The sequence below is a fragment of the Microbacterium sp. A8/3-1 genome, assembly GCF_040267695.1.
In the GTDB taxonomy this organism is placed as follows: domain Bacteria; phylum Actinomycetota; class Actinomycetes; order Actinomycetales; family Microbacteriaceae; genus Microbacterium; species Microbacterium luteolum.
This window is the reverse complement of sequence record NZ_CP158357.1, coordinates 2316438-2373542: the sequence shown is the minus strand read 5'-3', so window position 1 is coordinate 2373542 and position 57105 is coordinate 2316438. Positions and strand designations below refer to the sequence as shown.

The window sequence follows — 57105 nt, the reverse complement described above, 5'->3', positions numbered from 1 at the left end:
CCGTCTGCGCCCAGTCCTCGGAGGAGGCGGCGACGCTCGTGCGCACCGCGCGCAGCAGCGTCACGCGCTGTGCGACCGTGAGGGCGGACCAGGTGCGCGCACCGACCTGCAGTTCCGCGATCGCCCCGTCGAGCCGTTCGCGCACGCCTTCGCCCAGCGCGGGGGCCGCGGCCTTCGGTGCGCGCTTCGCGGGGGTGGACGGGGCGGCGGGCCTGGTCGCAGAAGTCATCGGCGTCTCCTTCGGACGGGATCCCAGCTTATGCGCCGGGTTCGGCGGCGACGTCGATGTCGTGACGGCGCAGGCGGTAGTGGCGCAGGGTCAGCAGGCTCGCGGCCATGAGCACGGCGGGGAGGATGCTGAAGCTGAGCACGATCCCCGTGATCGCGGCATCCGGCTGCTGGACGGCGACGCCCGCGACCGTCGAGATGTAGCCGGTCGCCGCGAGCGTCAGCGACACCGCGGTGGCGCCGAGGGCGAAGCCGACCGTCTCTCCTGCGGTCCAGATGCCGGTGAACGTGCCGGCCTGACCGGGACCGCTCACGCGCTCATCGTGAGAGATGACATCGGGGAGCATCGCCATGGGCAGGGACTGCAGCCCGGCGTAGGCGATGCCGGCGACGGCGACGGAGCCGTAGATCCATTCGCCCGGAGCCCACACCGCAGTGGTGATCGTGAGCGCGGCCACGGCGAAGAGCGCGCTCGCGATCGCGAACGCCCGCTCCTTGCCGATCCGCCGCGCGATGGCGGTCCAGGCGGGGGTGGCGAGGAGGGCGGGACCGACGAGGGCGACGAAGACGAACGTCACGGCATCCTCGGATCGCAGCACCCAGGTCGCGACGTACTGCGCCCCGGCGAGCATCGTGCCCGTGGCCAGGGCTTGCAGCAGGAAGGTGCCGAGCAGTGCGCGGAACGGCTGGCTGCGCCGAAGCGCCCGGAAGCCGGAGAGGTACTGATCGCGCCACGGGGAGGCCGGCGCCGAACTCCCTGATACTCCCTCCTGGGTCCCTGAGCTTGTCGAAGGGCCCGCGGTCCGCGCGGCGATGAGCATCCCGATGCCGATCACGAGTCCCGCGGCGACGCCCATCACGAGGTAGCCCAGGACGGGATCGGAGCCGGCGTTGCGGAGAGCGGGGCCGCCGGCACCGAACAGCAGGATCGCGGCGGTCAGGACCACCACCCTCCAGCCGAGCAGACGGGTGCGCTCGTCGTAGCCGTCGGTCAACTCGGCGGGCAGAGCGACGTACGGTACCTGGAACAGGCTGAAGGAGGTGGCCGTGGCGAGGAAGGCGAGCAGCACGCACACGGCTCCGGCGACCGGACCCCACGACGGGGGAACGGCGAACGTGAGCGCGAAGAAGAGGGGGAGCGTGAGGGCGCCGGTGATCATGAACCCTCGTCGCGATCCCGTCCGCGCGAGCTGCCGGTCGGAGGCGGCTCCGATCAGCGGGTCGATGATGACGTCCCAGATCTTCGCCGCGGTGACGATGAGTCCGGCCGCCAGCGCGGCCACGCCGAGGTTGTCGGTCAGGAAGTACGTCAGCACCAGCCCGGGCAGGGTGGCGTAGCCGCCGGTGCCGAGCGAGCCGATCGCGTACAGCACGACGGTGCGCGGGGACAGGCGGACGGCTGCTCGTTCGGGTCGAGCCTCGGTGCTCATCGCGCCAGTGTATCGGCGCGACGAGCGGTCAGATCAGTGCGAGTTCGCGCAGCTTCGACTCGACGTCGGCGTTCGACGGCTCGACGTGGTGCGAGGAGTCGGGGTACAGCACGACGGGGATGTTCATGCGCCCGGAGATCTCCTTGGCGACGTCTGCCGCCGAGGGGTCGGCCTCGAGGTCGACGTAGGTGTAGGCGACGCCGAGTTCATCGAGCTGCTTCTTGGTGCGGCGGCAGTCGCTGCACCATTCGGCGCCGAACATCGTGAGGGTGTCAGAAGCGGGAGAAGTCATGCATCAAGCCTACGACCGCCCGGCTGGGTGGGCTCCGGGTGCGACGCAGCCGCTCATCGTCCGGTGTCGGCCTCGTCGGGCAGTCGCTCCGCGGGCACGATCACGACGTCCTGGACCTTCCAGTCGAGCGCCGCGACGCCCTCGGCGGTCTCGGTCAGCTCGTGCACCGTGACCTTGCGCCGGCGTGGCACGACGAACGCCTCGATGTGGAAGACCTGCCCCTGGTCGCGCATCCGCACCGCGGCATCCGAGACCCAGGGACGATTACGCAGATATGCGACGATGTCGGCGGCGAGGGGATGCGGGTGCTTGCTGTCGTAGGTGCGCGCGCGTTCGTCCATGAGGTCGACGATCGCCGCCTTCGTGTTCCGGACGCCGTCCCAGATGATGCCGAGCGAGATGAACACGGCCGCCGCGCCGTCGAGCCACCACACGCCCGCACCCACGCCGAGCACCCCGACGATCGAGGCGACGGTGGTCTGCCAGTCGGCCTTGGCCATGTCGGCGTCGGCATACAGCAGCTTGTTATGGAGCACAGGGGCGAGTTTCGACTTCGCCGGACCGTAGAAGAAGACCGGGCCGATGATGACCACGGCCATCACGATCACCATCAGCCAGCCGAGCCAGATCGTGTGGCCCCACAGCACGACGGTCCCGATCGTCGGATGCTCGCCGGCGATGAGTCCGGCGGCCGACTCGAACGCGAGGTTGAGTCCGACCGCGAGCAGGGCGACACCGGCCACGAGGTGTCCGACGCCCATCGCCCGGTGCAGCCCGTACGGGTGCGTGAGCGTCGGGCGGCGCCGGACGAAGATCAGGGCCGTCAGGAAAGCGATCTGCGGGATCAGCGAGAGCATGTCCTCGATCCACGCCGTCCGCATCGCCTGGGAGTTGCCCACCACGAGAGCGATTACGGCGATCGTGATCGAGGTGTAGACGATCGTGAAGACCTCCCACTTCACCGCCCGGCGGATCGCCCGCTGCTGCTCGGGAGGGAGCGTGATCCGGCCGAACTGCCCGGTGTCGCTCACGAGCCCACCTCCTCGTCGAGGAAGGTCTCGAGCGAGGAGAGGAACGCGTTCTCGCCGAGGGGCACGAGCACGACGATCTCGCGCCCGTCCGCTCCGTCGATGCCGGTGTACCCGCGGCTGACACCGGCGCGGTCGAGCCAGGGCGTCTCCGCGGTGATGCCGCCCGCGATGAGATCGAGTTCGCCGTCCTCGAGCATCGTCACGAGGGTCTCCTCGGAGGCGACGGTCCAGTCCGGCTCGGCGTGGATGCTGTCGGCGTAGTCGTCGACGAGCTCGACGATTCTGCCGGACGGGACGCCGTCCCGCACCTCCACCAGGTCCCCGTCGGGCGAGGTTCCGATCCGGAGTTCTCCGCCGGTGACGGCATCCAAGGTCCCCTCCGGGTCGGTCGGGATCGTGAGCCCGCAGCCGGCGAGGGTGCACGAGAGCGCGAGGGCGGCGACGATGCCCGCCGAGCGGGGCAGGCGACGGAAGCGCGACGATGTGTCCACCGGCTCAGGGTGCTCTCCGCCCCCGACGACGAGCAAGTGCGTTGACGCGCGGCGATCGGGAGGAGTAGGAAGGAGGAGCCGTCATCACCCTTGCCAGGTAAGGCTATCCTTACCTATACTTCTGGCATGAGCAGCGCCTGCGAGCACCTGGACGATCCCGACTGGGAGAACATCGACGGAGCCGTGCTCATCGCCGGCGACGCGGCGGATGCCGCCGCCATCGCTCGGGTCGCGGCCCGACTGCCCTGGGACGCGACGGGCGTCATCATCCTGGAGGCCGCCGCCCGCATCCAGTTCCGCCACATCGACGTGCCCGATGGCGTGTCCGTGAGGTGGCTCGTGCGCGGTGACGGACTCAGGGCGCACACCAAGGGTGAGCGACTGGCGAGCGCCGTGCACGCGTGGTGCGTCGAGTGGACGTGCACGGAGCCGCCGGCGCAGTGGACCGTCTGGCTCGGCCCGCACACTCCGCCGCACGTCGCCCGGATGGCGCGGAGCCTGCTGGGCGTCGCGAACTGAGTCAGCGCGACATCGCCGCGGCCGGCACGTTCGCGCCCGCCGTGATCGCGTCGAGCGCACGTCGGAGCGAGGAGCTCGAGGTGTGGGCGGTGTACGGGAAGTACACGACCTCCACTCCGACCTCGGCGAACTCCCGCTCGAGGCGCAGGCCCTTCTCGGTGCCGCGCCAGTCGTCGCCCTTGAAGAAGTGCGTGAACTGCACGTCCCGCCAGGAGTCCATCTTCGACGGCGTGGTCTCGACGTAGACGTCGTCGACGAACGAGATGTGCTTGACGATCTCCGCACGTTCCGCCGTCGGGATGACGGGCTCGATGCCCTTCACCTCGCGCAGCATCTCGTCGCTCACGACGCCGGCGATCAGAATGTCGCACTGCTGCTTGGCGTGACGAAGAAGGTTGAGATGCCCGACGTGAAACAGGTCGAAAGCACCAACGGCATAGCCGATACGCGTCCCCATGATCTCCCCAGATCAGTAATTCCCCAGTAAGCGGATCCCCATCCGCTTGGCGACTCCCACAGCCGCCGTGGTGAGTCTAGCAGAACCGGTTTCCCGACCCATAGGAACCCGTGAAACGATGGAGCCCGCACATCGGGTGGAGATGGGGGAGCACGTGGGGGCAGCGGTCACGGTCATCGTGCCGACGTTCAATGAACGCGACAACGTCGCGGAGCTCGTCGCGCGCACCGCCGAAGCGCTCGCCGGACGCGACGCCGAGATCCTGTTCGTCGACGACAGCACCGACGACACGGCGGCAGAGATCGCCAGGGTCGCGGCGGATGCGCCGATCCCCGTACGGGTGATCCACCGTGAGGAGAACAGCGGCGGCCTCGGCGGAGCGGTCGTGGTCGGGCTCCTGGCCGCGGCATCCGACGTCTGCATCGTGATGGACGGGGACCTGCAGCATCCGCCGGAGCTGCTCCCGGTCCTCCTCGATCGATATGCGGAGGGTGACGCCGACGTCGTCGCCGCGTCCCGCTACATCGGCGGCGGAGACACCAGCGGACTCGGCACCGCCGTCCGGTTCGGCGTCTCGCGCAGCGCGACCTGGCTGACGCGGGCGATGTTCCCGATCAGGCTGGCGCGCAGCACCGACCCGATGACGGGGTTCTTCCTCGTCGACCGGAGCCGGCTCGACCTTCCCTCGCTCCGGCCGCGGGGGTTCAAGATCCTGCTGGAGATCCTCGCGCGCACCGATCTGCGCATCGCGGAGATGCCCATGGAGTTCGCCGAGCGGCGCCACGGCAGCTCCAAGGCCAGCCTGCGCCAAGGGGCGACGTTCCTCGCCCACCTCGCGCGGCTGCGCTTCGGCAAGATGTCGCTGTTCGCCCTGATCGGCGCGATCGGCGCCGTGGCGAACCTCGCGATCATGTGGGCCCTGACAGCGGCGGGCGTCCCCTACATCTGGGCGGCGATCATCGGGGCCGAGGTGACGATCATCGGCAACTTCCTCCTGCAGGAGCGGTTCGTGTTCGCCGACATGCGCACGGACGCCCGTGCACTCGGCATCCGCTTCGCTAGCTCGTTCGCGTTCAACAACGTCGAAGCCGCGCTGCGGATACCCGTGATGGCTCTCATGGTGGAGAGCTGGCATATCTCGAGCGTGCTGGCGACGGCGCTCTCGCTGATCGTGGCCTTCTTCGCGCGGTTCCTCTTCCACTCGCTCGTCGTCTACGCACCACAGCGACGCCGAAAGACCGACGCGGCGGCATCCGAGCCGAAGCCGGATACCGCCGCGCAGCGCGTGATACGCGCGATCGACGCCGAAGCGATGAGGCCCGGCGAGCTCTAGGGAGCAGTCACGCCGAGGTCGGACCACGGTGCCATGACGGCGCTCGGTGCCCGCTTGGAGAGGTAGCCGAGGAGGAGCACCTCGTCGCCGGCGGGCTTCGCTCCGCTGGCGGTCAGCTGCCAGTCCGGCTCTTCCGCGCCGGCCACCCACGACTTGGCGGAAACCGTGCCGTCCTTGACGCTGATCGCGACCTGGACGTCGTCACCGGGGGCGTAGCTGCCGCGCTTGGCGACGGTCACGTCCTCGAGGACGGTGGTCCTGTTGCCGGTCACGCTGGCCAGGGTCAAACGGATGCTGCCGGAGGCCTTGAGCGTGACCGTGGCGCGGTAGCCGCTGCGTCCGTCATCGGAGGACGCGACCTGCAGCGAGTGGTACATCACACCGGTGCCGATGTTCTTCGGCACGGTGAAAGCGACCTGCGCTTCCGATCCGTCCGCTGCGCCGGCGTCGTAGTCGTGGCGCACCTCCTTGCCCGGCCAGAGCGCGAACGTGCCGGCCTCGACCGGGTTCTCGACGACGGGCGGCTCCACCACCGGCGGTTCGACGACCGGCGGTTCGACGACCGGCGGTTCGACGACCGGCGGGACCACGACGGGCGGGACCACGACGGGCGGTTCGACGACGGGCGGGTCCACGACAGGAGGATCGACGACAGGAGGCTGTTCGCCCGGCTCTGCCATGCGCCAGATCTTCAGGCTCTGCAGGTTGATCGCGCCGCCCTGCCAACCGCCGATGGGAAGACCGATGCCGCACAGGAGATCGAGCGGCGGGCAGCCGATCTGCAGGGTCACGCGGGGGTACCAGGTGGCCCCGGGGCGCTCGAAGATCGCGTTCCAGTCGAAACCGGGACGGACGTCTTCCGGGCCGGCATCGAGCATGACGTGACCGTCGACGCTGATGACGATGCGGTTGGGCGTCTTCTCCATCACGTAGGTGTGCACGCCGGTCGGGTCCGAGTTCGGCAGGTTCTCCCACCGGACGGAGCCCTGGAGGCTGCGGTGCGTGGATCCGTACTCGTTGTGGATGGTGGCCGCCGGGCGAGCGTCGTCGCCGAAGACCTCCATCAGGTCGATCTCGCCGTGTGCGCTGTCCAGCGGACGGAGCCACATGAGAGCGGGCCACAGGCCGGGACCGTAGGGGACCGACCCCACGACCTCGACCCGCGAGTAGTTCGGGATCTTGATGTCGAGGCCCTTGGCGTCACCAGAGGTGTAGGCCGCGGAGGAGCGCTTCTCCTCCGCACCTCGAACGGTCAGTCCGTCGCCGCCGAACGAGACGTTGCTCGGGATGTCGTACGAGGAGGTGTTCGACGACTGGCCGGTCTCGAGAGTCCAGCGACTCGAGTCCGACAGGTCGACGTCTTCCTGGAAAGTCCATCCGGGAAGGTCCTCGTCAGCGGCGAGAGCAGGTGCTCCGCTGAGGAGGGAGAAGGTGAGAATCGCGGCGCCGAGCGCAGCAAGAGACGTTCTTCGAGAGGTTGGCATGATTCGGGAGACTCATTCCGTCGGAACCCCCTCCGCGGAAAATAACGCTTTCATCACAGCACGTTCAGGTATCGAGGTCAAATCGCATGACGCGATCCGATGCGCGTTCGACCCGTGTCAGGTGCGGATCTCGCTCGCCGGGGAGGCGACGATCGCGCCGGGAGGGACGTCCCGGAAGACGACCGCGTTCGGCCCGATCCGCGCGCCGGTGCCGACGGTCACCGAACCGATGATGACGGCTCCCACACCGATCTCGACGTCGTCCTCGATCGTCGGGCAGTCGTCCGGGAGCTTCCTGTTCCCCAGTGTGACTCCCTGGCGGATCATGACGTTCGCGCCGATTCTGCTGGCCGGATTCACCACGATTCCGACGCCGTGGCGAAGGCGGAGTCCGGGGCCCACCTCGGTGCTCGCGGGCAGTTCGATCCCCATGAACCCCTCGGTGACGAGCTTGTACGATCCGCCGACCACGAGGAAGACGATTCGAGCGAGGGGGCCTCGTTCAGCGCGCCACCGGTGGGCGCTGCGGAACCAGCGAAGAATAAATTTACTCTTCGGGTAGGAGGCGTTCGCCCGACGATCAGCCGCCCACGCGGCACGGTACTGCTGGCGAGGAGTCAGCGCGGTCATCGCGTCGCCACCGTCGCGTCTTTGACCCGTGCAGCGAGCCAGGCCCGCCGTTCCGCGAGCTTGCGGCGCAGGGCGCGCTGCGCCGAAGGCCGATGTCCGTCGAGGGCGCGCCGGAACAGGGCGGAGAAGCGGTCCACCTCGGCGAGCTTCTCCTTCGCGCTCAAGGACTCATCGATCGAGAGGGAGGTGATGCGGGTGGCGGGGGCGCCGAGAAGACGCTCGGCGAGAGTCGAGTACGACTCCGCGATCTCCGCGTTCTCCCACGACGAGCGTCGCCATTTCTCGGATGCCGTCACCTGCCCCGGGTGCACGCGATAGGCGAGCCCCGGGAGTGCGAGCCGTCGGATCCGGGCTCCTCGCTCGGCCATGCGGAGCCAGAGGTCGTAGTCCTCGGTGGGCAGTCGGCGGTAGCCCCCGGCGTCGACGACGGCTGAGCGCCGGGCGACGAGAGTGGAGTGGGCGACCGGGTTCGTCAGCAGCAGGTGCAGGCCGAAGTCCTCGGCATCGATCCCCGTGGGCCGCGGTACACCGGGCAGGCCGGAGCCCCACGTCACGACCGTGGTGAAGACGGCGTCGGCGCCGTCATCGAGCGCCCTGAGCTGCCGACGGAATCGGCCGGGCAGGACGAGATCATCGGCGTCCATGCGGGCGACGACCTCGCTGTCCGTCGCGTCGAGCAGGTCGGTGAGAGTTGCGGCGACCCCGCGGTTCGGGCGGGAGAGCACACGGATCCGGGCGTCGCCGGTCTTCCGGGCCGCCTCGGCGGTGCCGTCCGTGCTGCCGTCGTCGAGGACGACGATCTCGGCGTCGCGGGGCAGCGCCCTCGCCGTCGAACGCAGGGCGGAGGCGATCGTGCCGGCGGCGTTGTAGGCCGGGACGATCACCGAGAGACGGGGCATCTACATGCCCCGTCCGCGCTTGTTGAGCGCGGAGACGACCCGCTCTCCTGAGACGACTCCCATGCCGACGAGCATCGCCAGGTACGCGCGCGGCTGGCGGGCGTCGTGACCGATCGCACGCCGCGCCCAGGAGCGCGCCTTCGGACGATCGCCCAGGGCGCCGTGCGCGAAGGCGATCTGGCCCTCGATGCGGGCCTGGCCCTCGCCGCTCCGGGTGAACTCGGGGTGCTTGGCGAGCAGGTAGCTCAGGCCGTCGGCGATCCCCTGCCACTTCTCGCTGAAGTAGGAGGTGCGATCCCAGTGGATGATCGTGAGTGCTTCGGGGACCGCCCGCACGCGACCGACCTTGGCGGCGCGCAGGAGCAGGTCGTAGTCCTCGCCGTACGAGGCCGGAAGCTCCTCGTCGACCAGTCCCAGAGCGCCCTTCAGCACCTCGGCGCGGATGACGAACGAGGACGGGTGCAGCTCGGTGATGCGCGAACGCAGCAGGTCCTCGAGATCCACGGATGCCGGAGAGAGGCGCTCGTGCGTGCCGCCGGCCGAGTGGATCTCGATACCGGTGGCAGCGAGCACCACATCGGAGTCCTCGAAGAGCGGCAGCTGCGCGCTGAGCTTGCCCGGCTTCCACTCGTCGTCATCGTCGCAGAAGGCGATGAGGGGCGCGCTCGCCTCCAGAATGCCAGTATTCCGGGCACCGGCGAGGCCGGGCGTTCGCGCATTGTTGACGGCACGCAGCGTGTGCGGACCGCGGTCGAGGTCCGTCAGCTCGTCGATCTCGGTGCCGTCGTAGACGAGCACCACCTCGATCGGGTGGACGTGCTCCTGTGCGAAGACGGAAGCCACAGCGCGACGAAGCAGCTGCGGACGGTCTCGCGTCGCCATGACGACGCTAACGATCGGTTGCACCATTGACTCCCCAAAGTCTTGGTCGATGTCACGCGCTCCCCTTCTGGCGTGACCCGGTACATCCTAGCGGTTCGACGGGGGTGGCGACAATGACGTTCTCGACGCCCGCGACGCCCGGAGCTCCCTCATGGCGAGCGCGGCCACCGGGAAGGTGAGGATCAGTCCGTTGGGCAGCACGCCGTAGAAGAACACCTCGACGAGGATCACGAGCTGCACGGTGTGCAGCACCAGCATCGCGGTGCTGCGGCCGCGGATGGTGGCGAAGTACATCCAGACCAGGGCGCCGACGAAGCAGATCAGCGCGGGGAAGCCGTGCGAGAACATCACCATCCACAGGTGCCCCTGCGTCCCGGCGGAGGGAGCTCCGTCCGTGAAGGACGGGCGGGGCGCCCCGTATCCGAAGAGCGGTGACTGCAGCGTGCGGACGAATGTCTCCTCGTAGAGGTTCGCTCGATCCTCCGTCGACGAGCTCGTCTCGACGCGGTCGGTGAGCTTGCTGCCGACGTCGAGGGCGATCGCGGCCACCGCCGCCACCACGCCGATGACGGTGAGCAGGAGCACCTGTCGGAGTCGGCCGGCCATCGCGAAGCGGAGGAAGAGGTAGGCGGCGGCCACCGCGAGGCCGATGAACATGCCGCGGTTGAGGGTGAGGAAGGCCGGGATGAGCGACAGCGGGATGGCCAGGAGCAGCAGCCAGAAGGTCTTGCCCCGGCGGATGAGAGTCATGTACGCGACCACCATCGGGAGGGTCACTGAGTAGACGTTGCCCCAGCCGTTCGTATAGAGGAACGGCGCGGAGGGTCGCGGATCGAGCGCGAGCCAGCTGTCGGGGTTGAACTGCGTCAGCCGTCGAACGACCATCTCGCTGATGAGCTCGTTCGCCTGGAGACCCTGCGGCAGGATGTACGACAGCGGTGTGCGGAAGGCGAACTCGGGTGCCGCGACGCCCGCGAAACCGCCGAGTACGGCCCACAGCCAGAAGAGCGTCATCAGCCCGAGCACGTAGCGCAGGGTGAGCGTCTCCTTCGCGTTGTACACGTAGACGAAGACGACGGTGATGGTCGCGTAGAGCAGCGCCCGGTAGACGAACCCGATGAGGCGGCCCGACGTGTCGATGCCGATGACCGATGCGCCCATGAGGACCATGAACAGCAGCCAGATCGCGAAGCCGCGGGGGACCTGGATGGCACCGCGCCTGACCATGAGCACGACCATGCATCCGGCCAGCGGGATCCAGGCCATCTCGGCGACCCCGAGGGCCCACCAGAGAGGGAACAGCGCGAGCATCGCCGTGAACGGCCACCGGGGCAGGGCGGCGCGGGCGACAGTCGACGGGGGCGTCGCACCGACGACGGCGAGATCCGTACGCACGCGTCCTCCGTTATCACTCAGGCTCCGCCCCTAGGATAGGCCCACGGACAAGAAGAGGGCTGGGAGCCCGTGGGGTCGGCACAGGCGCGCTCGCAGTCGAGGGGAAGATCGTTGATGGACGAGGATCAGGGAAGCACGGCGACGCTCGGATTCGAGCAGTACGTTTTCGTGCTCAAGCGACAGTGGCGGGTGATCCTCGCCGCGACGGTGCTCGGGGGCATCGCGGCAGCGGGATACCTCGTGGTCGCGCAGCAGACGGTCACAGCCACCACCACGATCAACCTCAATGTGATCACGACCGAGCCGTTCAGCGCGCAGAAGGCCGCGTCCGGTCTGCTCGACGATGCGACCGAGACGGCCATCGCCCGATCGCACGTCGTCGCGTCGCGGGCGTCGGACCTGCTCGACGGTGCGATGAAGGCGAGTGAGATCCGCGCCGCGTCCACGGTGACGACCTCGTCCGGCGCTGCCGTCGTGACGGTCGACTTCGACGCGGACAACGCCGCCGAGGCGATCAAGGGTGCGGATGCCGTCGCCTCCGCCTACCTCTCCTTCCGCAGCGATCAGGCCGATGAGCGCATCGATGTCATGGTCACGAGCCTCACCGAGCGCATCGACGCACTCAACACGACTCTCGGCGAGGCCAACCAGGCGCTCGTCAGCGCCGATGTGACCAGCGCCGCCTATGCGCAGGCGACGACGCAGCGTCAGCAGATCCTCACCGAGCTCGACGGACTGCTCTCGCAGCGCAACGGGCTGCAGAGCGTCGACACGACCGGCGGCATCGTCCTCTCGGCCGCCGAGGACAATGAGCTCGGCTTCGCCCCTGGGCGCACGGTGACGCTGCTCACCGGCATAGCCGCAGGACTCGTCCTCGGACTCATCGCGGCGTTCATCTGGAATCCCTTCGATCGCCGGCTGCGCAACGCCAGGGAGATGTCACGTGCTCTCCGCGCCCCGGTGTTCGCGACGGTCGATGCGCGGCGTGAAGACGTGCCGGCGCGTGGTGCCGCGGCGGATTCGCTGCGCGTCACCCGCGAGCGTCTTCTCGTCGACATCTATCTGGGAACGACGGTCCTCGTCATCGACGCGACGCACCGCACGGAGACGTCGCCCACCGCCGTCAACCTCGCCGTCGTGACCGCGCAGGCAGGACACGAGGTGCAGGTCATCGTCCCGGAGGGAACGGACGAGTTCCGGGAGCACCTCCGCGCCGCGCTCGCGCTGGACGACGAGGACGCCGGCACGGCGACCTCGTCGACGATCCCCTCCCTGCGCGTGTTCTCAGCGACCGACGAGGGCGACGAGTACCAGGGAGACCTGCTTCTCACCGAACAGACGTACGCGGCGATCGAGAACGCCGGCAGCGACGAGATCACGTTCCTCGTGCTCTCGTCCGGCGCGCATCCCGCCAGCATCCTCGCCGGTCTTCGCGTGGCGCAGTCCGTCGTGGTGGTCACCCGTGAGCGGGACACGACGACCGCCGAGATCCGCTGGATCAGGGAAGAGGCAGACGGGATCGACACGCGGATCCTCGGCGCGATCGCGGAGCGCGGTCTGCCGCGCGCGCAGCGCAAGGAATCGGGCATCTCCTGGCCGTTCCCGGCACGCAGCGAGCGGACGGCGACCCTGCGCCATGAGGCGCGCAATCCGGTGGCAGCGGACTCCTGAGCGAGGCCGGCGCGCGGGTCGTCCGATGGACGAGACCCGCGCGCGGTGTCAGCGAGCGACGAGCTTGCGGTACTTGCGCCGCATCGACGCCGCCGTGTGCACGAGGTTGATCGCGAACAGGAGCGTGTACACGACGGCGAATGCCGGCGGGAACGTCCAGAACGCGAAGCTCCAGCACAGCACGCCGGTATCCGTCGGCAGCAGGAAGAGCGACTTGCGGACGCCGTTGCTCTCGCCGGTCTCGCCGCCGGAGTTCCGGACGAGCTGCTCGGCCAGGATCTGACTCATGAACTGGCCGACGCTCATCACGGTGAAGAGCAGCGCGATGACGGCGACCCAGACGAGCTCAGGGCGGTGCAGGATGACGGCGACGGCCACCGTGAGGTGGATCGCCGGCGTGCGGATCGCATCGACGACGTGGTCGAGCCACTCGCCCGCCGGGCTGGATGTCCCCGTGAGGCGGGCGACCTGGCCGTCGGCGGAGTCGAAGACATAGCCCAGGGCGAGGAGCGCAGCCGTCAGCAGAGCCGACCACCAGGTCGGACCGACGACGATCATCAGCGCGAGCCCGGCGGCCGAGAGGATCGCGCTGATCGTTGTCACCGCGTTCGGGGTGAGTCCCAGTGCCGACGACGCGGCAGCGATCCCACGAGCCAGCCGACGGTTCACCCAGCGCGTGTACGCGGGCACCCCCGCGCCGCTCTTCTGGGCGCGGTTGAGATCTGCGAGGTACTCGCGGAAACCGGGTCGACTCTGTGAGATCACTCCCGTCATGATGCCACGGCGGACAGCTCGAAACTATGGCTCGGAGTCGAGCGGTAGTTCGAGTGCACCTCGACGGCGATCACGTTCGCACCCGCCACGAAGGCCGAAGCCGGGACATCGAACACGAAGGGCGTGCTGACGGCTGCGGAAGCCGACACCGCGGCGTTCGCGTAGGTGCTCTGCGTCACGGCGCCCTCGTTCAGGTTCTTCCGTGCGACCTCGACCCCGTTGACGTAGACCACGACGCCGTCATCCGCACGCGTCGTCACGGTCAACTTGGTGAAGTCGACCGACGAGAGCGTGATCGGCTGCCGGTAGTAGCTCGTGATCGGACGCGGGCTCAGCGTGGTGTCGAGCGGAGTCGCGAGCTCGGTGTGACCCCAGCCGAATGCGCCGGTGCCGGACGTCCAGGTCGAGGCGTCGAAGTCGGTCGCCGCCCAGTTCGCGGGCGTCGCGTCGTTCGAGAACAGGTACGACCAGGCCGATCCTGCCGCCACGACCGTCGTGTCGACGGGCTCGGGCTCCGGCTCCGGCTCGGGCTCGGGCTCCGGCTCGGCCGGCGGTGCCGGCGGAGCCGGCTGCGTGCCGATCGTCGCCACGGCCTCGAGCTCGAAGCTGTGGCTCGGCGTCGTCCGGTAGTTCGAGTGCACCGAGGCCGAGATCACGTTGGTGCCCGTGGTGAACAGGTTGCCCGGCACGGTGATCGTCACCGGGTTCGCCAGGGCAGCGGCAGCGCCGACCGCAGCGTTCGCGTAGGTACCGACTCCCGCTGCTCCGGCGTCGACGTTCTTGCGCAGAACCTCGGTGCCGTTGACGTAGAGCACGATGCCGTCATCGGCTCGCGTGGTGATCTTCACCGATTCCACCACCGCGGCGTTGGCCACCTGGAATCCCTGCCGGTAGAACGAGGCGAGAGGCTTCGGTGCGGCGCTGGTCAGCGTCGTGCCGAGGGTCGTCTGGCCCCATCCGAGCGGAGCGGCACCGGTCTGCCAGGCCGAGCTGTCGTATCCGGTGGTCGTCCAGGCGCCCGTCGGTCCCGCCGCGTTGTAGAGGTAGGACCAGTTCGATCCTGCTGCGACGAGCGTGGCCGTGGTCGGCTCCGCCGGAGGCGCGACTGCCGTGACCCCTGCCGTCGACGCGGAGGCGTTGCCCCGTGCGTCGATGGCGCGGACGAAGTAGAGCGTGTCGGCCGGTGCTGCGGGGAGGGTCGCTGTCGTGCCCGTCACCGTGGCGACGACGCGATCCTTGCGGAGCACCTGGTATGCCGTGACGCCGCGGTTGTCGGTCGAGGCCCCCCAAGTGAGGGCTACGCCGTCGGTCTTCGTGTTCACGACGAGGTTCGTCGGCGTCGTGGGCGCGACCGTGTCGCGCTGCGCATGGCGGACGAAGCCTCCCGACCACTGCCGGTTGTACCCGGCCTGCGTGGAGTAGGTCCAGTCGCCGCCCTGCCACAGCGTGCCGGTCGAGTCGACGAACAGCGCCCAGGCGCCGGCACCGCGGTTGGTGTCGAAGTCGCCGTTGAAGCTCGGGATGCGAGCACCCGTCGAGGCACTCCACGCACCGGAGCCGTAGACGGCATCCGCGGCGGTCCAGGCCGTGCCGACCGGGTTCCAGGTCGTCGATCCGTCGTACTGCGTCTCGAAGCAGTGGCATCCGCCGTAGACGGCGTTGCCGTCGGTGGCGATCGCCTGGAAGTCGCCGCCGGCGTTTCCGACCGACGAGCTCTGCAGCGTGAGTCCGTCACGGGAGTAGCTGAACAGCGAATGCTCGGATCCTCCCAGCCAGACGCGGTTGCCGACCTCGAGAACCGCCTGCTGGTAGCCGGTCCGGCCGCTGTTGCGGTTCGAGAAGACGACCGCCCACGGGAACAGGTCGGTGTTCGCCGTCGACATCGCCGCGGCCTTGTCGGCCGGGCGGGACTTCGACATCGTGAAGAAGCCGGCGAAGTACGCGCGGTCATCCTGTGCGGATGCATCCACGCTCATGACCGTGCCGTTGAACTCCGGGTTCCACGTGCCGTCGGGCGTGCCGTTGGTCACGTTGAAGCGCACGGCGCCGCGCGTGTAGCTCTGCACGCTGGAGGTTCCGCCCGTGGAGTGCGTGAAGACGCCGGCCGCGTACAGCCATCCGCCCTGCACGTCGAGCGTCCGCACGACGGGAACGCCGCCGCTGAGCGCGTTGATCAGGCGCCCCGTGAATGCGGTGTCGATCGCACCCGTTGTCGCGTTGAGGACCACGAGGCCCGCAGCGTTCTGGCCGTTCACCTGGGTGAAGAACCCGCCGACCGCGACGCGGTTGCCGGGAAGCGGCGCGAGCGCCTTGACCTGGTTGTTGAAGGTCGGACGAAAGGTCGGGATGAACTCGGCAGTATCGCGCTGGAAAGCGGCGAGGTAGGCCTGCGACTGCGCGCTGCCCCCGCCCGCCGTCTTCTGCACGGTGGTGAAGTTGCCTCCGACGAAGACCGTGCTGCCGACCTCGGTGAATGCCGAGACCTCGTTGCTGCCCTCCGTCGAGGCGGCGCCTGCGCCGAGACCGGCGACACCCCAGTTCTGCGTCTGGGCGAAGCTGTCGACGACCGCCTGGTTCGTGATGGCTGCGGAGCCGGATGCCGGGATGCTCTCGAACGAAGCCGTCGAGAGCTGCGGACGGATGAAGACCTGCGTGAACGGACGGGCGGAGCCGGTGTTCGTGTCCTTCGACCAGAGGTAGCTCGAGCTCGCGGGGTTACCGCGGATGTTGGGGCCGAAGCCGAAGCCCATCGCGTAGCCCTCGGCGGAGCCGGTGATCGTGCGCACGCGGATGTAGTTGTTGTCGTTGCCGAAGTTGGCGGTGTTGCCGCCGCTGCGGGTGACACCGTTCACCTTGTACTGATTGACGCGCTGCTCGTTGTTGAACATCCACGTCCACTTGTCGCGCGGGCTCGAGAAGGTGAAGGTCAGATCCTGCCAGGTCGTGCCGGCCGTGTTCGTGGCGCGCACGAGGCGGACGCCGTCGGCGAGGTTCTTGATCGGCTGGTTGTTGGCCAGCTGATCGATCAGCTCACCGGGCAGCTGGCGGGGCTTGAAGGCCGCTTCGCCGGTCACGTCGGTGCGCACCTGCTCGGGAGAGCCCGAGCCGTTGGTCGATGTCGCCCATGCCTCGCGTCCGCGTCCGACGAGCACCCAGCCGCCGCCGTTGGAGGTCTGGTCGCAGTAGAACTGGTCGGCAGCGACCATGGCCTGCGTCTTGAGCCAGTAGACCCCGTTCTGCGACTGCGGGTTGCGCTGCTTGATCTCCCAGCACGACGCGGCGGCCGTGATCTCGGTCAGGCCATCGGCCGTCGGGAGCGTGGGTTCTGCCGCCGTGGCGGCCGACACCGGAGTGAACAGCGCTGCGATCGTGAGGGCAGCGGTCGCAGCGGCGACCGCGATGCGGCCGGAGCGACGTGAGGTGGAGCGAGTCATTGCAGGGCGCCTTTCGTCAGCAGCCGTGTTCAGCATGTCGGGTCGTTGGGGAAGCTGTGGGCGGAGATCCGCCAGATGTCGTCAGTTCCCTGGATGAGTGTGAAGAGGTGGAGGGCGCGGGGCGTCTTCGCCGAGTCGTCGCCGATCGGAGCGCCGTTCGCGTCGAGCATCGTCACTGCGGACGAGTCGACGCAGGCGGTGATCTCCGCCGTCGGAGGTTCGGCATCGGCGGAGAGGCTCGTGACCTCGGTCGACACCAGCGTGGGCGAGCCGTCGATGCTCCAGCCCTGCGAGATGAGTTCCTGCCACTGCGCCTCGACCTCGGCCGCATAGGCGTCGACCGCGACGTCCTTCAGCACGGCGGCCAGATCAGCCGACGTACCGGCGGTGCCGATCGGCGCGGCCAGCGCGGTCTGGATGGTGAGCTGCGCCTCGTCGGCGTCGATCTCACCTGCGACCGTCGGCGGCGCAGCCGGAGCGGGCGTCGCCGTGACGCTCGGCGTCGGCGAAGGCCCTGATCCGTTCGTGGCCTGGTCGTCCCGGTTCGCCGTCAGCGCGAACGCGCTGACGGTACCGACGACGGCGAGTACCACTGCCGCGATCGCTATCCACAATGCCGTGCTGCGTTTTTTCGCAACAGGCGTCCCCAAAACGTCGTTAGACATCCCCTGTTTTCCCCAGATTCTGATTTGCTCGTCCCACCGAGCGGCTTCTCATACGAAGAGACGAGAAGATTCCCCAGGCGGCATTCTAGCATGCCTGTCGAATCCTGCACCAGCCCCGAGTTCTGATCTATCGAGCGCCCGGGAGTCGCAGCTGATCCAGGTGGAGACGTCGGCGATCGAACCGGCACCACGCGAGGAACAGGGCGGCGCCGACGACGGCGGTGGCGATGAGCCCGAGCCATGTCGCGCCGAAGAGCAGCCGGAAGGCCGCCGCGGGGACCCCGATCGTGACGATGGCGACGATGAGCGGGTAGATCCCGGCGAGCGGTGACACCCGCAGCCCGAGGACGAAGCGCACCTGCAGCGAGGCGAGCGCCGCGTCGAGCGCGCAGGCGACCGCCCACGCGACGGCTGCTCCCGTGATGCCCCAGAGGGGCACGAGGAGGTAGATGAGACCGACGTTGACGGCGACGGCGACGGCCTTGTTCAGCGCCGCCAATCCGCTGCGGCCGCTCATCAGCAGGACGGAATGGATGTTGCCCGCGAGGAAGGTCACGATCGAACCGACGGACATCACGATGAGGACGCTCTGGCCGTCGGCGAAGGACTCTCCGAGCAGCGACAGCGCGACCGGCGCGAAGACGGCCAGGAGGATGTAGACCGGGGCGCTGAACAGCACCAGCCACACGGTGGCGGTCCGGTAGACGGATTCGAGCTCGCCCGTGTCCTTGCGGTGCAGCATCCGGCTGAACATCGGCGAGACCACCACGCGGAGCGCGGTGTCGACGATCATGCCGGCGGCGACGAAGCGACTCGCCGAGCCGTACACGCCCGCGGCGGCGGGGCCGGCGATCGCGCCGACGATGATCACCGCCAGCCAGATCAGCAGCTGCTCGAGCGCCGAGGAGACGACGCGGGGGAGCGCGTACTGGAGCGTGCGCTTCGGCACGTCCGACCGCAGGAAGCCCGGTTCGCTCGTCCGTCCCTGTCGTCGGAGCTGCACCAGCATCACCGCGACCGCGGCGATGGCGGCGGGGAGCAGGGGCAGCGCCCAGGCGAAGGATGCGGCGACGGCTCCGGCTCCGAGACCGACCGCGACGGCGATGGCGATCGGGCGGAGAGTCGGGAGCGCCACGTTGCCGACCAGGACGTAGGCGTCGACCTTGCCGAGCGCCCGCGTCGCCGAAAGCGCGGTGAGCATGACGGAGGCGACCGGCAGGAACCAGACGATCGTCCGGAGCGCGGCCGCGACATCGTCTCCCGGACTCTGCGCCTCTGCGATCAGGATGCCGACGAAGAGGACGGCGGAGCAGACGAGCCCCACGACCGCCGACGTGATCAGGAGGAACGCACCGGTCGGCCGCAGCAGCTGCCGCTGGTCTTCCAGCTGACGCGGAAGGATCCAGATCGCCGCGGAGTCCATGCCGAAGCGCGCGACGCCCAGAGCGATCGTGAAGATGCCGACGGCCTGCAGCACGATGCCGGATCCGGCATCGCCGAGCAGCCGGCCGAGGATCACGATCAGCACGAGCCCCATGACGGCGCTCACGGCCGATCCGGCGAAGCTCAGCGCGCCGCCACGGGCGAGCTCGCCGCGCGGCGAGCTCGCGGCGGTGCTCATGCCCTCGACCCGCGCAGTCTCTGCGCCGCGACCGCGGCCATGAAAGACGGATTGCCCAGAAGGTACCGCTTGGCGAGTCGACGCGGCTCGATGATCAGGCGCCACAGCCATTCCAGGCCCCCGCGGATCATCCACCCGGGCGCGCGCTTGTTCGATCCGCTGAGCCAGTCGAAGAGACCGCCGCAGGTGAGCACCGCGGGAGGCAGGCGATCGCGGTGAGCGTCGATCCAGAGCTGCTGTGCCGGGTCGCCCATTCCGACGAACAGGATGCCGGTGCCGTGCGACCGCATGTCGTCGAGGACGCCGTCGATCCCCTCGGCGGCCACGTAGCCATGATGCGTGCGCAGTCGCAGCTCGGGGATCTTCTCCCGGAGGATCGTCGCAGCGCGCTCCGCCACGCCCTCCGCAGCCCCGAAGAAGTAGACCGGGATACCGGCATCCGCCGCAGCACGTAGCACGGGTTCGGCGATGTCGGTGGTCGCGAGGCGCCCAGGGAGGTGCCCGCCGAGCAGCCTCGCGGCCCAGACCACGGACTGGCCGTCGGCGTAGGTCGAGCCGTCGGTCACGAGGCGCCGGAAGTGCGGATCCTTGCGAGCCAGGTTGCACACGTGCGCGTTCACGCCGATCGCCACGTCGACCCCGTCGCTCGTCGCCATCTCGAGCACATGGTCGACGAGCGAGGCCTCGGTGAACGAGTCGACGCGGACGCCGGCGATGTCGACGGACTCAGCGACGGGGGCCGTGTTCCCTTGACTCATCCGTTCAGTATGCACCGCTCGGCTGCACCATCGCCTTGGCGGTGCGCCACATGATCTGCAGGTCGTTCATGACGGACCAGTTCTCGACGTACCGGAGGTCGAGGCGCACGCTCTCGTCCCACGAGAGGTCGCTCCGGCCGGACACCTGCCACAGACCCGTGATGCCGGGCTTGATGTACAGGCGGCGGAAGATGGTGCCGTCGTAGGCCGTGACCTCGCTCGGAAGCGGCGGACGCGGGCCCACGACGCTCATGTCGCCGATGAGGACGTTCCAGAACTGCGGCAGCTCGTCGAGCGACAGCTTGCGCAGGATCTTCCCGACGCGGGTGACCCGGGGGTCGTCCTTCATCTTGAAGAGCAGACCTGCGCCCTCGTTGGCGGCCTTGAGAGCCGCGAGCTGCTGTTCGGCGTCGGTCTTCATCGAGCGGAACTTGACGATCCGGAACGTGCGGCCGTCGCGGCCCACCCGCTCCTGGAAGAAGAAGACGGGTCCGGGAGAGTCGAGCTTGATGAGCGCGGCCAGGACCGGCGCCAACAGTCCGATCGGGATCAGCGCGACCGTGGCGACGGCGATGTCGAGCGCGCGCTTGAGCACGTGCACTCCGCCTTCGTAGGTCGGGATCTTGACCTGGATGAGCGGCAGGCCCTCGACGGGCGCGAACGAGATCCGCGGACCCGCGACATCGGTGAGACGGCTGGACAGCACGAGCTCGGCAGCGGTCCCCTCCAGCTGCCAGCTCAGCTGCTTCACGAACTCCGGCTCGCCCTCGGGGCGGCTGGCCACGATGATCGTGTCGGCGCCCAGCTCGGCGGCGACCGTCGACACGGTGTTCACGTTCCCCAGAACTGGGAACACCGCGCCGTCGATCTCCACCTCGCGGGCGTTGCCGTCGAGGAGCGTCGCGCCGACCACCTGGTAGCCCGACGCGCCGATCGGGTGCAGCGTGCGCACCACGTACTCGACGTCATCCCTGTTACCCACGACGAGCGTGCGGGAGGCGAACCGCCCGTGCGTCCGCTGGGTCTGGAGCCAGTGGCGCCACAACCACCTGGTCACCAGAAGTGTCAACACACCGACGGGCAGCCCCAGCAGCAGCGTCAGTTGCATCGACTTCCATGCGAGCAGCACCGCCACGATGGCGATGATCCCGAAGGCGAGCCCGCTGGCGTGGACCACGCCGCGGTACTCGGTGGCACTCGCACGGAACAGCGCGGCGTCCCGCGTGTGCAGAGCACTGAGCATGAGGTACCAGAGCGCGGCGAGGGGGATGCCGTCTCGAAGGACCTCGAACCCGGTGATGCCGACGCTCAGCTGGACCATCGCGGTCAGACCGACGGCGAACAGGATGACGGCCGCATCCGTGATCCGCAGTCGCATCCGGTAGCGACGCTCCCACTGGCGGCGTCTTTCCAGAGTCGCCGAAGCACGCGGTGTGACCACCGTGCGCGTCACCGACTTGGTCGCTCTCGGAGCGGCGATCGGCAAGAAGACCGAGCCCGGACGAGAGATGCTCAGAGCATCCTCGACGGAAGTCATGCCGAGGCTCCTTGAGCCGTGAATGTACGCAGAAGTCCCCAGTGCGACATCAGTTATCCCCAGATTTCCCCAGACCATGAACCCCACGTTCACGGCAATCGTCTGCGTCCCGACCCCTCGGGTCCTGCTGAAACTCGGTGATCCCACTCACGGAGTGCATTTCGCCGTCCCACACGGCGGTCGCTAGCAGCAGGCACAGCAGACTTTGATCACTGTAGCGGATGGAGGGCCCGAGCGGAAGATATCTCCGCCGAATGGACGTATCAATTTTTCGCGAGGGACTATTCTGACGCGGTGACCGAGAACTCCACCGCCTCGCGCTTCCGTCTCCTGACGATGCTTCCGCGTGATCCCGGCCAGCCCCATCGCACCGCGAGCACGCTCGAGCTGTTCTTCGACCTCGTCTTCGTGGTCGCCGTCAGCATCGCCTCGGCACAGCTGCACCACGCACTGAGCCACGGCGACTTCCTGCACGGCATCACGTCGTACGCGATGCTGTTCTTCGCGATCTGGTGGGCCTGGATGAACTTCACCTGGTTCGCGACCTCGTTCGACACCGACGACTGGCTGTACCGCGTCACGACGTTCGTGCAGATGGGCGGCGTCCTGGTGTTCGCGGCAGGCATCCCGCGCGCGTTCAACGAGGGCGACTTCGCGGTCGTGGTGCTCGGCTACGTCGTGATGCGTGTCGCGATGGTCGCGCAGTGGCTGCGCGCCTCCCGATCGGCGGGGCCGCTCCGTGCGGCGACCAGAAGGTACGCCTTCGGGATCGCGGCCGTCCAGGTGCTCTGGATCCTCTTCCTCCTGGTCCCCTCGGGGGCTCTGCAGATCACGGCCTTCGTGATCTTCGCGCTGATCGAGATCAGCGTGCCGGTGTTCGCGGAGTACCGCCGGCAGACGCCATGGCATCCGCATCACATCACGGAGCGCTACGGCCTGTTCACGCTCATCGTGCTGGGAGAGAGTCTCCTGGCCTCCGCGAACGCGATCATCGACGCGCTCGAGAAGGTCGACACGCTCGGCCCGCTGATCGCGATCTCCGTGCTCACGCTCGTCGTCACGGCATCCGTCTGGTGGATCTACTTCTGGCCGCCCCACCACCGCGCGATCACCTCGTTCCGCAGCTCGCTCCGCTATGGGTACACGCACTACTTCGTCTTCGCCGCGGCCGCCGCCTTCTCCGCCGGCATCGAGGTGGAGCTCGACGTGCTCACGGGGGAGAGCCACCTCTCGAACGTCGCCGCCTCGTTCACGGTCACGATCCCGATCGCCGTCTTCCTGATCGGCATCTGGTGGATCGCGATCCGCGAGAACGCCGACCGCGTCGTGAACACGGTCATCCCCGTCGGCGCGCTCCTCGTGCTGCTCGACCCCGTGCTGCCGATCCCCGTGACGCTCTCCGCGCTGATCCTGGTGATCATCGTCGTCGTGCTGGTCATCCGCCCTCCGGTGCCGCGCGGCGAGACCTTGCGCGTGGAGACATAGGAAGCGCATAGCCCAGGCAGAGGATCCTGATCGGGCGCTTCAGGACCATGGTGACGACACACCATCGGTTCACTCGAGAGGAGCCCGACCATGAGCCGTATCCCCGAACCCATCCCGACGCCGGACGGTCCCACCTACGAGGGGCGGCTGCTCGATCGCGCCGATGAGGAGGTCGTCGATCAGGGCGTCGTCTTCGACATCGGCACTCTGCTCAGCCGGCGCGGGGTCCTCGGCCTGGCGGGGCTCGGCCTCGGCGCCGTCGTGCTGGCCGCCTGCGCACCTGCCGCCTCGGGCGGCGCGACCTCGACTCCCACCCCCACGCCGACCTCGACGGCGGACGCCGGGGGCGGGACCCAGACCGTGGAGATCCCCGACGAGACGGCGGGGCCCTATCCCGGCGACGGCTCTAACGGGCCCGACGTCCTCGAGGACTCCGGCATCGTCCGCCGCGACATCCGTTCATCGATCGATGGCGCGGCGACGGCCGACGGCGTGCCGCTCACCATCGTCTTCCAGGTCGTCGATCTGGCGAACGGCGGCGTCCCCTTCGCCGGTGTCGCGGTCTACGCCTGGCACTGCACCGCGCAGGGGGAGTACTCCCTCTACTCCTCGGGCCTCGAGGACGTCACCTATCTGCGCGGCGTGCAGGTGGCGGATGCCGACGGCAGGGTGTCGTTCACCTCGATCTTCCCCGGGTGCTACTCGGGCCGCTGGCCGCACATCCACTTCGAGGTGTTCCCGGATGCGGCGTCGATCACCGATGCGGCCAATGCGATCGCGACGTCGCAGCTGGCGCTCCCCGAGGCCGCCTGCTCCGCGGTGTACGCGCAGTCCGCGTACGCCGGCTCCGCTCAGAACCTTGCGCAGGTCACGCTGGCGGGGGACAACGTGTTCGGGGACGATGCCGGAGCCTCGCAACTCGCCACCCTCAGCGGCGACGCGACGTCCGGATACACGGCGACCCTGGTCGTCGGCGTCGACACCACCACCGCGCCGGCCGCCGGTGGTGGTGCTCCGGGCGGCGGCGAGGGTGGCCCGGGCGGAGGCGGCCAGCCGCCCTCGAGCTGAGGTCGCAGAGGGGCGGTCGGGGAGGGCGTGGCGAGATCTGCTATGCTGATGATGCAACGTGTGTGCTGTGCCCCTCTCGGCCGCCACGTCGCCACTGATCAGGGCCATCACGGACCACGCACATCGATGCGCGCGGCATCCGCCCTCGATCTCACATCTTGCGGAGCGCCGACGCGTGCCCGCCACACAGCAATGAGCATCACCATGAGCACCACCACCTTCCCCCCATCCGATCCGTTGACCTGGAAGCAGGCCGACGCCGACGTGCACGTCGCGACGCGCAACGGCGAATTCGCCGGATTCGTCGAGTTCGACGGCACCGCGTACCTCGTGCGCGACAACCACGGCGCGGAACTCGGCGCCTTCGACTCCCTCGACGACGCCCGCTCCGCCCTGGAGCGCACTCAGCACGCCAAGACCCCGCTCACGCAGGGACGCGCACTCGTCCTTCCCCGCGCTTTCCGCCGCCGCCCGCGGCGCGTTCGCGCCTGACGATCAGCACACCGGAAGCGGCGCGTCAAGGGCCCCGGATGTATTCCCGGAGCCGTATGTGGGTCGGGCTACTGTGAGGTAAGCGTTGGGCACTCGCCTTGGGCTTCCATAGCTCAAGGGCTCCGATCGACAGGAGAAGATCATCTCCATCACACAGGTCGAAAAGACCGCAACGCTGGGACCGGTTCGTCAGACCTACGCCGGCAACGCCGATTTCCCCCCGATGGCGCAGGCCTACAAGCAGGTCTCGCAGGTCGTCAAGGAGACAGGTCTCCTCCGCCGTGCGCAGTGGTTCTACGTCGCTGTCGCCGCCGGCATCGCGGTCGCCCTCGGTGGACTGATCACGGGCTTCATCCTTCTCGGCGACAGCTGGTTCCAGCTGCTCATCGCCGCGGGCCTCGGCATCATCCTGACGCAGATCGCCTTCCTCGGACACGAGGCGGCGCACCGTCAGATCCTGACCACGGGACCCGCGAACTTCAAGCTCGCCCGCATCGTGATCGCCAGCATCGGCATGAGCTACTCGTGGTGGGACTCGAAGCACACCAAGCACCACGGAAACCCGAACCAGGTCGGCAAGGACCCCGACATCGAGGTCGACACGATCTCGTTCCTCGAAGAAGATGCCGCGAAGGCGAAGGGTTTCATCAAGCTGATCACGCGCAAGCAGGGCTGGCTCTTCTTCCCCCTGCTGACCCTCGAGGGACTGAACCTCCACTTCCTCGGCCTGAAGTACCTCATGACGACGAAGAACGTCAAGGGACGCTGGACCGAGCTCAGCATCATCACGCTGCGGTTCGCCCTCATCCTCGTCCCCGTGTTCATGATGCTCCCGCTCGGAATGGCGTTCGCCTTCATGGGCGTGCAGTTCGCCGTCTTCGGCGTCTACATGGGAGCGGCGTTCGCGCCGAACCACAAGGGCATGCCGATCATCGAGCCGGGTGCCCGTCTCGACTTCTTCACCAAGCAGGTGCGCACCTCCCGCAACATCACCGGCGGATGGGCGACCACCTGGCTCATGGGCGGCCTCAACTACCAGGTGGAGCACCACCTGTTCCCGAGCATGCCGCGCCCGTACCTGGCCAAGGCGCGCGAGATCGTCCGCGACTACTGCGCAGCCAACGACGTGCCGTACACCGAGACCAACCTGCTCCGTTCGTACAAGATCGTGATCGACTACCTCAACCGCGTCGGTCTCTCCGCGGGCGCCGACCCGTTCGACTGCCCTGCCGTCGCGCAGTTCGGCCGCGCGTAACCCACGACGGCGCGGGGTTCGGTCAGAGCAGACCGAGCTCCAGCGCCAGCGTGACCGCCCGTGTGCGGTCCGAGACCTCGAGCTTCTCGAAGACATGCAGCAGATGCGTCTTCACGGTCGCCTCGCCGATGAAGAGCTCCCGTGCGATCTCCGGATTGCTGCGACCGCGTGACACGAGACGCAGCACCTCGAGCTCCCGCGGGCTGAGCGAGGGGCGTGTCGTGCCCTCCCGGCGCATGCGGGTGACGAGGGTCGCCGCGATGCTGGGCGCCAGCACGGTGTGGCCCTCGGCCACGGACCGGATACCTGCGACGATCTCCTCCTGCGGGGCGGCCTTCAGCAGATAGCCGCTCGCGCCGGCCTCGATCGCTCCCAGGATGTCGTCGTCGCCCTCGTGCGTCGTGAGCACGAGCACCCGCACGTCGGGGAGGGTCGCAGTGATCCGCGCGGTGGCCGCGGCGCCGGACAGGTTCGGCATGCGCAGGTCCATGAGTACGACGTCCGGACGCTCGGCGGTGGCGAGCGCGACGGCCTCCGCGCCGTCGGAGGCTTCGCCGACCACGTCGATCCCCTCGTCGAGCGAGAGCAGGCCGACGATGCCGGAGCGGACGATCGGATGGTCGTCCACCACGATGACGCGGATCATGCCGTCTCCTGCCCGACCGTGAGCGGGATGCGCACGGTCAGCGTCGTCCCTGCGGCCTCGCCGTCGCGGGCCTCGAGGGTACCGCCCACGAGCGCGACCCGATCGCGCATCCCCGCGAGGCCGAATCCTCCCCCGGCGCCGATGTCCGCGCCGTCGGGGCGGACGCCTCCGAGGCCGCGACCGTCATCGCTCACGACCAGGACGGCTTCGTCGTCGACGGTCAGCACGAGCGACGCTGCGCCGGCGGCCGCATGCTTGCGCACGTTCGCGAGACCCTCCTGCGCGCATCGCAGGAGGACGACCTGGAGGTCTCTCGGGACGACGAGCGGTGAGGCCTCGACCGACACCGGAAGGCCCGTCTCGCGACCGAACCGCTCGCCGAGCCGTCGCAGCGCTTCGGCCAGCGACCCGGAGGGGTCGGCCGCCGAGGACTCGACGACGACGAGCGCGCGCGCTTCGCGCAGCGCCTCGCGCGCGGCATCCTCGATCAGGGAGATGGCCTCGTGGGAGCCGTCCAGTCGGCTGCGTTCGGCGAGCATCACGATGCTCGTGAGGCTCTGGGCGATCGTGTCGTGCACCTCCCGGGCGAGGCGGGCGCGCTCCGCAGCCGCTCCGGACTCCCGGCTCGCGGCCTCCAGCCCGTGCTGGGCGGCGGTGAGCTCCGCCAGCAGGCGCTGACGCTCCGAGCCCCACTCCGCGATCCGCGTGATCCACAGCCCGAGCGCGATGCTGAACGCCGCGGACAGACCCGAGGTGACGACTCCGGCGAGCAGCATGCCGGGGCTGAAACCGTCGGAGGCGGCATAGGCGATCGAGAGCACCACCGCGTTCAGCAGGGTGACGAGGATGGACTGCCGGGTGGAGCGCGACGTCATCCAGATCAGCGGCAGCACGATCGTCTGCAGCAGCATCATGGTCGGCTCGATCGAGGTGCCGATCGCGAGCAGCGCGATGAGGGCGGCCTGCAGCAGCCAGGAGACCGGCGGCGAGGGCTCGGGGCCTTCGCGCAGGCTCACATAGCGTCGGGCGCCGAAGGCGTAGACCGCGGCGATCCCGACGGCGGTGGCGACCAGGAACCATGACGAGCCGGGGAATCTCGGCGGAAGAGTGAACGCGAGGATCACGATCACGACGAAGAGCGCGGCACTGGCGAGGTCCCAGCCCACGCGCTCTCTGACGACGGCGCTCATGCCGACCACTCTTCCATCATCCTCTTCCCGCTCCGGCGCCGTCGGCGTCAGCGATCCCGACGGATCCAGCGGAACGTGAGACGGCTGAGCACCAGTCCGACCGCGAGCCAGACCACCAGCATCAGGGCGATGAGCCCGATGTCCCAGGAGCCGCTCGTCTCCGCCGCGCGGAAGGAGTCGGGGAGGAACACGGACCGCATCCCCTGCGCGATCCACTTCACGGGCAGGACGCCCGCGGCGTTCTGCAGCCACTCGGGCAGCATCGAGAACGCGATGTAGACGCCCGAGACGAACTGGATCAGCAGCACGACCGGGATCACCACGGCCGCCGACGACTTCCCCGAGCGGGGCACGGAGGACAGCGCGATCCCGAGGAGCGTGCACGCGATCAGTCCGAGGACGAAGATCCAGGCGAAACGGCCCCAGATCGCCGGGGCCGTCGGCAGCTCGACGCCGTACACGACCACGGCGACGGCGATCAGCAGGGCGATCTGCAGGATCGCGGTGACGAACACCTCGCCGATCTTGCCGATGAAGTACGTGATGGGTGAGATCGGCGTTCCACCGAGGCGCTTGAGCGTGCCGTCGCTCTTCTCGGCCGCGATCTCGAGCGCGGGCGCCTGCACGCCCGAGAGCAGGACGCCACCCGCGATCAGGCCGGGAAGGTAGTAGGTCGCCATGCTGACCTGATCCGGTCCCTCGCCGATGTCGCCCGTGAAGATCGTCGCGAAGACGACGTACATGAGGGTCGGGAACAGGAACGTGAAGAAGACCTGATCGCCGGCGCGGAAGTACTGGCGGAGCTCGAACGGGATGCGCCGGACGCCCAGGCGGATCGTGCGCCCGATGCCGAACTTCCTCGTGGTCGGCGTCGTCGTGGTCGTGATGCTGCTCATGCTGCCGTCTCCTCGAGGCGCGAGTCGAACGCGCGAATCAGGTCGAGATAGATGTCCTCGAGCGTCGGGCGGACGACCTCCAGATCGCGGGGCTCTCCTCCCTCGCGTTGCAGGGCGGAGACGAGAGCTCCCGGTTCGGCGGTGCGCTCCTCCCTCCGCGCGCCCGCGGCGTCGGTCCAGCGGACGAGCGGGATGCGCGAGTCCGCTCCGCCGAGCTCGTCGATGCCGCCGATCGCTGCGATCGTGCCCCCGGCGATGACGGCGGCGCGGTCGCCGAGCTGCGCGGCCTCGTCGAGATAGTGGGTGGTGAGCAGGATGCTGGTGCCCTCGGACTTGAGCGAGCGGATCAGGTCCCAGAACTGGCGCCGGGCCTCGGGGTCGAAACCGGTGGTCGGCTCGTCGAGGAACAGGAGCTCGGGTCGGCCGATGATGCCGAGAGCGACGTCGAGCCGACGCTGCTGACCGCCGGAGAGCCGCGCGGCCCGTGTGCGCTGCTTCTGCTCGAGACCGACGGCGGCGATGACCTCGTCGACGTCGCGGGGGCGCGGGTAGTAGCCGGCGAACTCCTTCAGGAGCTCTCGCACCGTGAACGAGCCGGCCTCTCCCGTGGACTGCAGCACGATGCCCAGCCGCGCCTTCCAATCCAGGCCGCCGTGCTGCGGATCGACGCCGAGCACGCGCACCTCGCCGCTGCTGCGGTGACGATAGCCCTCGAGGATCTCGATCGTCGTGGACTTCCCCGCGCCGTTCGGGCCGAGCAGCGCGAATGTCTCGCCGCGCTCGATGTCGAAGCTGATGCCGTCGACGGCCGTGAAGTCGCCGTAGTCCTTGCGGAGGTCGCGAACCTCGATCACGCTCTCTGTCATGCACCCCAGAATGCCCGGGAGCGGCGGTCGGCGGTAGCGGTGGACCGGCGGACCACGGCATCCACCGATCGGTGGATGCCGTCAGGATGCAGAAGAGGTGCGCGCGGTCACCCGCGCGCACCTCTTCTCCGATCAGTCGACCGCGTCAGCGCTTGCCGCTCTCCTCGGCGTCGACCACGTCGATCGTGATCTTCTCGAGAGGGCGGTCGTCGAGCTCGTCCTCGAGCAGCTCATCGCCGAGGAACTCCTCGCCCGATGCCTCGTCCTCCGCGCTCTCGGCCGGAGCGCCGTCGGCGATCTCCGCGGGAAGGGCGTCGTCCGAGAAGATGCCGTCGGGGCGGATCAGCTCGCGCACCTCCGCCATGAAGCTCGTGAGCTGCTGCTGCTGCCAGCGCAGCTGGCGGGCGCGGTCCTCGGCATCCCGCAGCACGGCGGTGGTGTGGCCGGTGACGGACTCGACGATCTTCTGCGACTTGACGCGGGAACGATCGAGGATCTCGCGGGCGCGCACCTTCGCGTCGGCCTCGATCGCCTGCGCCTGTGAGCGCGTCAGGTGCTCGTAGTCCTCGGCCCGGGCCGAGATGCGCTGCGCGTGCTCGAGGGATGCCGCGACCTGCTCGTTGGCGTCGGTCGTGATGCGCTCGGCGTGGGCGACAGCCTGGTTGTGCAGCACGAGGAACTCCTGCTGCGCGTCATCCTGGCGTCGGCTCAGCGTCTCCTCGAACTCGAGGACGCGCGCGTTCATGTCGCGCACCTCGCGCTCGGCATCCGCGCGCAGCTGGGTCGTCTCGCGCGTGACGAGGGAGCGCAGAGCCGCCGCGCCCTTCTCGGCCTCGGTGCGGATCGCGGTCGCCTCCTGCGCGGCCTGGTTGACCTTCTCCTCGGCGTGCGCGGCTTCGCGCTCGATGCGCGCCTCGTGGGCCGTGTACTCGGTGTCCATCTTCAGGCGCACCTGGTCGGCATCGCGCTGCGCCTGCGCGGTGATGCGCTCGGCGTCGGCCTCGGCCTCGGCGCGCTGCGCCGTGACCTCTTCACGAGCCGACGACATCAGCCGATCGGCCTGCACAGCGGCGTTCTGGATCAGGACGTTCGCCTGCTCCTCGGCGACGCGGAGGATCGCCTCGAATTGCTGGCGCGACGGCGCTTCCTTCCCGTCCGGCTGCGGAGCGTCGACGAGCTCCGAGGTGAGGGTCGCGATCTGCTGCTCGGCATCCGAGGCCTTCGCCGCCGCCGCGCTCAGTTCGCCCTCGAGCGCCTCGCGGGCGGCGCGCTCTTCGGCCCGGACGGCCTCGACGGCCTCGGTCTGGTCGGCCTTGGTGTCGGCGAGGTCCGTCGTCAGCTGCTGGATCTGGGCGCGGAGGGTGCTGAGCGCCGTGTCGACCTCACCCTTGTCGTAGCCGCGGAAGCCCACGGTGAACGCCGCCTGCGGCTCACGCGGGTTGGTCTCGATCAGCTGATCGAAGAAGTCGGGGGACCGCTCGTCGCGATCGGTGCTTCCGGAGGATTCGCTCATGAGCTTCAAGCCTTTCTGGCGAGGCCACGTGGCGGAGCTGCGGCTCCGTCCCGCCGAGCGGGCAACACGTGGACCATGGGGGGGAGGTCGTATGGGCTCACGCCGCGGCCGAGACCTGGTGGAGGTCAGGCCGTGCGCGGGCGCGCATACAGCCTAGTTCCGTCTCCTGCATCGTGCGCGGTCGGATTTCGTCGCGGTCATGGCGATCACCGCCGCCCGCTCGTCAGCGCGGGGCGACCAGGTGGTCCAGGACGAGTTCGCCCGTGGCGTTGAGGGCCTTCATCATGTCGGCGATCAGGTGCGGATCGACGGCGGGCGGCTCGGCGCTGTCGAATCCGAACTGCAGCGGGATCGCCGGATGGATCCATACGGTGGCACGCTGATCCTCGCCGCCGTTGACAGGGCGCCACGTCATCATGAAGCTCTCCTGGCGGCGGAGCTTCGTCGCGATCACGATCTTCAGGTGCGCCAGGGTCTTGTCCTCGATGAGGATCGGATCCGAGGTGCCGTCGTACCGGAGTCTGCCCATCCTTGAACCGTACACCCGCGCGCACCCGTCTTTGCATGCCCGGGAATCGCCCGGCGCGCAATCCCCTTATGCCTCGACCCCCCTCGGGCTATTGTCACCGGATGACGGAGAACGGGGAGGCGAGTGGAATGAGTGAGATGCGGACCATGGTGCGCACCCGGGTCACGGTCAACGACGTCGGGTTCTTCCTGGCGCAGGGACAGGATGTCGACGAACTGAAAGGGGAGATCGAGTCCGCTGTCCGTGACGGTCCCCGGTTCGTCGAGTTCGTCGTGGTCGGCAACCGCTCGGTCAGCGTGCTCGTGTCGACGGCGACCCAGGTCGTGATCTCGGTCGACACCGTGCAGTACGACCATCGCGACAACGGAGATGACTCCGCTCCCTTCGGCGGGACGTTCGACCTGCTCTGACCGTCGTGACGCGCGCACGGCGACACCCGGCATCCTCCGTCGACGTTCGCCGGTCGGCCCCATGCGCCCTGGTACGGTGACGGCGGAGGACACTGCGTCCCTGGGGCCGACCGAGCAAGAGAGTACGTCGAGATGAAGCGAGCATCCCGTTGGCGTCTCGTGCGCGTGAGCGCGGTCACCGCGATGGCGCTGGTCATCGGAGCACTCGTGCCCTCCCTCTCCTCGGCCACCCCGGCCGCTGCGGCGACCGACGGGCAGATGATCTTCCCGGCGTCGGGCAACATCCAGTCGAAGGTCGGGGACGGATGCCTCGGCGACTACCGCCCCCATGAGGGGATCGACATCACCGGGTCGGGTGGGGATCCGATCCTCGCCGCGTACGACGGGGTCATCAAATCGCGGACCTCCAACAGCGGCTACGGCAACTACGTCGACATCCAGCACCCCGGCGGCTATGTCACGCGCTACGCCCACATGGTCGCTCCCGGATGGTACGAGCCGGGCACCCCTGTCGTGCGCGGCCAGCAGATCGGGGTGGTGGGCAAGACCGGAGCGACCAGCGCCAATCACCTGCACTTCGAGGTGCGATTGAACGGCGCGGTGTACACCCAGATCAACGACGGCTTCACATGTCTGAGCAATGTGCGGCGCGGTGACCTGATCCCGCTGTTCTTCCCCGGGCTCGGCACCGATCCCATCTCCACGGTCGCCTCGGCCGACTACACCGGCGACGGGAACGCTGACCTGATGACGGTCGCGGGCAACGGAGATCTCCAGCTCCGCGCCGGCAACGGCGCCGGCGCGTTCCAGAAGACGGCCACATACGCCGGGTTGGCATCCATCCGGCGGCACATCACCCACGCCGATCTCAACGGCGACGACAAGGCCGACTTCCTCTCTGCCCGATCCGATGGGGCGCTGGAGTACTTCGCCGGCGCGGGCAACGGAGGGTTCCAGGCGGTCGCGATCGTCGGCAACGGCTGGTACGACATGCTGCACGTGACATCGGGCGCCGACTACACCGGCGACGGGAAGCAGGATGTCATCGGCGTCTCGGCCGGCGGAGTCATGACCATCTTCCGCGGATCCGGGTGGGGAGGATTCGCGACGCCCTACGTGACGCTCGGCGGCGGCTGGGAGGGATTCCATTTCCTCGTCGGCGGAGACTTCGACAACGACGGGCGCGGTGACATCATCGGGATCGACGACACGGGCACCCTCTATTTCTATCCCGGCGGCGTCAATGGGTTCGGCGCACGGCGCACGGCCGGTGCCGGATGGCTGGAGTTCACCGCCCTCACCGGTGGCGTCGACTACAACGGCGACGAGCGCGCCGATCTGCTGGGACGCACTCCTGCGGGCGAGCTCTTCCTCTACCCCGGCAATGGCCGAGGCGGCTTCAACGCGCGCACACTCGTCAGTGCGGATGCCGCCGACTACCTCACCCTCGAGTAGCGCGCCGGATCTGCGCGGCCGAGCGGGCGTGCCCGCGTATCGTGGGCGCATGGCCGATCCGACGCTCGAGGAGATCGCTGCAGGGCTCTGCGCCGGACCGCCCGAGGACTTCGTGTCCGCGCGCAACGCGCGCGCCAAGGAGGTGGGCGAGGCCGCGCTGTCCGCACGGATCCACGCCCTCCGGAAGCCGTCGATCGCGGCCTGGGTCGTGAACGTCTTCGCCCAGGAGCGCGCGGGGCAGCTGGACCAGGCGCTGCAGCTCGCCGCCGAGCTCCGCGAGGCGCAGGATGACCTGGATGCCGCCGCGCTGGCGAAGCTCGGCAGAGAACGCCGGGCTCTCACCCGACGGTTGGCCGAGACCGCGGCGGAACTGGCGGGGTCCCGCGGCGAGCGCATCACACCGGCGACGCTCGAGGCCGTGGAGCAGACCATCTCGGCCGCGTTCTTCGATCCGGATGCTGCCGCCGCGGTCGCCTCTGGGCGGCTGGTTCGTGCGCTCGAGCCGACCGGGAGTGCGGATGACGTCCGAGACGCCGTGGCAGGCGAGGTCACCGCGCTCGAGCCGTCTCCCGCGCGTCCAGCTGATGAGCTGCAGGCTCGGCGGGTGCGCCGAGAGGCCGAGAAGCGTGTCGCCGCGGCGGAGAAGGAGCTCACCGCGGCGGAGCGCGAGCTGGCGAAGCAGATCAAGGCGCGGGAGGCGCTCCGGTCGCGCGCCTCGGAGCTGTCCGAGGAGGAGGCCGACCTCGAGGCCCGGCTCGCGAAGGTGCGGAAGGAGGTCGAACGCGTGCAGCGCGAGACTCCGGAGGTCGAGGCGATGCACGCGAAGGCCCAGGAGCAGGCGGATGCCGCGGCCGAGGAGGTCGCGGACGCGCGACGCGCGGTCGAGGACCTGTAGGCGGTCGATCCGCGGCGGACGCCGTGCATCGAACCGTCCCCAGACGTCGATAGAGTTCCTCCATGCGAGCGAAGACGGCCGTGCCGGAGACGTCGGCGCGCGTCCGCGGCATCCTCGCCCTGATCGTGGTGATCGTGCTGCTGGCTGCGGGAGCCGGAGTCGGACTCGTCGTCGGCGACGCCCTCGGTATCCGTGCGCAGCCCGCCGAGCGGATGGGTGGGGAGTCTCGCGCGGTCGAGACGGTGACGGCATCCGTCCCACCCCCTCGGATCACCGTGCTCGGCTACGGCGAGACCGAGCGGATGCGCGTCGCGGTCGATGAGCTCGACGCGGCGCTGTCCGGGGTTGAGACTGCGGGCAGCGCCACGCTCACGATCGCGATGGGCGGTCCGCTCGCCGGCGAGATCGATGACGACACCTACGTCTTGACGGGCACGCCGGACGCACTGCGCATCGAGACGTCCGGCGAGGCCGGCGCGGCACGAGGCATATACGACATTGCGTCGGCGATCCGACAGGGCAAGGACATCACGGCGGGCATCGGGATGCCGGTGACGTCGCGCCTCCCGTTCCGCATGGTCGATCTCGGCGCGGTCGGCGTGGCGGCCGATCCGGCCGAGTGGCTCCCGGGAACCGACTACTCGCACGCTTCAAAGGCGTTCGCGGACGTGTTCCTCGCCGAGGCGCCGTACATCGACGAGGAGGCGCTCGCCGCGGCCTACGACGACTACGACGGATACCTCCGGAGGGTCATCGCGGACGGCTACAACGCCATCTCCTTCCCCGGCTTCGTCGAGTTCGTGACCTTCGACGAGGTCGACGGCGTCTATGCGGACGGCGACGCGCACGTGGACAAGGCGCTCGCGTTGCGCGAAGCGTTCGGGCCGTTCTGGGACCGCGCCGAAGAGCTCGGGATGAAGGTGTTCCTGCGGACCGACATGCTCACGCTGACGTCGCCGCTCGAGGACTACCTCACCGACCGTCTCGGTGCGCTCGACACCACGTCGCCGGAGCTCTGGGACGTGTACACCGCAGGGCTCGACGAGCTCTACGCGGCGGAGCCCGCCCTCGATGGGGTGCTCATCCGCATCGGCGAAGCGGGGCGGGTGTACGACGTCGAGGGGTGGGACTACTACTCGGCGCTGGCCGTGACCACTCCCGAGGCGGTGCGGGCGATGCTCACCGCGCTCACCGGTCAGGCCGAGGAGTCCGGACGAGAGGTGATCTTCCGCACCTGGAGCGTCGGCGTCGGCGCCGTCGGTGACATGCACACGAACGCCGCGTCGTACGAGGCCGTGCTCGGCGGGATCGACTCGCCCGCGCTGATCGTGTCGACGAAGTACACGCTCGGAGACTTCTACAGCTGGCTGCCGTTGAACGACACCCTGCAGCAGGGCGAGCAGCGGCGCATCGTCGAATTCCAGAGCCGCCGCGAGTTCGAGAACAACGGGGCGTTCCCGAACGACCTCGGCGCGGAGTACGCCTGGGCGCTACAGGAGCTGCTCGCATCGAACGAGCACATCGAGGGCATCTGGGCGTGGGCGCAGGACGGCGGCCCGTGGCGCGCCGGGCCGATGATCCTCTACGACAAGGCGGGCTTCTGGCAGCTCGCGGACCTGAACTCGCAGCTCGCCGTGCAACTCGCGCGCGATCCGGACGCGGACCCGGCCGAGATCACGGCCGGATGGGCGCGGGAGTGGTTCTCCGATGACCCGGCCACCGTCCAGGCGATCGCGGAGGCGATGGCGCTCTCGCGGACCGCGATCGAGCAGGGGCTGTACATCCCGCCGTTCGCCGAGCAGCGCGTCTCGGCGATCGGACTCGAGCCCCCGCCGATGATGTGGATCTTCGAATGGGACATCCTCACCGGCGACTCCGCGGTGCTCGACGTGATCTACACGATCTCCCGGGACCGGCTCGACGAGGCTGTGCAGGGTGGCGACGTCGCCTCCGAAGCCGTGGCGCGGATGCGCACGCTGATCGAGGGGACCGACCCGTCGACCTGGCGCGACCCCGGGCTGCGGGAGGCCTTCCTCGGCAGCCTCGACTACGAGCAGGACACGCTCGACCTGCTCGGCTCTTACCGGGCGATGATCCTTCACCAGGCCGCGTGGCACGACACGCTCTCGGCCGACTCCTACGCCGCATGGCAGACGGCCCGTGATGCCTATACGACGCAGGCCGCGGCCCACCTCGCCGCGTACGAGGGCGACGTCGACCATCCGGCCTTCAACCTCACGGCCGCCGAGCTCGGGGTGGAACGCGGCGATCGCGATCTCGCCATGGCCTGGATCGCGCGGGTGCTGCTGGTGCTCACCGCGACGTGGGTGCTGATCGGCATCCTGTCCGCGCGGACGCGTCTGGTCCGGCGGCCCGGGGCGATGGCGGCGCGCGCGACCTGGGTCAGCTCGACCCGTCCGTGGCGAGCGGGGGAGTCGACGCTCGGGATGCTGCGCGCCGACCACATCCTGTTGGTCCTCGTACCGGGCGCCCTCCTCGTCGCGACGCGGGCGGTGCAGACGTCGTTCCTCTCCTGGGTGCATCTCGCCGTCACGCTCGGCGCGTGGGCCGTGTTCGTCGCGCTGCTGCTCGTGCTGTTCCGCGGCCGGTGGGGGTGGGCGGTGCTGGCAACGATCGGCGGCGTCGTCGTGCTGCGCTGCGCCCTGGTGCTGGCGGCGCTCTCGTTCAGCGGACCAGGCGGCTACTGGTTCGCGTTCTGGACCGATCCGGTGCGCCGCTCGCTCTACATCGCCGTGGCGTTCGCGCTGTTCGTCTGGCTGTTCGTGGCCGTCGGGTGGGCGCTCGCCGCCCGCATCGGCGCACGGCGGGCGACGGGCGCGGTGCTCGCGGCGATCGGTGCCGGGCTCGCGGTACCGGCCGCGGTCATCGCGATGGTCGGACTCGAACGGGCCCTCACCGCGTGGAACGATCAGATGGGGCTGCTGCCGTGGGGGCTGTCGCGCATCCTCGGCATCACGGTGTATCTCGACATCCCCTCATCGACGGCGTGGGTCGCTGCCGGTATCGGCGCCGTGATCTCCGCGCTCGGACTCGGCCTTCTCTTCATCGGTCGGCGGGTGCCGGGCCGCCGGGATGCCGTGCCTAGTTCTGGATGAGCGTGAGCTGGGTGCCGTCGGTGTCGACCAGATAGCCGATCCGCAGTCCCGAGCTCTCGATGCGCGGCTCGTGCAGACGGGGGCAGCCGGTGCGGGCGACGGGAACACCTGCCTCGTGGATCGCCTGCCACAGCTCGTCCAGGTCGTCGACCCGGATCGTGCACTGATGGCTGCTCGTCAGCGGATCGACGTCCGGATGCGGGAAGAACTCGATCTCGACATCACCGCGCCGCAGGATCATCCAGCCGTCATCGCGGAACGTCGGGCGGAAGCCGAAGCCCTCGTAGAAGCGCTGCGTGACGTCGAAGTCGCTCGACGGGAGGTTGGGGAGTGCGCGGTCCGGGGCCATGTCGGCAGCCTAGGCGCGCGGCGCCCGGGAGTGGGGTGCCGGGCGGATCCGTCCGGGCAGGAACGGCAGCGCCGGCGCCCGGTACTCGAGCGCGAGGTCATCGGGCGCGAGGGTGTGCTCCGCCTGGCCGAACCGCCACAGGCGGTTGAAGAGGAAGACGCCCAGGGTCACGGTCTCGTCGGCGGGCACCTGCCACGTGCCGAGGCCCCACTGCGTCGGCTGGCCTCGTCCGGCGAGCACGAGCGTCGGGCGGATCCCCGCATACAGCGCGAACCACGGCTTGTGCATGGTCAGCTCGATGCGGCGGGAGGGGGCCTCAGCGCTCACAGGCGTTCCATGTCGCGGAATCGGCGCGCGTCACGACTGCCGCGCGAAGAAAGCCTTGGTCTTCTCGCCGGCCCACAGGAGCAGGATGATCACCACGGGCGCGGCGATGTTGAGGATGTGACTCCAGAGCGACTCGGCGGCCGGAGAGGTCGCGAGCGACGCCAGGGCTCCGAGGACGCTCACGACCTGGACGATCGTGACGATCAGGCGGGCGACACGGTTCCCGCGCAGGATCCCAGCGGCGAAGATCAGGTTCAGCACGGCCGCCAGGATGGCGAGGACGGCGAGGATGATGAGATGCCCGGGCGCTCCCGCGCCGGCGATCGCCGCGACGATGGCGAGGATGCCGGCGATCAGGCCGATGATGCCGGTGACGATCAAGAGGACGGCGACGATCGTGACGCCGACGGGCCGGTTGCTGCGGGTCATGTGTGCTCCAGTGCTCTCTTGCGACGGAATCGATTCACCCTATCGATCGTGTGCGGGCGAGCGCGAGCGGCGTCCCCTCGTCGTCGCCCCGCGGGGTTCCGCTCGTGAGCCTCGGACGACAGAATGAGAGGCCGCAGAAGGAGGCCGTTCATGAAGTCACTGCTGACCTCTGGGGGAGTGACCAACGCCTCCATCCGAGACGCCCTGGTCGAGCTCCTCGGGAAGCCGATCGAGGAGTGCACGGCGCTGCTCATACCGACGGCACAGTGGGGGCACCCGATGTGCTCGCCGTTCTCGGCGTGGAGGTCGGTCGCCGGCGGCTGGCCGGAGAGGCAGGATCTCGTCGAGCTCGGGTGGAAGCAAGTGGGACTGCTCGAACTCACCGCTCTGCCGAGCCTGGATCGGGACCGATGGGAGCCGTGGGTCCGAGAGGCCGACGTGCTCCTGGTGGACGGGGGAGAGGCGATCTACCTCGCGCACTGGATACGGGAGTCCGGCCTCGAGCGGCTCCTGCCGGAGTTGAACGACACGGTCTGGGTCGGGGTCAGTGGCGGAAGCATGGCGCTGACGCCTCGTGTGGGCGACGCCTTCCTGGGGTGGAGACCGGAGGAGGGGGACGAGGCCCTCGGCATCGTGGACTTCTCGATCTTCCCGCATCTCGACTATCCCGGATGGGAGTCCAACACCTCGGAGCGTGCGAGGGAGTGGGCGGCCGATATCGGAGGGCCGGCCTACGCAATCGATGATCAGACGGCGATCGCCGTCGTGGACGGCGGAGTGCGCGTCATCTCCGAGGGGCGCTGGTTCGCGATTCCTGCGGAGGACTGAACGCCATCTGCCGTTCCAGGGAAAAGCAAAACCCCCGCCATGTAGAAGCTAGGCGAGGGTTTCTAAGGTGATTGTAATGATCACCCTGTGGCTCCGACGGGCGTCGATCCCGTGACCTCACGATTTTCAGTTGGATGCGGCGTGGCAGTGGGTGCTCGTTGGTCGTGGTTTGCCGCGTGATTCCGCGAAGTTGTCATCGTTGGTCGTGGCTGGTTGAGGGTGGTTTCAACCGAGCTACCGGCACGAAACCGGCACATCCTGTCGATGTGGAGAACATCCAACCCTGGCTGATGCCCGACGGTTCTTGAAAGAGATGTCAGTTGGGCTAGCGCACCCCATTCCTCTCGTCTAGCCAGTGTCGGGTGAGGTTGCGGGCGTGAGCGCTTTATCTTCACTCCCGAACGAACTAGTGGTGTGGCGAAGGTTCGATGCAACAAACCCCGCTCACTTCGACACGGTCGTCGTCGATGAAGGAACGGGTGTGCGGCACCTCAAGGGTGGGGCGCTGCGGTTCGATGAAGACGGCTGCTCAGTTTTTCGTGGGGATGTGCTGGAGTCTCTCGGACTGGAGCCGCTGATTATCGCTAGCCCGCCTCACACGCCCCTCGCCCACGCAACACGAAGCGGTGTCGAGAGTCTCACTACAGGTTTCGCGGAAGACTCTTTGGCGAAGGCCTTCAATGTTGCTGCCGATCCGCTTTCTCCGGACCCTGAATATAATCCGGCTCATGCGTTGATCCAGCACCTTCTCGTCTACGCATCGAACACCAAGCGGCGGCGGGCTGAGGGAGTATTGGCTCGCGTGGTCTTCGAGTTCGAGATGGCCTAGTTCGCGCGCGCCAATAGAACCGTCACCAGGTCCGGCATCGTCGTATATCACAGCGCTTCGTGCGTGCCGGTGGTTGGGCAGCGACCGCCCTCGCTTAGACTCTTGTCTCGCGCGCCTCACGGTCGCGGCATTCGACTGGAGGGTAGTGCATGAAGGTTCTCATCACCGGTGGAGCAGGCTACATCGGCTCGACTATTGCAGCATGTTGTGTGGACAACGGCATCACGCCGGTCATCCTGGATGACTACAGCAAGGGGCTGAAGGAGTTCTCGCGCCCGTACGCGAACTACGAGGGCGACATCGCGGACGTTGCCGTAGTTCAGCGGATCCTGTCTGAGCATCCCGACATCGATGCCGTCGTCCATTGTGCGGCGAAGATCGTCGTTCCTGAATCCGTATCCGCGCCGCTCGACTACTACGAGAACAACGTCGCCAAGTCGCTGACGCTTCTGCGTGAACTTTCCCGTCTCGGAGTCCGCCGCTTCATTCTCAGCTCGACCGCATCCATGTACGAAGCGGGCGACGACTTCATGGTCGACGAGTCCGGAGCAGTCGCTCCTCAGAGTCCATATTCGGCGTCCAAATGGATGCTGGAGCGCGTGTTGCGCGATTTCGCCGCCACCGGTGCGATGAACGCGATCGCGTTGCGGTATTTCAATCCGATCGGCTCAGATCCGGGAATGCGGAGCGGTCTCCAGGATCCGCAGCCGACACACGCCCTCGGCAAGATGATCGAGGCGTATCGAAGCGGAGGGACATTCACGGTGACGGGTGTCGACTGGCCAACGCGCGATGGTTCCGGGCTTCGTGACTATGTGCATGTGTGGGATCTCGCCCGGGCCCACGTGGCGGCGCTCCAGAACTTCGACGAGGTGATCTCGAGCTCCGTGATCGATGGCTTCGACGTCATTAATCTTGGAACTGGAACGGGTACGACCGTGTTCGAGCTCGTCGATGCATTCGGGGAGGCGACTGGGAAGCCACTTGATGTGCAGACGGCTCCTCCGCGGCTCGGTGATGTCGTGGGCTGCGCGACGCTGACCGCTAAGGCCGAACGGCTTCTCAGTTGGCGAGCCGAGTTGAGCATCGCGGACGGGGTCAAGGGCTCACTCGAATGGGCAGAGAAACTTCCATCCGTGCTCATCCGCGAGCGAGCCGGTGCAACGGCCGCGGAGGTCAAGTGATGACTGCCGTCAACGTCGTTTTGTTTAGGCATTCCCCCCGGCCGGTCGAGCTGTGGCACCTGAATCACCGCGACGCGCTCATCCTGAGTCACGAAAGTTCGCGTGCCCGCTACAACTCGGATCCAGCTGTTGACGAGTCGATGGTCAGGTTCCTTGAAGACTTCGAGGTTCCCACTCTCTTCAGAGCGATTAGAGACATCGCCCAGAAGCACACGATCCGCTCTGTCTCCACGCTGGGAGAGGAGGACATGGCGACTGCAGGCTTGTTGGAAGAGTTCTTCGTGACGGGCGTATCCGAGTACGTGGCGGGCACCCTCTTCAAGGACAAGCTGTTCATGCGTTCGGCGCTCGAGGGGCAAATCCCCCAGCCAGAGTTCCGGGGACTGGAGGAGTTCACCGGGACACGGGAGCAACTTCTTGCCGAGGGGTTCAACCTCGTGAAACCTCGCAGAAGCGCGGGGGCGCAAGGCGTGCATCTCCTCAACGAGATCGACGATGAGGAGTTCGCAGCGATCCCTCTCGGCGACTACATTGCCGAGTCATTCATCCAGACACCGCGGATGGTGACAGGCGATGGGTTCGCTGTCGGCCACGACATGCGTCACTTCTATGTCCACGAATACGACGCGACCGTGCTGAGCTCGCTGGACGGGCGCGATGGAATCGCGATCTCGACGTCGAAGGTCTACGACGAATCGTCTGATCTCCTCAAGGCGCTCTTCGATTCCTCGCTGCGGGTCCTCGAGACCATCGGCAGCCGCGATCGTGTCAACCCGTTCCACTTCGAATGGTTCATTCCGGAAGACGGTGTACCTGTCTTCTGTGAGGTGGGTCGCCGCTTCGGAGGCCTCGGAATTCCTCGCATCGCACGATATGCCTTCGATGCGCCTGTTCTCGAAGACTACTGGGCCGCTATGGCCGGGGAAGCGGGAACGACCCCGTCGTTGACCCGCGAAACCTTGGCACATCCGCGGCGCCGTGCCATCTGCTATGCGCGATACCGCGTGAAGGGGGAGGTTATCTCCGCTCCCACGAGCGAGGACTTTAACATGGCGGAGAATTCGTGGATCTGGGCGAAACCGGGAGACGAATTCGCCGAGAATGCGGGGGTCGTCACAGACAACGCGGCCATCTTCGAGTTCATCGGCACGGACGCTGGGGACGTGGAGGCGAAACTCGCTCAGGCCCGCTCGATCCTCGATGAACGTCTGGTCATTCGGTGACCCGCGAACGCCGAATCCGGCTTCCGAACATCGTCAAGTCCGCCAACACGACATTCTCTTGTCACGTCCCGGACGGGTTGGTGGATATCGGACCACTTGCCGACCTCTCGGCACCGACTGACTGCATCTCGCAGCTTTCGGTTGATCACTTCTTCGTGACGTTCTCCGCGGTGAGCTCGAATTTCAATGGCGTGGAATACGTCGACTACAACGAGGTGATCATCAAGGTTCCTGTCGTCGTCGCTGACCGCCCGTTCGTCTTCCCGCCGCGGACCTATGTGGACAACGAGCTTTCGCTCGTACGCGGATACCAGCTCGGATTCAACAAGTACATGACTGCGGTCGCAGGGGCTGTCGAAGGTCGAGTGGCCTTCGACGGGAAAGGGCTCCAGATCGAAGGGGAGGTCCGACCGGACGAGCCGATGGAACAGTCGGCAGCGCTCGCGGCCGCAGCGGGAGGGTTCATCTTGTCCGACGGTGGTGTAGCCATGGAGCTGGTCGTGTCGGATCATACCCAAAGCGCTGACTCGGGTTGGCTCGGTGCGGGCGGCGGCGGTGTCATCGCCGGACGCCACTTCGACGTGAAGGCTGCCAGGCGCACGGCGGACCGCTTTGTACTCCATCACGCGACCGCCCTATGACGCTCGGGTCCCAGACTCGTGGACGTGCACACTGGTTGATCGGCGCCGTTGCGTTCTCCAAGATCGGAGCGCTCTCCTACACCGTTGTGATGACCTGGGCGGTCGCCGAGGCAGCGGGCAACGACGGTGTCGGCTGGGTGAATGCGGTCGCAGGCTTGACAACCGTTCTCGTCGGGTTCTTCGCCACCTTCTGGCTGGACAAGTTCGACAAGCGAATCCTTCTCCTGCTGTTCGACGCCGCGGCGGCGGCAGTCTGCCTCGCGGCTGTTGCTGTGCTGGTCTTCGCGCCGAAGAGCGACGTCGTCCTGATCGCGGTGGGCATCGCTGTCGCGACGTCAGCGGTCGCCAGTTTGTACTCGCCGACGAGCCGCGCACTCATCCCGGCCGTGGTGCCAGCCGAAGGTCTGGAGCGCTTCAACAGCGCCTACGCGGGATTCGGCGAGGTCTCCCGGGCCGCAGGACCGGCGTTGGGCGCCCTGCTGCTCGCCGTCGGGGGGCCGGACGCCTTCGCTCTGAGTCTCACGGTCAACGGGGTGTCGTTTGTCGTTTCGTTGCTGCTCACGCTCCCGCTCCCGCCGGCTCCGCCCCGTCATGTCGGCGAAGGCGAGCAGAAGAAACATGCACTCTTCCTGGGATTTCGCTTCATCGCCGGTCATCCGGTCTTACGGGGCGAAGTACTCAGCGCGCTAAGCATCAACTTCTTCCTGACGAGCACCACGTTCATTCTGCTGAACCGCATGGCAGAGACGAGCGCCGAAGCCTACGTGTTCGGGCTCGCGAACCTTTTCGAAGCGCTTGGGGCGGTTGCCGCCGCCTTGACAGCCGCATTCGTCGCAGGACGCTTGCGGCGCATCCGTGCAAATCAGCTCATGGCGCCGATCGCCGTGGCACTGCTGGTGTGCCTTGCAGCTGGCATCTGGGCGACCATCATCTCGCTGACGGTTCTCGCGGTGCTCGTGACGATCTACAACATCGTTCTCTTCAGCCGACTCCAGCGCGAGATCCCGATGGACAAGATGGGCCGCGTCATCGCGGTCGTCACTACGGGTTCCGCGGCATTGATGCCGCTCGGAAATCTGGTTTTCGCCAATCTCTCCACTGTCATTCCCACGAACACGCTCATCTGGATCACGAGCGCCGCACTCATTGCTACGGGGGTGGTGGCCGGATTCTTGACGAAGACTAAGTAAGCAGGCGACCGGAATTGTTCACGGGGGTTAGTTGTGAATGTTGAAAGTATAAGTAAGCTGACCGCGGCGATCCGTCGGTCGGAGGCAAGTTTTCCCGGGACGAGCTGTCTCCTGACCGGGTCTGCGGCTCGAAAAGAGCTGCGAGTAGTGCAAAACAGCGTCCAGTCCGACATCGACCTCTTGCTCGTCGTGCACGATGAGCAATCCGCACTCGACTGTCGAGCGAACTTGAAGGAACTGCTGCAGGAGGTGGCGCGCGAGTTCGCTGTCGAGCTTGCCTGCACGATCACTCTTCGCGATCACATCGACCTGCGCCCTGGCGCGGGCTTCGTCCGCAGTGCTGCCGCAGCGCCACCGATCTGGGACCACATGGGGATCGCTGACGTCCTCGAGACATTGAGTGACCAGCCACCGCCGCAGACGAGCGGCGCGCTCGGACAACCGGTGTCCTACTACTGTGCCAAGGCTCGAGGCACGGGTCAGCCGAGCGACTGGGCCAAGGCTCGACTGGCGGTCGAGACGCTGTTCGGATTTCTCGAGTATCAGCCCTCTGCATCGGCTGAAGGTCCGATTGATCAAAACCAGACCGAGACCGTGACACGGTCGGCGGTTGCCGCTCTTACAGCCTCTACCGATCTGTGGCCTTCTTCGGTGTACTTCCTCGCTTCGGTGGGCAGGGTGAGCGACGCCAATCTACATAGCGGCGTGCGAGACCGCGTCTTCTTCGAGAATCATGGTCTCGAGTTTCAGACCGCCTTCGTGCGGGGGTGAGGGGATGCGAATCCACGTGCTCGGTCCGGCCGGCACCGATTCCGAACGCGCCGCAAGACATTGGCGTCAGCCCTCGAAGACCCCGGCCCTCATCGAGTTCTGGCCGTCGTATACAGAGCTCTTCCGATCCCTGGCGGACTTCGCGGGTGACCACATTGTGATGCCCGCAGGGTACGTCGACCGCGCTGAGGAGACGAGCTGGGTCGATCTTCACTTCGGTGCGTACGGACGATTGACACTCGAGGAGGTCTTCGCGTTGCCGACGATGACGATGGCCATTCTCGAACAGGAGCGCTTCGCGTGCGAGTCGATTGCACTTCAGCCAGCGACGGAAGGCCTTTTACAGGCGAGCGATCAGTTTTCCGGCGACTGCCCGCGCGTCTACGTGCCTAGCAAGCCCATCGCTCTTACACGAATGCTGGAGGACAAGTTGCACTATTGCCTAACGACACTTCCAAAGTGGTCGCCCGACGAATGGCGCGATCTCGGCGTCGCGGTGAAGGATACGTTCAGTCCGACGATGGTGTGGTGCGTGTACCGTGTCCGCTGACGTCGACGACTTCGGTTTCCTCGAAGCCTGGGCGCGGGCGGCGGGGGTGAACGTGCACTCCCCGCCGTCGGTCGAGAATGAGGGGTGGTTCCTCGGCTCCGCGCTCCAACTGTTCGACCTCGACAACCTGGACGTTCCCAACGGCTCGGGCGGGTTCGTGGACACCATTTGGACGCGTCATCTGCGGGTGCCCCCGCCCAATCTGTACTGGGAGATCCATCACGAGTTGTTCCACCTGATCTGGACCTCGGGGTCGTTCGCAGTCGGTCAGGTCGCATCCCTTGTGGACCAGCTGTCGGCGATGCTCGATATCTCTAGGGCGGACATGGTGCTTTTCACAGAGTCGGAGGGCCTGTCGAGGGCTGTCGGCGGAGTCCGCACCCTCCCGGGCAGCCTCCCGTTCGCTATTGGTGGGCAACCAGTCGGGAAGTACTCGAAGCTTTTTGCGCGCTCGAGCGAGGGCATCTTCCCTGCCGCAGACGTTGTCGAGTTCTCATGGAGAGGTCGGGTGGTGACGGAGGTGCATCTGAATCTCGCGCATCTCGCTGTTGCTGCCGGTCGAGTGCCGACCATCTACTCGATGCCTTCCAAACGCGCTGTCTTCGACGCGCTCGATCTGCCGCATTCGCCGCCAGCGTTGATGCGTAGTTGGCGAACTCTTCGCATGATCGCCCTCGTTGACGCGCTCCGTCACGCCTCTCAGAGTGGCGTGACGTTCTCAGCGACGAAGGCGGGACACACCTTCAAGCAGCTGGCGAAGTTTCTCGCATACGACTTGATCGTTACCCGTCGAGTTGAGAGGGTCGCCGATCTTGATCTTCCGCCCGATGTGCTCCAGTTCGTCTGTGTCGAGATTGCCCGCACGCAGGATCTTGACGTGGTTCACGCGGCCTCGCTCGATCCAGACTTTCGGAGGGGCACTCTCGGCGTATCGGACGACCAGCTGCAGGTGGCGGACGGCTCGGCCGTCGACGCACCTCTGGCGCCGCCCGCGGATGGTGCGCGGTATTTCACTGACCTTCCGTTGCTCGGCCCGCTTCAGGACGATGCACTCGCAGCAGAGTTCTCACGGATCACGCTCGGAAAGTCCAAGGAAAGGTCGAAAGGATGAAGATCCTCGTTCTGGGTAGCGGTGTGATGGCCGCGGGAATTGCTGGCCAACTCGCCAAGCACCACGACATCACGATGCTGAGCAGACACCTTGATCCAGCTGTTGAGGATTTCCGGGTAGCGGCAACGCTCGAAGACGCGACTTCCGAGTGCTACGCGGCGGTCCTCAGTTGCGTTGCAGATGACCAGCGCAGTCGAGCTCTCTGGCTAGATGAGCGCATGGAAGCACTTATCCGCAGGGATCGACCGGTAGTGGCGGAGCTCTCTACTCTCAGCTTGAGTTGGATAGAGGAGTGGCATCAGCGTATGGATGCGCTTGAGGTTGTCGCTGTTGAGTCGCCAGTCACCGGAAGCCGTTCGGGCGCGGAAGCGGGAACCCTGAGCTCGTTCCGCTTCTCAAAGGCTAGAAGTCACATCGTTGATGAGATCTTCGCGGTGTTCACGGACCATATCTATGAGTTCTCCGCGCCCGGGAATCCAACGAGGTTCAAGTTGATCTACAACTCGTGGGGTGCGGCGATTCTTGCAACTCTCGGACCACATGCCGAGCTGCTGTCCACGCATCTGCACGAAGACTTCGACTTAGCGTCGACGATCGTCCAGTCGGACGGCTGGATGGCGCCCGTGGTCAATTCGAAATGGGCGAGATACCGCGACAGAGATTTTGACAACCCAGACTTCCGACTCTCTCACATGGTCAAAGACCTCAACTACTTGAGGCCGATTCTCCGCGAGACCGATGTCCATGCTCACCAGGTGCGCATGGAGTACGAGGCATCGCTCACTCCGGAAACGTCCAACCTGGATTTCGCCGTCGTCAGTCGTTATAGGCCCAACGCCGAGACTGCGCCTTAAGAAGTCAGACCCGACAATCGGGCAAGCCGGTCGAGGATAGCAGTGAGGGTGTCTCGATGTGCTCCAAGGTTCAGCCGCGCGTAATTCTCGAATCCCGCTCCCATGTCGGAACCGTGAGAGAGAGCAACCCCCACGTGTGCAAGCTCTGAAGGATCTGCCGAGACTTGGCTGAGATCGAGCCACTCAAAGTAGGTACCTTTTGGCGTCGCTGCCCGAAGCCCCGGGTGGATCGCTTCTAGTGAACGTTGTGCCGTGACGCGGTTCGCGGAGATATACGCATTGAACCCCCGAAGCCATTCGGGATCGGACTCATACGCAGCCATCGCTGCCACGACGCCAAGGGGACTAGCCATGTTGCTGATGCGTCCTCCGAGCCGGCCCCAGCCCTTCAGATCGGAGTCGTTGGTCAGAACCATTTGCGCTGCTTTTAGCCCTGCCGTATTCCACGCCTTGGAAGTCGCTATCGCGCTGATCGTATGTCGTGCAGCGACGAGACTTGTCCCGGCGTATGGGTGCGGCGTCTGCTCAGCGATCGGTGCATGGATCAGGTCGCTAAATACTCGCCCATGGTTGGCATCGACCACCGAGGCGATGTCGAGTTGTTCCTCTACGGTGAGGATCGTTCCTGTGGGGTTGTGCGGGTCGCAGAGAACCAGCAATTTGCCACCCTCGTTGAATGCGCGTTGGAGTTCGGGTGGCGTCAGGACCCACCGGCCGTCTTGATTCTCAAGAGGAACCTCAACTACACCAATACCTCGTCGCTTGGCAATGACGAGGAACGGATAGTACGTCGGCGTCGGTACGATCACCTTGCTTCCGCCGTCGAGGTAGAAATCCAACGCGAACTCGAATGCCGCGAGCACGTCGGGGATGGTCTTCACTTGCTCGCTTCTCACATCCCATCCGAGATTCTCAGCCACCCAACGGACCGTTGCCCATGCGACGCCATCTCGCAGGGAGTCGGAGACGTAACCGAATTGTTCTCGGCGGACGGCATGCGCGAGCGCCTCTTGAACCTCGGGGGCGGTCGGAAAGTCGGTTTCGGCGACCCACGCGGGCAAACGCTCGGGATAGGTGGACCACTTCAGCGAGGCACGGCTTGAGAGTTCGTCGAAGCTGAACTCGCCTGGAGAGAACCTGCTGATGTCTTGATCCTTGGTCGAAGGGTTGGATCCTGCGGGCATCGCTAGTTGACGCGAACGCGTTTCCTTCCGTCGGGTGTCATACTACCGATGGTTTGAGCAGGCGGCGTCTTGCCGGGGGCGAGGGTAGTGAGGCACGCCGTGCCTGGAGGCCGCTTGCCAACCGAAACTATCGCTCTGTGCGCACCTCGCGGACCGTCCGAGGCTCGCACGTGCGCAAGTGGCCTCTGCGGCGCACTCTCCGCTATTCGCTGAGACCTGTTGCGGCTGGCGCGCTTGCGTAAGCCCACGAAATCTGCGCGGACCGCGCGAAAACTATTGAGCCGCTGTGCGGAGCAGCCGCTCGACGGTATTCCTGGCTCGAACGGTGCGGGAACCACGACGTCTCGACCTTCGGTTGGACTCTAAGGGGAAGCGGGTCCCGTTGTTCACCGCTACCTCACCGTTGCGTGCGGGTCACGATAGTCAGTTGGATGCACCGGATAGCTAGTCTCATGTAGTGCTCGTTTCTCGCAAGTCTCCTCGGAAGTTGTGATGGTTGCTCGCAGCTGGATGAGGGGTTTCACTGGAGCTACCGGCACAGAACCGGCGCGTGCAAAGCCCCGCGCCTATGAGGAGACGCAGCTGGGGTGAGGCTGCTTAGATTGCCGCATGGACAGCATTGTTGCAGCGATCGCGGCGGGGGTCTCCGTGACAGCCTTCTTAGTCGGCTTTAGTTCGATCCGGCTGAGAGCGGAGAGAGACCGCGCTGTCAACCGAACGGACGTCGCCTTTTCGGAACTCACTCGCGCATCCCGGACTGGCGCTGTAGTGAGTGACGCTGATGTTGCGGCAGCCGCTGCAGGGTTGCGGGAAGCTGAGACCCGAGACCCAATCGGCCGGTGGACTGTCGGCACGACTGTAGGTCTCGGCGTGATCATGATCGTAATTGCCGTCATAGCGGGTATCCGCGCGGGGTTAGCTTTCTCGCTCAATCCGTTGGACTGGACGGCTGAATCCGCCAGTCTTGTGCTCCTCGTCGGAGCGAATGCAGCGATCGTTGCTCTAGGCGCCGCGGACTATCGGTGGGTCTCGCTGGATCTCGTTAAGCGGCTTGAGGGGAGCCCGCTATCGAAGGCCACTCAAGCAATTGAGATGCTCCATGAGAAGAACTGGGGCGGGGCGGCGGAGATAGCTGACGAGCTTGCTAGAAACCTCCCCTCCTGGCCCTGGATACGCGCATTTCATGCGCACGTATCAGCTGCTGCGGGAGAGCTCGATTCGGCGCTTCTACAAATTGAAGCGGCCCGGCGACTGGAGCCTTCGAGCCCGTGGTGGCAACTATCGCACACGGAATTGCTGCTGGAGTTGGATCGCTACGCAGACGCGCTGGCATTGGTTGAGGGCGTTGACCCGTCGACGGTGGGGCGTGCTCCACTTTCGAGCCTCCGAGGCGCTGCTCTCTATGGTCTTGGACGTCGAGAAGAAGCGATTCTGGCTTTCACCTCCGCAGTGGAACTGGAGCCTGGAGAAGCAGCGCACAGAATCCGGCGAGGTCGCGCGATCGTAGACGTATCCAATCGCGCCTCGACAGCTGAACCAACCAGTGCGCTGCTCGAGATCGTGCTTGACGACGGTGAGCGCGTCGCGGTGCAAACCGTCGTACGAGCTGGGCGCAACAGCCTTCGCGCGCGCGACGTCGAGCAGGCCATAGAGGACTTCACATTTGCGCTCGACCGTGAGGCAGATGTCGACACACTCTTCTTGAGGGCGTTCGCCCGCTATAGGGCTGGTCAAAGGGAGCTTGCCGAGGAGGACTTCGAGGCTGCGCGCAACTTGGGCGCGCGACCTGAGGATATTCACACTGAACGGGCTACCGCTCTGGCGTCCGTTGGAAGTATGAAGGCCTCTCAGGATGAGTTGACCGCTGCCTTGGTGATCCGCCCCTCAGGTGATCGTCACTATCGACGCGCGATGATACGTCTAAGAAGCAACCAGAATGCTCCCGCGTTGGAGGACTTTGAGCAAGCCTTGGTCCGAGATCCTGGCAATGTTGATGCGAAGGCTCACCGCGCGGAGGCGCTGGCACGGCTGGGCCGCTACGACGACGCGGAGACCGCCTTCGGGGAAGCAGCCGCTACGGGCGAGCATGTGGCCCATACGTACGAGGTTTGGTTGAAATCGCTCCTCGCAACAGGTCGAGAAGGCGATGCGGAGGGTGTAGTGGTGCGAGCGCTTCACGAGCGACTGAGCGAAGAGTCGAGATCGCGGCTTCTCGCGGTAGCGGGAACGATTTACGCAAGGTTGAAGCTCTTCAATCGCGCGCTCGATGTGCTTAACGAAGCGGAATCGCTAACCCCGAATTCTCCGAACATCGCCTATCGGCGTGCAACTTGCTATCTCGACATGGGCGACGTGAGTGCGGCCCTAGAGGCCATAGAACCCGCGATCCGAGAACACTGGTCGCTACGGGTTGCGGCGCTCGCCACTCGATCCTCGATCTTTCGGATGCAAAAAGACTCCGCATCAGCGCTCGCTGACATCACGAGTGCCATCCATCTTCAGCCCGAGGAACCGCGGCTTCTCGTATCGCGCGCGTGTCTGAACATGGAAGATGGTCGACTAACAATCGCACTGCAAGATCTCGATCGCGCACTTGCACTAAGAGCTAGCCATCCGGCCGCGCTCTCGCACCGAATCCGAGCTCGGGCCCAACTCGGCGACGCCGACGGTGCTCTGGAAGATCTGAAGCTGTTTGAATCCCTTGATCCGAACGAGACAGCGCTTCTGCACGCGCAGGATTCATACTGGAGCGGTTTGAGTGATTGGAATGAGGTCGTCAAGGTACGGCGACGCTTGTTGAATCTGAATCCCGGCGACCCCTCCCGCACGTGGAATCTCGCGGCGGCGTACGTGAATCTGGATCAGCCTGCGGAGGCAGAGATATTGTTCGGTGCACTCCGCAAGGAAGGAAGCTCGCCGGTGCAGGCAGACCTTAGTCATGCAGTCGCAATCAGCATGCAAGGGCGATCTGATGAAGCCCAAGCGCTGTTTGCCGAGGCTCGCAAGATGCACGCGGAAGATGCCGATCGATGGATGGAGAGTTCGTTGCGGCGCGACCTGTTGCCGCGATATGACCAGGTGATTGACGACTGGGAGGCAACGGAAGCTTCACATCGCGAGTCAGGCGAGCCGCCTTCTTCTGAGCGCGATTTCTAGACCACCGAGGGTGCAGCACACGTTCGCCGCGTCGAGGAACGCCCGGACCGCAGCGAAGCGAGGACCGGACGTACCGGAGTGCGGCGAACGTGTGCCCGGCCGCTAGGCCAGCCTTGAATGAGTAAAGAAAGTTCTCACAGTTCGGTTGTCGCAGGCCGAAGGGCGTCACCCCGGGCAGGCTGTTGGCTGAGATCGGGGTGATGCGTACCGCGAGTCACCGTGGGGAGGATCGTCTGGCGTCGAGTCCTGGCTTTTAGAGGGGGTTGACTATCGCGAAATTTCGAGATTCCCCGCCGGCGCTTTCTTAGCATCCGACCTGGAGTTTTTCTGCCATCCGCGTTCGAGAAGCCCTGCTTCTGGTCTTTTCGGCGGCCGCTTGGATGCCAGAAGGGTTCCAAGTGTGTCGGGGTGTCTTCGCAGTCTTGAGCTGTACCCGCAGTTGCGGGAACACAACTCAAACAGGAGGACACCATGGCAATCCAGACATCCATCCCAGTCAACTTCGAGGCGTACTTCCCGCGCGGGGCCTTCATGGTCGGCGAGGTCGAGCCGGTCGTGAAGTGGTCGGATGACGGACAGCGCCAGGGCCAGGATCTCGACAAGAACACCGGTCACCCTCTATGGCAGGTTCGCGTAATCGATGCCGATCCCGACGCTCGCAAGGGGCAGAACGAGGTCACCGTCAAGCTCGCGAGCATCGCCGAGCCAACTGCGCCGCCTGAGGCCAACGGCCTCCCGTTCCGCCCGGTTTTCTTTGAGGGGCTGTCTGTCACTCCGTACGTCAAGGAGACCGGTGGCCGCCCTCGTGTGGCGTACTCACTCCGCGCAGCAGAGATGAAGCCCGCTCCGAAGTCTCGCGGCGGTGAGTGATGGCCTATCCGCGCTCCGTTCTCCGCCAGTACTGGGCAGGAGAGATGCCCCGGCTGTGGCGCATTGGTCGGTGGGCGCTCGGAATCACGTTGATTCTGATGCCGTTCGGTTTCTCCCTCCAAACCCCGCGAAACGTGATCGCGCTCCTGATTGTCGCCATGATCGTCATCGTCGTCGGACGGCGGTTGCTGGCTGGTCGCGACATGCATGCAGTCCTGCTGCGTCGGTGGCAGAAGCAGATGTCCCTGCATGTGCAGGCAGCCTGGCCGGCTCTCGCGCACACGCTGCGCTTGCAGGTCCGAACCGTTGATGGGCGAACGATCTTCGCCGGGCTTGGGACTCCTCGTTGGGAAGGGATGACCCTGGTTGCATCGGTCTCTCTTCCCCAGGGGCTCGTACGTGAGGAACTTGTGTCCGCCAGTGACCGAATTGCGCAGGCCTTCTCCGCGATCCGAGCCTCCGTGCACGGACAGCAGATCAGTGCTCTCCAGTTGCACCTGGAATTTGTCGACGCGCTCGGGCAACCTTTCACCTCGCCTCTAGGCAGCAGCTGGGACGGGCGGTCAGTCGCGATGGGGATCGCCGACGGTGGGCATGAGTGGCGGTTGCGGGTGGGGCCGCACACTCTCGTGGCTGGCTCTTCTGGCAGCGGCAAGGCATCGCTCGTTTGGGGGCTTCTCGTGGGTCTCGTGAGGCCGATCCACGACGGCACGGTTCAGGTGTGGGGGATCGATCGAAAGGGTGGCATGGAGCTTGCGATGGGGCGTGCGCTGCTCACTCGATTCGCTGACGATGCCGCCCTCGCCGTCGCTTTGCTCGAAGACGCGGTGTCGCGCATGCAGGCCAGAGCGCGAGAGCTGGCAGGCCTCACGCGTCAGCACGTCGCGAGTGTTGAGAGCCCGTTGGTAATCATCCTGATCGACGAACTCGCAGCGCTCACCGCGTATGAGACGGACCGCGACCTTCTGCGTCGAGCCAACGCCGCATTGGCAACTCTCGCGTCTCAAGGTCGAGCAGTCGGCTTCGTCGTCTTCGCGTGCTTGCAGGATCCCCGCAAGGAGACGCTGCCCGCGCGAGGACTGTTCACCCAAACGATCGGACTTCGCCTTCGTGGCCGAACAGAGACAGCGATGGTCCTGGGTGACGGTGCGATCGAGGGCGGTGCGCGGTGCCATGAGATCTCGCCAAGTACGCCGGGTGTCGCCTACATCGTGCCCGAGGACGGGACCCCACCAATGCGTGTTCGTGCCGCACACGTCCCAGACGAGCAGATCCGTGATGCGGCGCGGTCGTACTTCGCGCCTAGTCAGATCCCGATCGTCATTCCAGAAGCTCCGCGCGAGCCTAAGCGCGCACCCAGGGCGAGGCAGCCGCGTCGTTCGTCAGACACTCAGGAGGAATCATGAATATTCAGCACTCGGCCATCGCAATCCTTGGCCTACTGGCCATCGTTACTGCGTCAGGGTGCACGTCAGATAGGGCTCCGGAAACGGTGGACAGCTCCGCAAACGCTGAATTGAGCGCTTGGTCTGCGCCCTGCAATATCAGGGTTGAGCGCGAACGGAGCGGTCCTGGTTGGACGGCGGTCTACGACCTTCCCACCCTGGCAAAGCAGACTGACCTCGATCTGTACGGGGGAACCGTTGCCAACGACGCATGCACTGACGCGCAGATCCTTCGATGGCAGGACGTACGGCGACAGTCCGGCCAGAATGACGCCATCTGCCGGGTGATCTGGAGCCCTGACCCTGACGGTGTGATTCGGGACTTGGGGTGTGCAGTTCCTGTGGTGGTGGTTGAGCGATGAACCTTGGAGTTTCAGTTGCTCGGCGTCTAAGAAGCCCGGAGTTCGATCAGTGGCTCCAGGGTGCTTATCGCACCGGCTACTGCTCGAACCCGGTGAGGCTGTCGGGCGAGTCCATAACGCTGGCGGGGAAGAGCGGCGAGGTTCTCGCTCAGTTTTCCTCGGCTGCGCAACCTGACGGCCTCACTTATGTGCGCTGTGGAAATCGGCGCGCTCGTCGATGTGCCTCCTGCAGCCACGAGTACAAGGGTGATACCTGGCACATGATCATGGCCGGTGCGGCTGGCGGGATGAAGGGTGTGCCGGAGACTATCTCGGCGCACCCAATGGTGTTCCTCACTCTTACGGCGCCATCGTTCGGGGCCGTGCACACGCTCGGACGGACTCGGAGAAGTGGTGTTTGTGCCCATGGCAAGGTGCGAGCTTGCGAGTGCGATCACGCGGCCGATGACCCCATGTTGGGGGAGCCCGTCTGCGTGGACTGTTACGACTATGCGGGTCATATCGCGTGGCAGTTTCATGCGCCCGAACTCTGGCGGCGCTTCACAATCCTGCTGCGTCGTCGGCTTGCGCGTGAGCTCGGGATGACGAACCGCGCCGCTTCCGAGATCGTGCGCTTGCAGTTCGCGAAGGTCGCGGAGTTCCAGCGACGTGGTGCGGTTCACTTTCATGCGATCGTGCGTCTGGACGGCGTAGATGATCTTGAGCCTTTCCCCGCGCCGCCACTCGGGGTGACGGAGTCCGTGCTTGTGAAGGCAATTCGCGGCGCGGCTCGTGATGTCGTGCTCACGGCGCTCCGTGTGCCCGGTGAGGCGGAAGAAAGGGTGCTGCGTTGGGGTACGCAGATGGACGTGCAAGCAATCGTTCAGCGCGAAGGGCTCGATGGGAGCTTGTCCGATCGAGCGGTTGCTGCCTACATCGCCAAGTACGCGACGAAGGCAACGGAGGACATCGGAGGTACCGGAAGGCGCGTGCACCTTGATCGGCTCAAGGCGGTGGCATCCCAAATCGCCGAAGGTGCGGACTCGGAGAGTGCATATGTGCTCCTCGGCAAGTGGGCGCACATGCTCGGGTTTCGTGGGCACTTCTCCACAAAGTCTCGCCGCTACTCCGTGACCCTCGGATCGCTTCGCGGGGCACGACGGCAGTGGCGATTGGAACGGTTGCTCGAGCGAGCAGGCGCTGAGGATCACCTGCATTCAGAGGAAGCGCGCGTCATTGGCTCATGGAGCTTCGCGGGCATGGGTTGGCGATCCGATGGAGATCGAGCCCTCGCGCTCGAGGCGTCGCGTGCGGTGCGCGATTGGCGTGACAACCGACGAGAACGGCTTATTCAACGAGAAGGGAACGAAGATGCGTGAGGGGCTGGAATTGGAAGATGGGCAGATCGGAACGGACACGCTCGCAGATGAGTACTTGACCCGTCGTGAAGTTGCAGCCCGATGCCGAGTGCCTCTGTCGACTTTCGACTCATTGCGTCGTCAAGCGCGTGTGCCCTTCCCCGACGCCCGCATGGGCAAGCACATGCTCTGGAAGGCGTCGACGATCGATGTGTTTCTCGCAGGGGGTGGCACTGGTGTCTCCCGCTAACGGTCGGTTGGATCCGAAGACGGGACGTCCGCTGCCGGATGGTATTCGATACCGGGCTGATCGGAACAAGTATCAAGTGCGTGTTTGGGCTGTCGGCCTCGGCGGAGAGGTGAGGGAGCGTAGCTTTCTCGTCGGATCTCTAGCGGAAGCGAAGCGGCTTCGCGCGGAAGTGCAATCGAGCGCTCGACCCGATGGTGCCATGACCCTTGATGCCTGGCACTCTCGGTATTGGTCGACCATCGACGCGGGCGTGCGACCTGCGACAGCGCGGGCCTACGACGTCGCGTGGCGTAAGCGCGTGCAGCCGTGGCTTGGGCACCGAAAGATCGAAACGATCACAGTCGGTGATATCGAGCGAGCAGTCAATGGTTGGGAAGGGTCCGCTTCGACCCGAAATGACGCGTTGTCGATACTCAGCCGTCTGCTGGACGGTGCGGCACGCGCGCATGTAATCGCGGGCAACTCGGCTCGGCTTGTGCGTCGGCCTCGCGACGAGCGTGCTCAAAGTGTGCGATCGCGAGCTCTCTCAGTGTCTGAGGTTCGGATCATGCTCGATGCTGTGGAAGCTGGACCGTATCGCGCCTATCTCGCGGCCCTCGTGTACACAGGGATGCGAGCGGGAGAAGCCAGCGCTCTTCGCGTCGAGGATATCGACGTCACCGGACGAGTGATCCACGTACGCCGCAACTTCTCGATGGGGCGCTCGGGGACGATGATCGAGCAAAGTCCGAAGAGTCACAAGGAGCGGACCGTACCCCTGCCTCAGGCGCTACTCCTGTATGTGGAGGATGCCATCAAAGGCAAGCGCCGAGGCGACCTGGCGTTCTCGGGACCACGAGGTGGAGCGCTCAACCCGTCGAACGTGCGT

53 protein-coding genes and 1 pseudogene (2 of these 54 running past the window's edge) are annotated in these 57105 nt (G+C 66.6%); 27 read left to right on the top strand and 27 right to left on the bottom strand.

Going from position 1 to position 57105, the window contains the following annotated elements; all coding sequences use genetic code 11:
- The 5 genes in view from ABS642_RS11660 to ABS642_RS11640 are tightly spaced (at most 53 nt apart) and all read right to left on the bottom strand, a layout consistent with a single transcriptional unit that may run on beyond the window.
- Positions 1 to 229: the 5' portion of an aldehyde dehydrogenase family protein gene (locus ABS642_RS11660; protein WP_350350182.1), read on the bottom strand. It extends 1568 nt beyond the left edge of the window; the window shows 229 of its 1797 coding nt (coding positions 1-229); its start codon is at positions 227 to 229; its stop codon lies beyond the left edge, outside the window.
- 28 nt (positions 230 to 257) lie between these two features.
- Positions 258 to 1658 carry an MFS transporter gene (locus ABS642_RS11655; protein WP_350350181.1) on the bottom strand — a complete coding sequence of 467 codons (1401 nt, stop codon included), beginning with the start codon at positions 1656 to 1658 and terminating at the stop codon, positions 258 to 260.
- A 28-nt stretch (positions 1659 to 1686) separates the two neighbouring features.
- Entirely contained in the window at positions 1687 to 1950 is a 264-nt protein-coding gene (locus ABS642_RS11650) for a glutaredoxin domain-containing protein (protein WP_116634166.1), read from the bottom strand.
- A gap of 53 nt (positions 1951 to 2003) precedes the next feature.
- Positions 2004 to 2981 carry a cation transporter gene (locus ABS642_RS11645; protein WP_350350180.1) on the bottom strand — a complete coding sequence of 326 codons (978 nt, stop codon included), beginning with the start codon at positions 2979 to 2981 and terminating at the stop codon, positions 2004 to 2006.
- Positions 2978 to 3472: a hypothetical protein gene (locus tag ABS642_RS11640; protein ID WP_350350179.1), complete on the bottom strand. Its 495-nt coding sequence runs from the start codon at positions 3470 to 3472 to the stop codon at positions 2978 to 2980. Before ABS642_RS11640 ends, ABS642_RS11645 begins: the two co-directional genes overlap by 4 nt.
- Positions 3473 to 3598: 126 nt before the next feature.
- Between ABS642_RS11640 and ABS642_RS11635 the strand changes: the two genes are divergently transcribed.
- Complete coding sequence (locus ABS642_RS11635; RefSeq protein ID WP_282214727.1) at positions 3599 to 3991, top strand: SIP domain-containing protein; 393 nt, start codon at positions 3599 to 3601, stop codon at positions 3989 to 3991.
- Between the two features lies 1 nt (position 3992).
- Here the strand turns inward: ABS642_RS11635 and ABS642_RS11630 are convergent, their stop codons facing one another.
- Positions 3993 to 4448 (bottom strand): adenylyltransferase/cytidyltransferase family protein, encoded by a 456-nt coding sequence (locus ABS642_RS11630; RefSeq protein ID WP_282214726.1) that lies wholly within the window; start codon positions 4446 to 4448, stop codon positions 3993 to 3995.
- Between the two features lie 118 nt (positions 4449 to 4566).
- Between ABS642_RS11630 and ABS642_RS11625 the strand changes: the two genes are divergently transcribed.
- Positions 4567 to 5781: a glycosyltransferase gene (locus tag ABS642_RS11625; RefSeq protein WP_282214725.1), complete on the top strand. Its 1215-nt coding sequence runs from the start codon at positions 4567 to 4569 to the stop codon at positions 5779 to 5781.
- Here the strand turns inward: ABS642_RS11625 and ABS642_RS11620 are convergent.
- The 5 genes from ABS642_RS11620 to ABS642_RS11600 form a co-directional block, all read right to left on the bottom strand.
- On the bottom strand, positions 5778 to 7265 hold the full coding sequence (locus ABS642_RS11620) for a family 16 glycosylhydrolase (RefSeq protein WP_350350178.1): 1488 nt from the start codon (positions 7263 to 7265) through the stop codon (positions 5778 to 5780). The genes ABS642_RS11625 and ABS642_RS11620 overlap by 4 nt on opposite strands.
- A 117-nt stretch (positions 7266 to 7382) precedes the next feature.
- Positions 7383 to 7895 (bottom strand): serine acetyltransferase, encoded by a 513-nt coding sequence (locus ABS642_RS11615; RefSeq protein ID WP_282214723.1) that lies wholly within the window; start codon positions 7893 to 7895, stop codon positions 7383 to 7385.
- Positions 7892 to 8794 carry a glycosyltransferase family A protein gene (locus ABS642_RS11610; protein ID WP_282214722.1) on the bottom strand — a complete coding sequence of 301 codons (903 nt, stop codon included), beginning with the start codon at positions 8792 to 8794 and terminating at the stop codon, positions 7892 to 7894. The genes ABS642_RS11615 and ABS642_RS11610 overlap by 4 nt, the downstream gene beginning before the upstream one ends.
- Positions 8795 to 9676 carry a glycosyltransferase family 2 protein gene (locus tag ABS642_RS11605; protein ID WP_350350177.1) on the bottom strand — a complete coding sequence of 294 codons (882 nt, stop codon included), beginning with the start codon at positions 9674 to 9676 and terminating at the stop codon, positions 8795 to 8797. It lies immediately after the preceding gene.
- Between the two features lie 87 nt (positions 9677 to 9763).
- Positions 9764 to 11071 (bottom strand): O-antigen ligase family protein, encoded by a 1308-nt coding sequence (locus tag ABS642_RS11600; protein ID WP_282214720.1) that lies wholly within the window; start codon positions 11069 to 11071, stop codon positions 9764 to 9766.
- Positions 11072 to 11185: 114 nt separating this feature from the next.
- On the opposite strand from ABS642_RS11600, the gene ABS642_RS11595 reads away from it, so the two are divergent.
- Positions 11186 to 12742, top strand: a complete 1557-nt coding sequence (locus ABS642_RS11595; protein WP_282214719.1) for a Wzz/FepE/Etk N-terminal domain-containing protein — start codon at positions 11186 to 11188, stop codon at positions 12740 to 12742.
- Between the two features lie 48 nt (positions 12743 to 12790).
- Here ABS642_RS11595 and ABS642_RS11590 read toward each other — a convergent pair whose 3' ends face one another.
- The 6 genes from ABS642_RS11590 to ABS642_RS11565 form a co-directional block, all read right to left on the bottom strand.
- On the bottom strand, positions 12791 to 13507 hold the full coding sequence (locus ABS642_RS11590) for a CDP-alcohol phosphatidyltransferase family protein (RefSeq protein WP_350350176.1): 717 nt from the start codon (positions 13505 to 13507) through the stop codon (positions 12791 to 12793).
- Between the two features lie 5 nt (positions 13508 to 13512).
- Positions 13513 to 16950, bottom strand: coding sequence for a fibrinogen-like YCDxxxxGGGW domain-containing protein (locus tag ABS642_RS11585; protein ID WP_350350175.1), 3438 nt, complete (start codon positions 16948 to 16950; stop codon positions 13513 to 13515).
- Between the two features lie 29 nt (positions 16951 to 16979).
- Positions 16980 to 17543, bottom strand: coding sequence for a hypothetical protein (locus tag ABS642_RS11580; RefSeq protein ID WP_282214716.1), 564 nt, complete (start codon positions 17541 to 17543; stop codon positions 16980 to 16982).
- Positions 17544 to 17742: 199 nt separating this feature from the next.
- Positions 17743 to 19236 (bottom strand): oligosaccharide flippase family protein, encoded by a 1494-nt coding sequence (locus ABS642_RS11575; protein ID WP_350350174.1) that lies wholly within the window; start codon positions 19234 to 19236, stop codon positions 17743 to 17745.
- The gene (locus ABS642_RS11570) at positions 19233 to 19994 is read right to left on the bottom strand and encodes a WecB/TagA/CpsF family glycosyltransferase (RefSeq protein WP_350350173.1); all 762 of its coding nucleotides are present in this window, start codon (positions 19992 to 19994) and stop codon (positions 19233 to 19235) included. The genes ABS642_RS11575 and ABS642_RS11570 overlap by 4 nt, the downstream gene beginning before the upstream one ends.
- Before the next feature lie 4 nt (positions 19995 to 19998).
- Positions 19999 to 21531 (bottom strand): sugar transferase, encoded by a 1533-nt coding sequence (locus tag ABS642_RS11565; RefSeq protein ID WP_350350172.1) that lies wholly within the window; start codon positions 21529 to 21531, stop codon positions 19999 to 20001.
- 294 nt (positions 21532 to 21825) lie between these two features.
- Between ABS642_RS11565 and ABS642_RS11560 the strand changes: the two genes are divergently transcribed.
- The 4 genes from ABS642_RS11560 (at position 21826) to ABS642_RS11545 (ending at position 25831) form a co-directional block, all read left to right on the top strand.
- Positions 21826 to 23016 carry a low temperature requirement protein A gene (locus tag ABS642_RS11560; RefSeq protein WP_350350171.1) on the top strand — a complete coding sequence of 397 codons (1191 nt, stop codon included), beginning with the start codon at positions 21826 to 21828 and terminating at the stop codon, positions 23014 to 23016.
- A gap of 90 nt (positions 23017 to 23106) precedes the next feature.
- The gene (locus ABS642_RS11555) at positions 23107 to 24084 is read left to right on the top strand and encodes an intradiol ring-cleavage dioxygenase (protein WP_350350170.1); all 978 of its coding nucleotides are present in this window, start codon (positions 23107 to 23109) and stop codon (positions 24082 to 24084) included.
- A 204-nt stretch (positions 24085 to 24288) separates the two neighbouring features.
- Positions 24289 to 24576: a hypothetical protein gene (locus tag ABS642_RS11550; protein ID WP_350350169.1), complete on the top strand. Its 288-nt coding sequence runs from the start codon at positions 24289 to 24291 to the stop codon at positions 24574 to 24576.
- Positions 24577 to 24718: 142 nt separating this feature from the next.
- Positions 24719 to 25831 carry an acyl-CoA desaturase gene (locus tag ABS642_RS11545; protein WP_282217531.1) on the top strand — a complete coding sequence of 371 codons (1113 nt, stop codon included), beginning with the start codon at positions 24719 to 24721 and terminating at the stop codon, positions 25829 to 25831.
- 22 nt (positions 25832 to 25853) lie between these two features.
- On the opposite strand, the gene ABS642_RS11540 is transcribed toward ABS642_RS11545, so the two are convergent.
- The 6 genes from ABS642_RS11540 to ABS642_RS11515 form a co-directional block, all read right to left on the bottom strand.
- On the bottom strand, positions 25854 to 26477 hold the full coding sequence (locus tag ABS642_RS11540; RefSeq protein WP_282214709.1) for a response regulator transcription factor: 624 nt from the start codon (positions 26475 to 26477) through the stop codon (positions 25854 to 25856).
- Positions 26474 to 27667, bottom strand: a complete 1194-nt coding sequence (locus ABS642_RS11535) for an ATP-binding protein (RefSeq protein WP_350350168.1) — start codon at positions 27665 to 27667, stop codon at positions 26474 to 26476. Before ABS642_RS11535 ends, ABS642_RS11540 begins: the two co-directional genes overlap by 4 nt.
- Positions 27668 to 27714: 47 nt before the next feature.
- Positions 27715 to 28563 carry an ABC transporter permease gene (locus ABS642_RS11530; protein WP_350350167.1) on the bottom strand — a complete coding sequence of 283 codons (849 nt, stop codon included), beginning with the start codon at positions 28561 to 28563 and terminating at the stop codon, positions 27715 to 27717.
- Positions 28560 to 29429 (bottom strand): ABC transporter ATP-binding protein, encoded by an 870-nt coding sequence (locus tag ABS642_RS11525; RefSeq protein ID WP_350350166.1) that lies wholly within the window; start codon positions 29427 to 29429, stop codon positions 28560 to 28562. Before ABS642_RS11525 ends, ABS642_RS11530 begins: the two co-directional genes overlap by 4 nt.
- A 145-nt stretch (positions 29430 to 29574) precedes the next feature.
- Positions 29575 to 30942, bottom strand: a complete 1368-nt coding sequence (locus ABS642_RS11520) for a cell division initiation protein (RefSeq protein WP_350350165.1) — start codon at positions 30940 to 30942, stop codon at positions 29575 to 29577.
- A 223-nt stretch (positions 30943 to 31165) separates the two neighbouring features.
- Positions 31166 to 31471: a hypothetical protein gene (locus ABS642_RS11515; RefSeq protein WP_282214704.1), complete on the bottom strand. Its 306-nt coding sequence runs from the start codon at positions 31469 to 31471 to the stop codon at positions 31166 to 31168.
- 128 nt (positions 31472 to 31599) lie between these two features.
- Here ABS642_RS11515 and ABS642_RS11510 point away from each other — a divergent pair, with 128 nt between their 5' ends.
- From ABS642_RS11510 to ABS642_RS11495, 4 genes are all read left to right on the top strand, one after another.
- On the top strand, positions 31600 to 31881 hold the full coding sequence (locus ABS642_RS11510; protein ID WP_282214703.1) for a hypothetical protein: 282 nt from the start codon (positions 31600 to 31602) through the stop codon (positions 31879 to 31881).
- A 132-nt stretch (positions 31882 to 32013) separates the two neighbouring features.
- Complete coding sequence (locus ABS642_RS11505; protein WP_350350164.1) at positions 32014 to 33336, top strand: VCBS repeat domain-containing M23 family metallopeptidase; 1323 nt, start codon at positions 32014 to 32016, stop codon at positions 33334 to 33336.
- Between the two features lie 49 nt (positions 33337 to 33385).
- Positions 33386 to 34231: a transposase gene (locus ABS642_RS11500; RefSeq protein ID WP_350350163.1), complete on the top strand. Its 846-nt coding sequence runs from the start codon at positions 33386 to 33388 to the stop codon at positions 34229 to 34231.
- A gap of 62 nt (positions 34232 to 34293) precedes the next feature.
- A complete protein-coding gene (locus tag ABS642_RS11495) occupies positions 34294 to 37347 on the top strand; it encodes a hypothetical protein (protein ID WP_350350162.1) in 3054 nt (1017 codons plus the stop codon).
- On the opposite strand, the gene ABS642_RS11490 is transcribed toward ABS642_RS11495, so the two are convergent.
- The 3 genes from ABS642_RS11490 to ABS642_RS11480 are packed head-to-tail and all read right to left on the bottom strand — an operon-like array spanning position 37334 to position 38452.
- Positions 37334 to 37696 carry a bleomycin resistance protein gene (locus ABS642_RS11490; protein WP_282214699.1) on the bottom strand — a complete coding sequence of 121 codons (363 nt, stop codon included), beginning with the start codon at positions 37694 to 37696 and terminating at the stop codon, positions 37334 to 37336. The genes ABS642_RS11495 and ABS642_RS11490 overlap by 14 nt on opposite strands.
- A 9-nt stretch (positions 37697 to 37705) precedes the next feature.
- Positions 37706 to 38023, bottom strand: coding sequence for a hypothetical protein (locus ABS642_RS11485; protein ID WP_350350161.1), 318 nt, complete (start codon positions 38021 to 38023; stop codon positions 37706 to 37708).
- Positions 38024 to 38053: 30 nt separating this feature from the next.
- Positions 38054 to 38452 carry a hypothetical protein gene (locus ABS642_RS11480; RefSeq protein ID WP_350350160.1) on the bottom strand — a complete coding sequence of 133 codons (399 nt, stop codon included), beginning with the start codon at positions 38450 to 38452 and terminating at the stop codon, positions 38054 to 38056.
- A gap of 150 nt (positions 38453 to 38602) precedes the next feature.
- On the opposite strand from ABS642_RS11480, the gene ABS642_RS11475 reads away from it, so the two are divergent.
- From ABS642_RS11475 to ABS642_RS11430, 10 genes are all read left to right on the top strand, one after another.
- Positions 38603 to 39280 (top strand): Type 1 glutamine amidotransferase-like domain-containing protein, encoded by a 678-nt coding sequence (locus ABS642_RS11475; RefSeq protein ID WP_350350159.1) that lies wholly within the window; start codon positions 38603 to 38605, stop codon positions 39278 to 39280.
- A 376-nt stretch (positions 39281 to 39656) separates the two neighbouring features.
- Entirely contained in the window at positions 39657 to 40109 is a 453-nt protein-coding gene (locus ABS642_RS11470) for a hypothetical protein (protein WP_350350158.1), read from the top strand.
- A 149-nt stretch (positions 40110 to 40258) separates the two neighbouring features.
- Positions 40259 to 41293 carry a UDP-glucose 4-epimerase GalE gene (galE, locus tag ABS642_RS11465; RefSeq protein ID WP_350350157.1) on the top strand — a complete coding sequence of 345 codons (1035 nt, stop codon included), beginning with the start codon at positions 40259 to 40261 and terminating at the stop codon, positions 41291 to 41293.
- Positions 41293 to 42516, top strand: a complete 1224-nt coding sequence (locus tag ABS642_RS11460; RefSeq protein ID WP_350350156.1) for a hypothetical protein — start codon at positions 41293 to 41295, stop codon at positions 42514 to 42516. The genes galE and ABS642_RS11460 overlap by 1 nt, the downstream gene beginning before the upstream one ends.
- Positions 42513 to 43157 (top strand): hypothetical protein, encoded by a 645-nt coding sequence (locus ABS642_RS11455; RefSeq protein ID WP_350350155.1) that lies wholly within the window; start codon positions 42513 to 42515, stop codon positions 43155 to 43157. Before ABS642_RS11460 ends, ABS642_RS11455 begins: the two co-directional genes overlap by 4 nt.
- 89 nt (positions 43158 to 43246) lie before the next feature.
- Positions 43247 to 44347 (top strand): MFS transporter, encoded by a 1101-nt coding sequence (locus tag ABS642_RS11450; RefSeq protein ID WP_350350154.1) that lies wholly within the window; start codon positions 43247 to 43249, stop codon positions 44345 to 44347.
- 147 nt (positions 44348 to 44494) lie between these two features.
- The gene (locus tag ABS642_RS11445; protein ID WP_350350153.1) at positions 44495 to 45118 is read left to right on the top strand and encodes a hypothetical protein; all 624 of its coding nucleotides are present in this window, start codon (positions 44495 to 44497) and stop codon (positions 45116 to 45118) included.
- Positions 45119 to 45122: 4 nt separating this feature from the next.
- A complete protein-coding gene (locus tag ABS642_RS11440) occupies positions 45123 to 45668 on the top strand; it encodes a hypothetical protein (RefSeq protein WP_350350152.1) in 546 nt (181 codons plus the stop codon).
- Positions 45658 to 46779, top strand: a complete 1122-nt coding sequence (locus ABS642_RS11435) for a hypothetical protein (RefSeq protein WP_350350151.1) — start codon at positions 45658 to 45660, stop codon at positions 46777 to 46779. Before ABS642_RS11440 ends, ABS642_RS11435 begins: the two co-directional genes overlap by 11 nt.
- Positions 46776 to 47633: an NAD(P)-binding domain-containing protein gene (locus tag ABS642_RS11430; RefSeq protein WP_350350150.1), complete on the top strand. Its 858-nt coding sequence runs from the start codon at positions 46776 to 46778 to the stop codon at positions 47631 to 47633. The genes ABS642_RS11435 and ABS642_RS11430 overlap by 4 nt, the downstream gene beginning before the upstream one ends.
- Here the strand turns inward: ABS642_RS11430 and ABS642_RS11425 are convergent.
- The gene (locus ABS642_RS11425) at positions 47630 to 48817 is read right to left on the bottom strand and encodes an aminotransferase class I/II-fold pyridoxal phosphate-dependent enzyme (RefSeq protein WP_350350149.1); all 1188 of its coding nucleotides are present in this window, start codon (positions 48815 to 48817) and stop codon (positions 47630 to 47632) included. The two genes, ABS642_RS11430 and ABS642_RS11425, sit on opposite strands and share 4 nt — an antisense overlap.
- A gap of 876 nt (positions 48818 to 49693) precedes the next feature.
- Here ABS642_RS11425 and ABS642_RS11420 point away from each other — a divergent pair.
- The 6 genes and pseudogenes from ABS642_RS11420 to ABS642_RS11395 form a co-directional block, all read left to right on the top strand.
- Complete coding sequence (locus tag ABS642_RS11420; protein ID WP_350353429.1) at positions 49694 to 51973, top strand: tetratricopeptide repeat protein; 2280 nt, start codon at positions 49694 to 49696, stop codon at positions 51971 to 51973.
- Positions 51974 to 52444: 471 nt separating this feature from the next.
- A complete protein-coding gene (locus ABS642_RS11415) occupies positions 52445 to 52843 on the top strand; it encodes a hypothetical protein (protein ID WP_045278962.1) in 399 nt (132 codons plus the stop codon).
- Positions 52843 to 54249 (top strand): FtsK/SpoIIIE domain-containing protein, encoded by a 1407-nt coding sequence (locus tag ABS642_RS11410; protein WP_350350148.1) that lies wholly within the window; start codon positions 52843 to 52845, stop codon positions 54247 to 54249. The genes ABS642_RS11415 and ABS642_RS11410 overlap by 1 nt, the downstream gene beginning before the upstream one ends.
- A gap of 397 nt (positions 54250 to 54646) precedes the next feature.
- Positions 54647 to 56008 (top strand): replication initiator, encoded by a 1362-nt coding sequence (locus tag ABS642_RS11405; RefSeq protein ID WP_350350147.1) that lies wholly within the window; start codon positions 54647 to 54649, stop codon positions 56006 to 56008.
- 188 nt (positions 56009 to 56196) lie between these two features.
- Positions 56197 to 56550: pseudogene (locus ABS642_RS11400) on the top strand (hypothetical protein); the annotation flags it as partial.
- A gap of 234 nt (positions 56551 to 56784) precedes the next feature.
- On the top strand, positions 56785 to 57105 hold the 5' portion of the coding sequence (locus tag ABS642_RS11395; protein ID WP_350353428.1) for a site-specific integrase. The gene runs 240 nt beyond the window's last position; 321 of the gene's 561 nt are visible here — the first part of the coding sequence; the start codon lies at positions 56785 to 56787; its stop codon lies beyond the right edge, outside the window.

Coding starts and splice junctions, on each gene's coding strand:
- ABS642_RS11655 (WP_350350181.1), bottom strand. CDS start 1,658: ATGAGCACCGAGGCTCGACCCGAACGAGCAGCCGTCCGCCTGTCCCCG.
- ABS642_RS11650 (WP_116634166.1), bottom strand. CDS start 1,950: ATGACTTCTCCCGCTTCTGACACCCTCACGATGTTCGGCGCCGAATGG.
- ABS642_RS11635 (WP_282214727.1), top strand. CDS start 3,599: ATGAGCAGCGCCTGCGAGCACCTGGACGATCCCGACTGGGAGAACATC.
- ABS642_RS11630 (WP_282214726.1), bottom strand. CDS start 4,448: ATGGGGACGCGTATCGGCTATGCCGTTGGTGCTTTCGACCTGTTTCAC.
- ABS642_RS11625 (WP_282214725.1), top strand. CDS start 4,567: ATGGAGCCCGCACATCGGGTGGAGATGGGGGAGCACGTGGGGGCAGCG.
- ABS642_RS11620 (WP_350350178.1), bottom strand. CDS start 7,265: ATGCCAACCTCTCGAAGAACGTCTCTTGCTGCGCTCGGCGCCGCGATT.
- ABS642_RS11615 (WP_282214723.1), bottom strand. CDS start 7,895: ATGACCGCGCTGACTCCTCGCCAGCAGTACCGTGCCGCGTGGGCGGCT.
- ABS642_RS11610 (WP_282214722.1), bottom strand. CDS start 8,794: ATGCCCCGTCTCTCGGTGATCGTCCCGGCCTACAACGCCGCCGGCACG.
- ABS642_RS11605 (WP_350350177.1), bottom strand. CDS start 9,676: ATGGCGACGCGAGACCGTCCGCAGCTGCTTCGTCGCGCTGTGGCTTCC.
- ABS642_RS11595 (WP_282214719.1), top strand. CDS start 11,186: ATGGACGAGGATCAGGGAAGCACGGCGACGCTCGGATTCGAGCAGTAC.
- ABS642_RS11585 (WP_350350175.1), bottom strand. CDS start 16,950: ATGACTCGCTCCACCTCACGTCGCTCCGGCCGCATCGCGGTCGCCGCT.
- ABS642_RS11575 (WP_350350174.1), bottom strand. CDS start 19,236: ATGAGCACCGCCGCGAGCTCGCCGCGCGGCGAGCTCGCCCGTGGCGGC.
- ABS642_RS11570 (WP_350350173.1), bottom strand. CDS start 19,994: ATGAGTCAAGGGAACACGGCCCCCGTCGCTGAGTCCGTCGACATCGCC.
- ABS642_RS11565 (WP_350350172.1), bottom strand. CDS start 21,531: ATGACTTCCGTCGAGGATGCTCTGAGCATCTCTCGTCCGGGCTCGGTC.
- ABS642_RS11555 (WP_350350170.1), top strand. CDS start 23,107: ATGAGCCGTATCCCCGAACCCATCCCGACGCCGGACGGTCCCACCTAC.
- ABS642_RS11550 (WP_350350169.1), top strand. CDS start 24,289: ATGAGCACCACCACCTTCCCCCCATCCGATCCGTTGACCTGGAAGCAG.
- ABS642_RS11540 (WP_282214709.1), bottom strand. CDS start 26,477: ATGATCCGCGTCATCGTGGTGGACGACCATCCGATCGTCCGCTCCGGC.
- ABS642_RS11535 (WP_350350168.1), bottom strand. CDS start 27,667: ATGAGCGCCGTCGTCAGAGAGCGCGTGGGCTGGGACCTCGCCAGTGCC.
- ABS642_RS11530 (WP_350350167.1), bottom strand. CDS start 28,563: ATGAGCAGCATCACGACCACGACGACGCCGACCACGAGGAAGTTCGGC.
- ABS642_RS11525 (WP_350350166.1), bottom strand. CDS start 29,429: ATGACAGAGAGCGTGATCGAGGTTCGCGACCTCCGCAAGGACTACGGC.
- ABS642_RS11520 (WP_350350165.1), bottom strand. CDS start 30,942: ATGAGCGAATCCTCCGGAAGCACCGATCGCGACGAGCGGTCCCCCGAC.
- ABS642_RS11515 (WP_282214704.1), bottom strand. CDS start 31,471: ATGGGCAGACTCCGGTACGACGGCACCTCGGATCCGATCCTCATCGAG.
- ABS642_RS11510 (WP_282214703.1), top strand. CDS start 31,600: ATGAGTGAGATGCGGACCATGGTGCGCACCCGGGTCACGGTCAACGAC.
- ABS642_RS11505 (WP_350350164.1), top strand. CDS start 32,014: ATGAAGCGAGCATCCCGTTGGCGTCTCGTGCGCGTGAGCGCGGTCACC.
- ABS642_RS11500 (WP_350350163.1), top strand. CDS start 33,386: ATGGCCGATCCGACGCTCGAGGAGATCGCTGCAGGGCTCTGCGCCGGA.
- ABS642_RS11495 (WP_350350162.1), top strand. CDS start 34,294: ATGCGAGCGAAGACGGCCGTGCCGGAGACGTCGGCGCGCGTCCGCGGC.
- ABS642_RS11490 (WP_282214699.1), bottom strand. CDS start 37,696: ATGGCCCCGGACCGCGCACTCCCCAACCTCCCGTCGAGCGACTTCGAC.
- ABS642_RS11480 (WP_350350160.1), bottom strand. CDS start 38,452: ATGACCCGCAGCAACCGGCCCGTCGGCGTCACGATCGTCGCCGTCCTC.
- ABS642_RS11475 (WP_350350159.1), top strand. CDS start 38,603: ATGAAGTCACTGCTGACCTCTGGGGGAGTGACCAACGCCTCCATCCGA.
- galE (WP_350350157.1), top strand. CDS start 40,259: ATGAAGGTTCTCATCACCGGTGGAGCAGGCTACATCGGCTCGACTATT.
- ABS642_RS11460 (WP_350350156.1), top strand. CDS start 41,293: ATGACTGCCGTCAACGTCGTTTTGTTTAGGCATTCCCCCCGGCCGGTC.
- ABS642_RS11450 (WP_350350154.1), top strand. CDS start 43,247: ATGACCTGGGCGGTCGCCGAGGCAGCGGGCAACGACGGTGTCGGCTGG.
- ABS642_RS11440 (WP_350350152.1), top strand. CDS start 45,123: ATGCGAATCCACGTGCTCGGTCCGGCCGGCACCGATTCCGAACGCGCC.
- ABS642_RS11430 (WP_350350150.1), top strand. CDS start 46,776: ATGAAGATCCTCGTTCTGGGTAGCGGTGTGATGGCCGCGGGAATTGCT.
- ABS642_RS11425 (WP_350350149.1), bottom strand. CDS start 48,817: ATGCCCGCAGGATCCAACCCTTCGACCAAGGATCAAGACATCAGCAGG.
- ABS642_RS11420 (WP_350353429.1), top strand. CDS start 49,694: ATGATCGTAATTGCCGTCATAGCGGGTATCCGCGCGGGGTTAGCTTTC.
- ABS642_RS11415 (WP_045278962.1), top strand. CDS start 52,445: ATGGCAATCCAGACATCCATCCCAGTCAACTTCGAGGCGTACTTCCCG.
- ABS642_RS11410 (WP_350350148.1), top strand. CDS start 52,843: ATGGCCTATCCGCGCTCCGTTCTCCGCCAGTACTGGGCAGGAGAGATG.
- ABS642_RS11405 (WP_350350147.1), top strand. CDS start 54,647: ATGAACCTTGGAGTTTCAGTTGCTCGGCGTCTAAGAAGCCCGGAGTTC.